A 57,671-nucleotide genomic window follows, 5' to 3' on the forward strand; every position below is an offset into this window, starting at 1 on the left:
GGGATTATGGGCGCGTCGGGTTCTGGCAAAACGACATTATTAAATGTTTTATGCTCGATTGATACACCGACTAGCGGCATTGTCGAAATTAATGGACATGCGTTACATGAGCAATCGTCGAAAAAATTAGCACAATTGCGTCGAACAGAGATGGGTTTTATCTTTCAAGATTACAACCTCTTAGACACATTGACGGTTAAAGAAAATATTCTACTACCACTCGCTGTGAATAAAATTAAAAAAGACGAAGCAGAGTCTCGCTGTGTGACACTGATGAAACAACTTGGGATTGAAGAGTTAAAAAATAAATATCCGAATGAAATTTCAGGTGGTCAAAAACAAAGAACAGCTGCTGCACGTGCATTAATTATGAAACCATCGATTATTTTTGGAGATGAACCAACAGGCGCACTTGATTCAAAATCTGCAACCTCTCTACTTGAAAGTTTAGAAGCATTAAACAAAGCTTATCGTGTAACAATTATGATGGTCACACATGATCCTGTAGCTGCAAGCTATTGTAATCGCGTACTCTTTTTAAAAGATGGTTCAATCTATACGGAATTATATAAAGGGGATCAAACACATAAACAGTTTTTTGCACAGATTATGAATACACAAGCTGTATTAGGCGGTGATTTACGTGAGCTTTAATACGCTTGTCTTTCGAAGTATGCGAAAAAATATTCGTCACTATTATCTTTATTTCTTCGCTTTAATTTTTAGTGCTACACTCTACTTTTCATTCACAACGATTTCGTCAAATGATGATGTCACACATATGCGAAACGCCGATTTAAAAGCGGGAGCTGCTTTCCAAGTAGGTTCGATTATTTTAATCATCATTGTGGCTGTCTTTGTTTTTTATGCCAACCACCTATTTATGAAGCGTCGCAGTCGTGAAATTGGCTTATATCAACTCATTGGTATGCCAAAATCAAAAATTAATAGCATGATTTGTATTGAAAACTTTATTCTTTTCACATCCGCAGTTAGTCTTGGCGTGTTAATTGGCTATTTCTTCTCACGTTTTTTCACAATGGCCTTTTTAAAAGTCATCGGTAGCGATGATTTTGTGGAGATGTACTTTTCGACAGATGCACTAGTACAAACACTTGTTGTTTTTGCGATGATTTTTGGTTTTATCTTATTACAAACAATGTGGCTTATCGCCCGTTCAAAGCTATTAGATCTTTTCCAAGCTGAAAGTAAGTCCGAACAGCAAGTCAAAAAAATCGCGCCTTATCAGCTCGTTCTTGGACTACTTGGCATTATATTGATTGCTTTCGGCTATTACCGTTCGAGCATTTTATTCGAAGTAAAAAATACGATTACATTGAATGACTTATTTATTGCGATGGCGATTATTTTATTTTCTGTTATCGTTGGAACATTTTTATTTTTCCGTTACTCTGTTTCTTTTCTATTCAACGTCATCCGCTCGAGTAAAAAAGGACATCTCCATATTACAGATGTTGTAGCAGTAACACCCATTATTCACCGGATTCGTTCAAGCTCACTTTCGCTATCACTTATTACGATTTTAACCGCACTTGCACTTGGCATTTTGTCACTCGGCTCAATCGCTTATTATGGCGTACATGCTACAGCGAATCAAAATTCATCATATGATTTTGTTACATTCAATAACCAAGGTTCTTTTGAACAGCAATTAAAAAAGGAACAGATTGATTTTAAAAAGCAAACGTTCCAGATTGTAAGTGCCGATATCGACACACAAAATTTATTGAAGGAAAAACCTACAGATGATGCACTTAAAAACATTTCAAACAAAACACAAGTTGTCGCATTCTCTGACGCTAAAAAAGTATTCCCTTCCATTAACATAACAGATGATGAAGCTTACTTAACAGGCTACAGTCAAATGATGGCGAGTATTATTCCACTTGAAAGCGGGCGTACCATTCAAGTGTTACTCCCAGGTCTTACAAAAAATTTAGAAGTCAAAACTATTGAAAAACAGGCGATTGTTCCTTCGTATTTAACATCGGGCGTTCCAGCAGTCGTTGTTTCAGATGCGTTATTTAAACAACTACAAGAAAATAAAAAAGTTCAAAAAATGACAGCTTGGCATTCATTCACAGGCTATACAGTTCCAGATCAGGACATCAAACAGGCTACAGAGCTTTACTTTAAAACTACAAATGATGGCGCATTCAAATCGAAAAAACAAGAACTGCATCCAAAACCAAAAGCCATTTTAATTAAGGCACTACAAGAACAGATGGGGCTTGTTATTTTTATCGCTGGTTTTATCGGTCTTGCTTTCTTATTTACATCTGGTAGTATTTTATACTTTAAACAAATGTCAGAAGCAGATGAAGAAAGAACTTCGTTTACAACGATGCGAAAAATCGGCTTCTCTGAACAAGAGATTATGCGTGGCATCTTTATGAAGCAACTATTTAATTTTGGTATTCCGCTCGTAATTGGTTTATTGCACAGTTACTTTGCGGTCAAATCCGGATGGATGTTCTTTGGTACAGAACTTTATACACCACTCTTTGTGACGATGGGAATTTATATTTTACTCTATTCCATTTTCGCCCTTTTAACGACACAGTATTATAAAAATGTTGTGCGACAAGCACTTTAAATAGTACACTGTAGAGGATTATGTTTAAAGGAGTCGGCATAGATGGCACAAATGAATGAATTAGATCGCATGATGCTTATGCGCAAGCTAGCAGAATTAGCAAAAATGCTAGAAGACAAAACTGTTACAGAAGAACAATATTTAAAAGAAAAAGAAAAATTAATGGAGATGTTACGTAAGTTTAATATGGATATCTAGCCTATAAAAAGAGTCTTTTCAGGCTCTTTTTTTCTATTTTCGCAAAAAAGCCCTCTTATTTTTAAAATAAAAGGAACAAGCACATTATTTAGTTGAATCCATGATCTTTTTTATACGTTTTGAATAATCCTCTGTTAAAAGATATACAGTCTCTGTATCTTCTGTATCCATAACAGCTATTTTCTCTTGATTTAACCACATGAAGTAGCTTTTATCTCCTAGCTCTACTTTATATTCAGGGTCCATTATATCGACTTTTCCCTTTTGCTTTTGCAAATGCGTAAAAGCCTGTTCAAATGATTTTATTTCTTCATCTGATTTAAACGTAACGACAGAATTTTTTTGAACTTGATCAAAACTCTCCATTTTATACACATCGACTTGTTTTACTTCACCTAGCTTATTACTACAAGCACTTAATATCATGAAAACACTCAAAATAGAAAATAACAAAAGAATCTTTGAACACGATTTTTTACCATATGTCCCCTTCATGGATGGCAATCCCCTTTCAAAAAGAAAGCGTATTTTAATACCCTTACTATAATACCATTAATAGGTATTATTGTTATTAATATACCATTTTTTGTATAGAGGCAAATTTTCTACGTGTTCAGTATCCTTGTAGGAAAAATGCTGCGCGCTGTTCTTTCACCCAATCTTCTAGTGTATCTTGACTACGGTGTACTAAACGGTTTACGAGGACATCATGCCATATATAATCTTCTAATAAACGAATGTGTATAGGGTCATCTGTATAAAAAGCAAGTGGTCGTTCTTTTAGTGAAGGGCCATAAATCATATGTGTACTATCAACCGACACGATAAACCAGCGACTCGCTGTTGGCTTCTCTGTAAAATAGGTTGCGCGGTGACGGTCAACTGTCGGTAAACCATTCTCTACATGTAGCGTAATGCCATGCACCGTTACTTTTTTCGCCGCTTCTTCTAATACAGGACGCAATAACTCGTAAACATCATCCCACATCGAAATTAAAATTTTCTCCTTTGCTTGTCCAATTAACGTACGACAGTAACTGAGAATCGCTTCTTCTTCTTGTAAATGAAGAACGGTCGGTTTTTCTTGTTGCTTTTTTTCTTCTAATTCTTTTAATGTATCCGATAGTTGTGTAAATTCATGTTGCCAACTTGTTGCTGTCTTTTGTAAAAACACCTCGACAGGCAATGCTTGATAACGGACTTTATCCGTTGCTTCTTGTTTTGACACAATTCCTTTTTCAATAAGGCTATTCAACACATCATAAATACGCGCGCGTGGAATTCCTGAATCTTTACTAATTTGATACGCCGTCACATCGCCATTTTGAATGAGTGCTAAATACGCTTTCGATTCGTATTCTGTATAACCTCTTTGCTTTAAAATCTCAATAATTCTCTGCATATTGCCACTCCTCTCTTTTTTCTGAATTCTTTATTTACAAGTATACCACAATTAGTTACTATTGTGATAGTAACTAATGAAAGGACTTATTCTTATGCCATTTGATTTAGATCCACAACTACTACTTATGCTACTCATCGCAGGTTTCGCCGCTGCCTTTATCGACTCAGTTGTTGGCGGTGGAGGTTTAATCGGTTTACCTGCTCTCATGTATTTAGGATTAAGTCCTGCTACTTCTGTCGCGACGAATAAACTCGCTGGCATGGTCGGTTCTCTAACTTCTACCATTACATTCTATCGTTCTGGGAAGCTCGACATTAAAGCCGGATTAAAATACTTCCCTCTTACATTCTTTGGCGGACTACTCGGTGCTTTCTCCGTCCACTTAATGAATCCTGAACTTTTAAAACCTTTAATGCTCATTATGTTGGCGCTCGTTCTTGTTTACACCATTTTCAAAAAAGATTGGGGCACGATGGAAAAAATCGCGCAACATTCCAAACAAAAAATGTTTACATTCGTCATCATCTTATTTTTAATTGGTTACTATGATGGTTTCTTAGGTCCTGGGACTGGTTCTTTCTTAATCTTCGCCTTCTTAACGATGGGGCATGACTTCTTAAAAGCTGCTGGCAATGCAAAACTGATGAACTTTGGTAGTAACCTTGCTGCACTGTTCATGTTCGCTTTTCTCGGTCAAATTAATTATGCTTACGGTATTCCAATGGCGATTGCTCAAGTATTCGGTGCGATTGTTGGTTCTCGATTTGCTATTCGTCAAGGCTCTGGCTATGTTCGTGTTCTTTTCATTATTGTAACCGTCGTATTATTAGCTAAAAATACATATGATTACTTTTTCAAATAAACGGAATTTTTGTTATACTGACATCATAAGGAGCTGGTCAACATGAGTATTTTTTTAAAAGCAATGTTACAAGAAATGGATAAAATTAAAAAACAAGGTGACGGTACACTTGTGCAATTAACTGAAGAACAATTGTATTTCGCACCTGATTCAGAGTCAAACAGTATCGCTGTACTCGTTCAACATATCGTTGGTAATATGCGCTCACGTAGTACTGATTTCCTCACAACAGACGGTGAAAAAGCGTCTCGTAAACGCGATGCAGAATTCACTCCTCACACACTTTCAAAAGAAGAACTTATGCAAGAGTGGGAAGACGCATGGGCGATTTTTTACGAAACTGTTCATGCACTTTCGCAAGAAGACTTACTCCAAATGGTTTCGGTAAAAGGGAAAGAAACACCCGCGATGGCTGCTTTAATGACACAACTTGTGCATTATGCTGGGCATATCGCGCAAATGATGTATATTGCAAAAATGCAATTACAGGAAGATTGGCAAACCCAATCGATTCCAAAGAAAAAATAAACAATTATGAAAATGAGGTTCTTGTAGCCTCACTTTCTTCTATTTTCACAAAGGGGATGACAGAATTGAATACATGTTTTGTAATGAGTGATATTCATGGGATGGATGATGCTTTTGAAACACTACTTAAAAAATGGGATCACGAAATGCCACTCATTCTTTTAGGAGATTTAATGGACCGTGGTATAGGTTCGCGTCATGTGTTAGAAAGAGCATGTGAACTTTCAACACAATATGATGTACGTCTTATTCGAGGAAATCATGATCAGATGTTTTTAGATTATGTTGATTTAAAAGAAAAGCCTGAACGCTTTTTACGTAATGGCGGCGATGTGACATTACAATCACTTATTTCAGTCGATTTTACGAATTGGTCGCGTGCGCAGATTGCCGATTACTTAAAAGAACATTATGCAAAAGAGATTACATTTTTACGAAATAGTCGCTACTTTCTTATATTTGGAAAAGTGTTATTCACGCATGCAGGCTTTAATAGTGACTTTGCAGATTTACATCATACAACAGAAGATGAATTCATCTGGATTCGAGAACATTTTAAAAAGCAAAATCAAACGCCCTATGTGAATGTATTTGGCCATACACCAACGCATTACATACATGAGGCTGAAAAGCATTCTATTTGGACGAATGAACAAAAAAGCTACATCGGAATTGATGGTGGTGCTGTATTCGGTGGACAGTTGAATGGTGTGTTACTCGATGAACATGGACAAATTCAACAAGTATTTGAAGTCAAAACACCAAAATTTTCATAAAGAAAAGCAAGTGTCATGAAAATTAACGACACTTGCTTTTCTTTTATGCTTCTGACTGTGAATCGTCTTTATGTTTTTTATTTTTCTTTAAATTTTCAAATTGACTCTTAATTTTTTCTTTATACGCAGCTACTTTTGCTTTACGCTCTTCAGAACGCTCTGCTGATATTTTTTGACGTGTTTGCTTTTCCATATCTTTTTGTAATTGTTGTGCATGTTCAACTTCTTCCATTATTAAAGCTGCATCATATCGAACAATACGTGTTTCATGCTCATTTAGTAGTTCATCTAAGAACTTTTCATCTGTTTCTTGTACGAGCGCGATAATGGCTACATCTCCATCTTCTAAACGTGATGCCATCGCCCTAATTAATGATGAGTCCGTTTCTATCTCCTCTATTTCTGAAATCGAGCCAACAATCGCACCTACTCCTAAACCGAGCAACATGCCAATTGGACCTCCTAAAATACCAATCAAGGCCCCAATCAAGCTACCTTTTAATGCATTCTCATTCGATGTCATATACTCATCTAATGTTTGAAGCTGTGCACCATTTCGCTTAATTAAAATTGCATTGGAAATCGTTGTACTCCCAATCACCCCTTCACGTCGCTTTAATTGTGTAAATGTTTGATATGCTTCACTCTCTACCTTATTATAACTAACAACAATATTTTCCACTCTAATCTCTCCTCGCTTTTTATATTAACCGAGCATTCTTACAACTCTCTCCTTTTATACCCTTTCATACCAAAAATACACGTTACTTTCGATATATCTATTGACTTTCACGTTACGTTAGACTTTATAGTGGTTTTAGAAAGGAGATGATAATAATTTATAAAATCAAACAATTAGCTGATTTAGTCGGTGTATCTGTTCGTACTCTTCATCACTACGACGCAATTGGTTTATTGCCACCTACAACTGAAAATGATGCAGGTTATCGACTTTATAACGATGAAGCTGTTGATCGATTACAACAAATTTTATTTTTTCGAACACTTGGATTTTCACTCAAACAAATTCAACAGATGATGACACAAGACGCGTACAATCAGCTCGAAGCTTTGTATTTTCAAAAACAATTAGTAGATGAAAAAATAAAACAGTTTGAACGTATGGCGCAAACCATTCAGCAAACGATTGAAGCAAAAGAAGGAGGTATTCACATGACAAATGAAGAAAAATTTAATGGATTAGATTTTAAAAAGAATCCATATGAACAAGAAGCACGTGAAAAATGGGGAGACGAAGTAGTCAATCAATCCAAAGAAAAGATTGCACAGTTCGATGATGAAGCCTTACAAGAAAAGTGGCAACAACAATGGACGCGCCTAGCAGCGATTCGCCATGAAGCTGTTGACTCTCCGACTGTTCAACAAGCGATGAAAGAGTTCTATTACTTTTTAAATCAATATTTTGGGAACTATTCAAAAGAGGCCTTTCGCGGTTTAGGTCAGCTGTATGTACAAGATCCTCGTTTTAAGTCACAGATTGATGTGTATGGTGAAGGGTTAACACAATTTATGAGTGAAGCGATGCAACAATTTAAATAAACAAAACTTTTTTAGCAACGAAAAAACTGGAACCACGCCACAGCGCGATTCCAGTTTTTCTCATACTATATTTTTACACTTACAGTCTCTTTCTCATGAAAATTCAATCTTCTTTTAAACCAAGTAGTTCTGTTTTTGACGGTGATTTTTGTAAATCTTGTTGTAACTCTAAACGTAAACGCTCTGTTTCAAGTTTAAAGTTTTCATTCTTTACATGCTCCAGTTTTAACTGTTTATCAAGCATTTGCTGCTCTATTTTCATTGTGCGTTCTTTAAATTTTAAACGCTTGACATAGACATCGCTACCGATTGCTACACAAGCTACGATAATAATCATTACCCACATCATATTGAATCACACCCTTTTTCTATTTTATACGAACGACTCGCAATTAAGTTTCACTATGATTCAGAACACGTTATAATAAAACTAACTCTATTATACAAAAGGATGTTAGATTATGGAAGGTTCAAAGAACGATATTCAATTAACAGAACAAGAAAAAAGTGTCTATACGTATGCATTTCGAGATGAGTTTAAAGGAATGGGCATCGATCCTGCGAAACAAGATTACTACATCGATAAGATTTTAAATGCAAGTGATGAAGCGATTCTTCATTTACGTAAAAATGGCGCGATTGCCATTGCACGTGAAGTAGTACAACCAAACAATATATTTGATGCTTAATACAAAAGAATCGCCCACTCATTGAGCGATTCTTTTTGTATACAGTATATTAAATGGCTATTTTATATTCCACGTTGTATGACTGTATCCTTCTTTTGTCTTACGAACTTCAAGTGTGGCTGGAACAGTTTCTTTTAATTCTGCAACGTGCGAAATAATCCCAATCATACGCCCCGTTTTTTGTAAATCGACTAATGTATCAATTGCTTTTGAAAGTGCTTCTTCATCTAATGTACCAAAGCCTTCATCTACAAACATCGTATCCATTTGGACATTTCCTCGGAAACTTTGAATGATATCACTCATACCTAATGCTAAACAAAGAGATGCGTTAAATTGTTCGCCACCTGATAATGTTTTAACATCACGTTCTTGCCCTGTATAAGCATCATACACATCTAAACTCAAACCAGATTGCTTACCATTCGAATCGACGCGCTCACTACGAAGTAGGCGATACTGTCCGTTCGTTAATGGCACTAATCGTTCATTCGCCGCTTGTATAATTTGCTCTAAATATTCAATTTGCAAATAACGCTCAAACGAAATTTTTTGTGCATTTTTCCCCGCCATTAAGTCATATAGTTGAATAATCTGACTCGCTCGTTCTTCTAATTGCGCTGACTTCTCTTGCGCCTGTTCTAAATAACGAATAAAGCGAGTAATAGATTGGCGATAGCTTTCAATTTGATGAAGTTGCTTCACGTATAAATCGACTTGTTCTTTTATCGTAAGTAGTTCTTCTTTTAGCACCTCAACATTCTTCTTCTCTGCCTGTGCTAAATGTTGTTGTTTTTCTAAATATTCTTCCGTCGCGTAGCGTTCTTTTTCATATTGTGTAATTCGTTCTTGAAGTGTATTCATTTGAGCTGTTTCTAAACGTGCGGCTGTGTATTCTTTTCCATCTCGGAAGCCTGCTGCCAATACTTTTTCTTGTAGCTGTTGTTGCAATTGTGACAGCTGCTCCTGTGCTTCTGCATGTTGTTGCTTCATATTTTGCACATTTGCTTCTTGCGTTGTATGTTGTTGCTTTGCTACTTCACATGCTTCATTAACTTGTTTTGTTTGTTGTTCATATAGCGCTACTTGCTGTGTAGTCTCATGAATCGCTTCATCAACTTGTTGTTTCGTCGCAAATGCCACGGGTAATTGTTGCTTTTTGTCCTGTAATTGTAGCTCTGTTGTATGAACGGTCATTTGGAATTGATTTACTTGTTGTAAACATACTTGCTGTTGTTCACGTAATTGCTCGACTTGTTTGCGGAATTGCGTTAACTGTTGTTGTAATTCCTGCGCTTGTATTTTTTGTTGGTTATTCTTATTAAGAGTTTGTTCAAGTGTTTGAATCGTTTCAGCATTTGTTGCTTCATCATATGCAACCGTTACTTGTTGTAATGCCTCCGCTGTTTTTTGCATATCGCTATTTAAAATATCTACTTGTGTTTGAATCTGACGTGCTTTTTGCTCTGCTTGTTGTTGTGCTATTTTAGCTTGTTCAACGATTTCTTTCGTGATTTTCACTGTTTGTGTTTGTTGCATCTTTTCTTTCACTGTATTTCCACATACGGGACAGATTTCGCCTACAACTAGTTGTTCTGCTAAGACATACGCTTGATTAGCAAGCCATTGTTCTTCTACTTGATGTAGTTTTGTATTTTGCTCTTGTAACTGTGTACGCGTCATGTCATGTTGTGTTGTTAACTCTTTTAGTTTATGGCGTTGCTCTCGCTGTGCAGATAATAGTTGTTCTACTTGCTTTAGCTGTGTTAACTGTTCGTAGTAAGCTGTTTCGTCAATTAACTGCTTCATCAGTACATCATACTGTTCTTCTGCTTGCTTTACTCGCGTTATTGCTTGTTGCAATTGGGTATCGTATTGTTCTTTGTTTGTTGTTGCTTTTACCAATTGTTGTTGCTGTTCTTTATATTGCTGTTCTAATTGATTAACCGCTTCGTAAAATGGTAAAATACGTTGCCATTCACGTAATTGTTCTTTCTGTTTTTCATAAAGAGGCAATTGCTGTTCTATATTCATCTGCGCTTCTTTTGCCACATTTCTTTTTTCAATCGCTTGCTGTAGTTGTTGTTTTGCAAACGCAACACGCTCTGTTAATTGTTCCGTTCGTTTTCGTTGTTCACGAAAAGCTTGCTCATACGGAATAATGTGCTCTGCTCGCTCCGCTTGTTTCAACTGTTTTTGAATCGATTCTATTTCCGCTTCGCGTTGTAAAAGCTCTTTATACTTCGCTGCTACTTTTTGATATTCCTCTAATGTTAAGTTAAACTGCTCTGCCGCATGCACCATCTGTTGTTTCTCTGTAAATAGCTGTTGTTTCTCTGCGTGAGCTGTTTGTACTTTCTTTTCTTCTGCATCATAGTACACTTGTTCATATTGTAAGCCTTCAATGACTTGTACAGGTGATTGATACTCTTTTGAAAATACATGAAATAGCGGGCGATCCGCTTCTGGTAATGTTTCTTTTATTTGGCGAATAAATGTTGCACGCTCTGTTTCTAACGCAAGTAATTGCTTTTCGGCTTCTGTTTTTTTATCTTTTAAGCGTTTTGTCATTTCTTCAAAATGTTCTGTTTTAAAGATTTTACGCAGAATTTGCTCCTTATTACGTGAATCGGACGTTAATAGCTTACGAAATTCCCCTTGTGGCAACATAACAATCTGCTTAAATTGTTCTTTTGTTAAGCCAATAATCTCTTCTAAACGATCGTTCAAATCACGTACACGATGCGAATCAAGTACAGGAATATCCCCCTCATCTGTTATCTCAACAAATTCCGTTTTCTCGCCTGTAGCCGTCTTATTTCCTGCTTTTACATGGGCTAATTGGCGTAAAATACGGTATGTTTTTCCTTTCATTTCAAACACTAATTCAATCGCTGTATGCGTATCATCTGTCGCAAAATTACTACGATGTGTTTTCGCATTTTCACGCTCTTCACCGCTCACGCTACCATAAAGTGCAAAACAAATCCCATCAAAAATCGTTGTCTTCCCTGCGCCTGTCGCACCTGAAATGACGAAAATTTGATGACCTTGTAGTTTCGTAAAATCAATAGTTTCTTTCTCTTTATATGGACCAAATGCAGTCATACTTAAACGAATTGGCTTCATTATTCTGCCTCTCTTTCTTTACGTAGTTCTTCTTCTACTAATTCTTGAAATAACTGAGTCATCGCTTCATTCGGCTCTGAACCTGTAATTTCAGTGTAGAAGGAATGGAATAAGGTTTCCGTATCCATCGCTCGCTTATTTTCAACAGGTGCTACTTCTAATGTCCCTTTTATAATAGGGCGTTCAATATGCATCGCATTCGGAAAGACCGTACGAATTTTCTCCATCGGTGAAAGAATTGGTGCTTCATCTAGTAATGTCACATACACATAATCTTCACTTGCAGGTAACTTTAATAAATCTTCCATATACCCTTCGATTCGTCGTAAGTCACGAATGGGTTTTAAAGGAATTTTTTCAATCGTTACATGCCCTTCAGCGTCTAACTCAAGCATGAGAACACCTTTCTGATGGGTTGCTTCAGATACACTATATTTAAGCGGCGAACCACTATAACGAATTTTTTCATGGGCAACAAAATGGGCTTGATGTAAATGACCCAGTGCCGTATAGTTGAATTTTTCAAATAAACTCGCATCAATACATTCCGAACCACCAATTGATAATGGACGTTCTCCTTCATCTGGATTCTCCTGTTGTTCACCATTTTTTGTAACAAAAGCGTGGGCAATGCAAACTGAACGATTTGTCGTAGGCTGAATTGCTTCGATAATCGTCTCCATTGCTTGCTGATTCGTATGTACATCCTCTTTTTCAAATACATAGCGAACTTCTTGTGGGTCAGCAAATGGAATCAGATAAAAATCAACAGGTCCATGTTCATCTTCTAAACGAACGGGCTTCATTTCTTTTGTTAATTTTCCTTTTACATATAAGCCGCTTTCTTTAAATAAAGTCGAGCCGAAATCAACACGACTCGTACTATCGTGATTTCCTGCAATAGCTAAAAGAGGAATTTCACGATTCTTTACAATCTCCTCAAAGACATCATCTAATAGTTGAACTGCTATTACAGGCGGTACGGAACGGTCATATAAATCTCCTGCGATTATAATCGCATTGGGGTGTTGTTCATCAACTACTTGAAGGAATTGTTGTAAGATATATTTTTGATCTTCTAACATGGATGTTCCTTGCACAGTTTTACCTAAATGCCAATCAGCTGTGTGTAAAATTTTCAAAGAAAACACTCCTTTTTTTATTTTTATTTAGTTTATCATGTAGTTTGTGCATTTTTTTGTACATCTCTTTCTCTTTTTATTATATACTAAGTAAAAGATTACGAATAATGGAGGTTTTTTCTATGTACATATTCATTTTTGCTCTTTCGGCTTTAATTTTGCTTATTTTACTTGTGTTCTTCATTATTAAACGTGCAGACCAAACAGCAAAACCTGTATCGAATATTAAATTAGCTTTTTATCATCAAAATGGAAACCTTGATTTTTATGTCACAACAGATAATGAATTTATTAGTCGTATTCACAATCATCAGTTCAACTTACAAGACGTAGAACGCATTGAAGCAACGGCAGATGAAACCATCGTATTTGAAAAAACACGCGATCATGTACAACTCGATGCAGAAAAAATCGAAAAATTATTCAAAAATCACGTAGGCTATGTGACGTACCAAATCTATTTAAAAAATAACGAAAAAATTGAAGCAGTTGTCGATGTTGCGACGAATAAACGACCAAAACAACGCGAAGAACTAAAGCAAAGTTTAAATAAATTAACGAATCTATTAAATCAATTAGAGATGAATTAATACAAATAGAATGGGATATACGCGTAAGAACAACCTTTCGTATGAGCATAAAAACTGGAATCGCACTGTAGTGCGGCTTCAGTTTTTTATTGTAAATGTTATCCAACCTTTTTTCTTAGAAAAAAGGTTGATCTTATTGTACGAATTAACAACACGCACGCTTCTCTAAACGGAAAGCTAATAATGCCCTGTTTCCCTTTCAACCGCGCGGATTTGTCCCTTTCATCGTCGGCGATTCCCTTTCGTGCGCGGTTTTGTCCCTTTCGGAGGCGATGATTCCCTTTCGCGCGCGGATTTGTCCCTTTCATCAGCGATATTTCCCTTTCGCGCGCGGATTTGTCCCTTTCAATGGCGATGATTCCCTTTCGTGCGCGGTTTTGTCCCTTTCAAATGCGGCGATTCCCTTTCGCGCGCGGTTTTGTCCCTTTCGGAGGCGATGATTCCCTTTCGCGCGCGGATTTGTCCCTTTCAATGGCGATGATTCCCTTTCGCGCGCGGATTTGTCCCTTTCAATGGCGATGATTCCCTTTCGCGCACGGTTTTGTCCCTTTCAAATAATCTAATTCCTTAATGAGCCTAAAAAAACTGGAATCGCGCTGTGGCACGATTCCAGTTTTTCGTTGCAAATATTAAAAAGGGAATTAAAATGTTTTGTCCAACCTGTTTCATTATGATTTGATTAAGAAAAACATGACGATGATAATCACAATTGGTACAACTGTATACATCAATATGCGCCATAATGTATACCAACCTGTCGATAGTTGACTACTTGCTAAAAATTCACGTTTTGTAAAGTTCTTGTCTACTTTATACATGATAAATAGTGCGATACAGAGATTTCCTAATGGTAATAACACATTACTCACTAAAAAGTCAGTGGCATCAAAGACTGTTTTACCGAAAACATGAAAATCAGCTAATGTGCTTGATGATAAAGCAGCTGGAATTGCCGCTACAATTACAATAACACCTAAAAACCATGTAATTTTCTTGCGTGCATTTGGATACTTTTCTTGCAGAGCTGCAACAATAATTTCATATAAACTAAACGATGATGTTAGTGTCGCAAACAAGAATAATAATAAAAATAGTGCGAAGAAAATCTCACCAAATGGTAACTGTTGAAAAACAGTTGGTAATACAACAAATAATAATCCTGGTCCTTCAGATGCCTTTAATCCAAAAGAAAAAACAACTGGGAAAATTGCAAGACCTGCTAATAAAGATACAAAAATATTCATTAATACAACTGAACCTGCTGCATAAGGTAGACTTTCATTCTTTTTTAAATACGAACTATATGTCACCATACATGAAAATCCAACTGCTAATGCAAAGAAAGCTTGCCCTAATGCATATAAAACTGACTGGAATGTAATCGCTGAAAAATCAGGCTTTAAGAAGAAGGATACACCTTCTATCGCATCTGGTAATGTCAGTGCACGTACGACTAAAATAACAAAGAAAATAAATAGTAATGGCATCATTACTTTATTTGCTTTTTCAATACCATTTTGAATCCCTAATCCTACTACAAGTACATTAAACAATGTAAAAATAATTAATCCGATAATTGTCATCATCGGTGAACCCGTTACTTGTCCAAATAAAGCACTTGCATCTAAAGATGGCATGATGATTTGACCGACCAATGCTTTTCCTGTATAAACGGCAATCCAACCACCAATGACGCTATAAAAGGATAAAAGCAAGAAACAACCAACAACGCCTAGTCTTCCAATCCATGTCCATGCTGTCTGCGGTGCCAGCTTTTTATATGCTGATACTGCTTCTTTCTGTGTACCACGTCCAATAATAAATTCCGCAATTAACATCGGTAAACCAATCGCCAGTGTAAACAAGACAAACAGTAAGAAGAATGCTCCTCCTCCACTCGTCCCTGTGACATACGGTAGTTTCCAAATTGCGCCTAAACCAATCGCAGCTCCTGCTGATGACAGTATAAAGCCTAACTTTGTTGACCACTGTCCTTTTCTCTCATTCATTCAAATGCCTCCATTACTCTACTCAGCTCAGCAATACAAAGGATTGCGAGTTTAAAACTTCTCCTTATTATTTTATCACGTAAAAAAAATAAATTCATTACCGTTTCAACACAAAGAAAAAAGAGGCTAGTTCATTCCCTAACCTCTCTACAATTCCTTATTATGTTCGGTCGTAGCGATTACCTGTATTCATATAAATTAATCCAATGATTGTCGCTAAAATAATGCCAGCTGTTCCTAAAATAAAGTAAATCTCTTGATTCCATAATGCGCCCGGAAGAAAGAGGACAAGGGATAGTGTAATCGCACCTGTCATTTTCGAAAAGTCTTTGCACATGCGTACAGTATTCACTTTTTCCTTTTCTTCTTTTGAAGCTGTATTATAGCCTGCAATGAGCATCTCACCTTTTCCAAGAGCAAAAACAATCGTTAATCCTAGAAATAAAAGGATAACAAGGATAAGTACAATCATATTTTTTTCACATATTCGGACTTAATATAAAGTGTACCAACACCATCAAATTTACTTTCTAAGTTATGACCATTTGGACCATCAACTAAACGAATTTTCGCTTTTGTGCCAACTTTTAAAGGTCCTGAACCACCTTTAACTTTTAAATCCTTTATAATTGTTACCACGTCACCGTCTTGTAGTTCGTTCCCATTGACATCGCGTGTTTTCGCAGACTCTTCTGCTTCTTTTTGTGATTCAGCTGTCCATTCATGCGCACACTCTGGGCAGACGAAAAGATTTCCATCTTCATATGCATACTCTGACTGACATTGTGGACAATTTGGGATATTTGCCAAATTCCTCATCCTTTCTTTTTTCTTCTCTTTTATTATAAAGGATTTTTTAGTTAATTAGGTCAATTATGCTATTTTCGTCAGAAATTCGCCCTATTTTACATAAAAAAAGCGAGACATACAATATGTCTCACTTTCATATTACAAATATAATTCAGCTTATTCTCTAAACAAATCTTATGATGACTGACTATATACTATAGTGCTTGTACAGATGAGTTTGTTGCTTCTGCTGATGCTTGCCAATCTAATTGATCTAAGAATTCTAATGTATCTTGATATACTTGTTCGCGTTCTTGACCAAGAGTGATAATGTGACCTGAGTTTGGATACCAAATGATTTCTTTTTCTGTTGTATCTACTGTATCAAAAATGAATGGTGCTGATTCTTGGTATAGTGCATCATCTAGTTTACCTTGTAATACAAGTGTTGGTGTGTCGATTTCACCGATTTCATCGCTTGTATGTTCAATCATTTTTTGAATTTCCATAATTGCGTGGCGATCCATGTTTTCTAACTCTTTTAATTCTTTAGCAATTGTTTCTTCATCTTTGCCTTCGAATTTTTTGTATACTTCAGCGTATTTATATAGACGCTCGAATAAACCGTCACTTGAACGACGTTTAATTGGTGCACACATTGATACAACACCTTTAACAGGGAATTCCGCGCCTACTTTTAATGTAAACACGCCACCTAATGAAATGCCGACTACTGCGATTTCTTCATAGCCTAAGCTTTTTAAATGATGGTAGCCGCTTGTTACGTCTTCCCACCAATATTTTGCGCCGTAACGAAGAATTTCTTCAGGGCTAACTCCGTGACCACGATACATTGGCGCGTGACATGTATATCCCTTTTTATTTAAAAATTGTCCTAATTTTTTTACATCCTTCGTACTACCAGTAAACCCGTGAAGTAGGAGGACTGCTCTTTTTCCGCCTTCAATTGTAAATGGCTTTGGTGCAAGTAATTTCATTTTATGTGGCTCCTTTTTTTCTTAATTTGAACAAATCACTTTTTTTAAAAATTTATTAATTTTATTGTTCGCTCAAATTTTGTTCACATTTTTAACTTACATATACTCTAACACCACATTTCCATAATGTACAGTATATTAGCTTATTATTTTCTATGCATTTTTGTAATAGGTATGATGTCTTGAAATCTCGAGAAATCCTGTTATATCAACGTTTGTGAATATTTTCACACACTTTAAATTTTGTCTACTATTTTCACTTCCTTTTCATTATTTTTTGAACTAAAACCTCTAACACATTGATAAGTTGTTACTTTCAAATGTTGATTTAGCGTATATAAGACTCATAAATACCTCTTTTTTTAGTATTTTTCTATCATAACACCTATTTTTATTCTAAAAAATAAATTTTCACGAAAAAGGTAAGCGTGTATGAGCTTCCTTTGCTTTCCTAAATGATACACGAACATTTTTTATAGCCCCTATTAAGATTTATCATAAATCTTTTCATGCATCGTTTTTATAGATCAGTTCTCTAAAAGTAAAATCTGTACTATAATAGTTACATTGAATACACAAAGGGGGAGTACAACATGAAAGTTTCAACAACAAGATTAGAAAAAGAAGATGCAAAAATTGTTTATCAAGAAACTGCTGGACTTGCGATTATTACAATCCATCGACCACAAGCTAAAAATGCATTAACCGCAAATATGTGGAATGAGCTACGTTTAATCGCGCTACAAGTACTTAAAAATCCAAAGAATAAAGTATTATTAATTCGTGGTTCAGGTAATCAATTTACAGCTGGATCAGATATTAAAGAGTTCAATTCCATCTCTTTAGAAGAAGCTGAACAAGCTTTTGTTCACATGGAAAAAACGATTTCAACAATCGAACGATTAGCCATTCCAACAATTGCCGTTATCAATGGGCCTGCAATGGGTGCAGGACTGGAATTAGCACTCGCATGTGATTTACGCATTGGTAGTGAACAAGCTAAATTAGGTATTCCTGTTGGGAAGTTAGGTATTACATTGAATAATCAGTTTGCACAACGACTTGTTCAATTAATTGGACCATCTATGACGAAAGATTTAGTGTATACAGGGCGTATGCTTAAAGCAGAAGAAGCCGATCGACTTGGTTTACTTAATTATTTAGTGGCGGAAAAAGATTTAGACCGTTATGCGATTCGAATTGGGAAGCTCGTTGCTTCTATGTCTCCAGCTTCTCTACTTGCAGTCAAACAAGCCGTACAAGAGTGTGTGGATTCTGCTCCAAGTCTATGGACAGGCTCAACACCATTTGTTGATTCACATGACTTTCCAGAGGGTGTACGTGCTTTTGTCGAAAAACGTCCTGCTAGATTTACACGTAAAATAGAAGAACAATAAAAAACAAGCTGCTCTAGTGTTCAACTACTGCAGCTTGTTTTTTTATTTTTAATGGCTTTTTTTGCGAAGCTAAATGCTCGACTTGAAGATCAATCGTGTCAAACTCAATTTCAAATTGTTCGTCAAAGATTTGATTAATTTGCTGTTGTAACATGTATAATTTTTCATCCATACGCTCTGTCTCATTACTTGAATAAACAAGTACTAATTTCGCAATTGGTAGTGGATATAACGTGAATTGTAATTTTGTTATATCCATAATATATGGAGAATCTTCACAGACTTGACGTATGCATTGTGTAAAGTCTTTTGTTTTATAAACCAGTAAGTCATCATGAAAATCAGGTTGAACAATCGTTGTTTCACCGATTTTTTCTTTTTTCGTTGAGAAGATTTCAAAACCCTTCATGACTAACCGTTTAAAGAAATTTTGTTGTACTTCAACGAACGGAACAGGCATAATATGCTTTCCTTCTGTTTTTCGTATAAACTTTGCCATCTTCATTTGTTTCGATGTACGGTATTCGTCGATATGATAGAAATGTTCAATCTCTCCTACACCCAGACGCTCTGCAATTCGGATTGTCATGCGGTCCGATGTACCAATAATCATCAGTTTTTCTGGTTGTACTTCTTGTATAGCTTCTTGTACTTCTTCTACATGTGTATCATCTGAAAAAATCGCACGCTTTACCGCTTTAAATGCACTTTTTTCAAACTTTGCTGAGGTTCCTGCTTTTCGACACCCATTCATAATGAATAAACCATCATCAATAATTGCATCTACCTCTAATTGATGTGCTAACTCAAGTGCAAAGGAACTTTTTCCTGTGCCACTTGGTCCACTAAAAGAATAAATGTTCATTTTTTTCCCCTTTAATAATATACTGCTCTATTGCAGCGGCTACACCGTCTTCTCTATTTGTTAATGTTTCAACTACGGCAACACGCTTAACCTCATCTACTGCATTCCCCATCGCAATCGGATAATTTGCATAGTCAAGCATCGATAAATCATTAATTTGATCACCAATTGCTGCAACATACTGCTGATGAATACCTAGTATTTCCGCAAGTGTTTGTAGTGCGCGCCCCTTACTTGCACACATTGCATTTACTTCTACATTATGCGCAAAAGAAGTTGTCACTTGATATCCTGCTTCAATACATTGTTGAATTGCTGTATAACGTTCATGTTCATGTTTAAAAAATAAATTAAATTTTTCAACAGGTTCGCATAATTCTTCTACGTATTGTAAAACATTTTCTTTTGGTGTACGGGTCTTTTTTAAAAAGTCTGTATGCTGACTACCACCATACGCTTCAAAATGTTCATAATAATAAGGCTCTACTAAGATTCTTCCTAGCATAAAAACTTCCATACGTACGTCAAATTGTTGAAAACCTTTCATTAAGGTAATAGCTTCTGTTGATGTAAGCGCACATTCAGATAGCTTTTCTTTTGTTTGACGGTTCCAAACTGCTGCACCATTCGATGTAATGATATAGCGTATATTCGGTATATATTGTAGTTCTTCTGGTAATTCTACAATCGTCCTTCCTGTACAAATAACCATTTCCACATTTGATGGTACGCGGTTTAATACGTCAATTGTGTGATGTGTAATTTGCAATTCAGAATTTAATAATGTTCCATCTAAATCAATGGCAATTAAGCGAATATCCATTGAATTCACCTCATACTCTATTTTATCATATCGATTTATATTACTAATTGAAAAGAAGGAATTGCCATCTAAGCAATCCCTCCTCCTTTACTAATCGTTATTCCTATACTTTAAACGATTGTGTTAATTCATGCAATTCAATCGCTTGTGAAGAAATTTCTGCTACAACGCTATTAATTTCTTGTAGTGTAGCAGTTTGTTCTTCTGCTGCTGCTGTAATACTTGCTGTTGCTGTTACAGCACTACTTGTATGTGAAGCAATTTCTGATACAGAAGCTGTTACTTCTTCTGTCCCAGCAGACAACTCTTCTGAAGTCGCTGTTACGTCTTCCAGTTGTGTCGTCATTTGCCCAACACTTTGTTCAATACTACCAAATGCTGTACTTGCATTCTCAATAATGTAAACACCTTCTTTTACATTCTTTAATCCAGTTTGTACAGATTCTGCTACTACTACTGTATCTTCTTGGATTGTCGCAGTTAATTGAACAATTTGGCTTGCTGATTTTTTCGATTCTTCTGCTAGTTTACGTACTTCTTCTGCCACTACTGCAAAACCTTTACCATGCTCACCCGCACGAGCTGCTTCAATCGCGGCATTGAGTGCAAGTAGATTCGTTTGTTCTGTAATATCTGTAATGACTTTTGACATGCTTTGGATTTGACTTGTCTGTTCTGCTAAACGATGAATTAATTCATGCGTTTGATTTGTAGAACTAGCAATTGTATCCATCTGGTTTTTAGCCACTTTTAAAATATCTGCTCCGTTAATCGCTAAAGCATTTGCTTCTTTTGCATGGTCAAATAACTTTTGAGATGACTGCGCAATACGCTGTACACCAACTGCTGTCTCGTGCATCGCTTCTGCACTATCTTGCGCATTCGCTGCTGAGTCTGTTGCTGCAGATGCTGTTAGTTCTACTTGTGAACTTACTTCTTCTGCTGCTTTTGATACTTCATGTGTACTTGCAGATAATTCTTCAATTGAAGCACTTAATTGCGCGGCACTATCCGAAATACCTTGTACTAAATTTTTTGTATTATATTTCATTTCATTAATTGAATCTGCTAATTCTTGAATTTCATCTTTTGTATTTACTTTTAAATCTTCATCTGTGTAATTCCCCGTAGCCAATACTTTCACATTTTGAACAGTTCTTAAAATTGGTTTTACGACTGAGCGTTTAATATAAAGAACAAAGAAAACAGCTATAATTGCACTTAAAATCCCTACAATAATTGATAATATTTTCGATATCATCGCTGTACGTTGTAAATCCGATTTTGCATGTTCTAATGTTGTACGCTCTTTTTTCTCAATTTGTTTAACTGATTCCATAACACTAACATTAATCGATTTTGCTTTATTTAATTCAGCAAAAATAGCTGATTCATCTGAATTATCGTCTATTGCTTTAATTAAACTAACACTTACATCATTAAATTCTTGATCATGTGCTGTAATCGACTCTACACTTTTCTTAATGTCTGAATCGTTTTTTGTGATTTTTTGTAAGTTTTGTATTTGTGCTGTCGTTTCATCACGTACACTCTCTAAAGAAAATTTCGCTGTATCTGACTTTGTCAGAACATAATCACGAAGTTGAATTTCTTGCATCGCAATCAAATATTTTACATCAGTTACTAAGCTAATATTATCAAAACTTCCTTCTACTTCATCTTCAAAACTTTTTTCAATTGCATCTAATCGATTATATGTAAATACCATCATAATAATCATTAAAACCAACAATGTAATATAGCCTAAACTTAATTTTTTTTGTATAGACAATTTTTTTCCCCCATCTGCATATAAAATATTTGTTGATAAAATTTATATTACATGGAAACGAGACTTTTCGCACGGTTATTTATACCTATTTTTTAGGGGTTTAAAAATAAAAAAGCAGGAGATAAATCCCTGCTTTTTTAAGATTAAAATTTTTTCGCTGAAATTTGCTCGCTTACATAATTTTTTATGTATGAAATCGCTTCTTTTGATAAAGTACTTTTCGTAGGATGGACTAAATCCCCATAAATGATTCCATCTACAACACGAACCATTCCTTCAAATTTTCGGTTATCATCTGTGCCTTTTAGTTCGATAAAGAGTGTTTGATTACCATGCCAAGCAAAATCGACTACATATACATGCATTATTTACGCTTCCCCTTCAACTTTTCTTGTTGCTTTTTTAATTCTTCTTCTTTTACTTTTTCTTGTTGTACACGTTTCCATTGCATGCGAAGTTGAAGTGCACTTAACGCTAAAATAATAATAAAGAATGGCTGCGTTACGGATAAACCAAGCTCTGAATGTCCTCCAAATAATGGTAAGACAAAAATTAAAATAAGAACGGCTGCGATGACGCGTACTTGTAACCAAAAGTTTTGTTCTAAATTTAATTTCTTTGTCGGTGTGAAACAGATGATAATTCCAATAATAAACACAATAATCATCACTGTTTTTGGAACAACCGTCCAAATATGCCAATTACTAAAGAAATCCATACATAGTAATACAAGGACTAAAATATAGGCAATTAATTCTCTCATTATTTTCAATTCATTTCCCCCCTTAAAACCATTCATAGCATAGCATAGAACAGCTTTTACATGCTACCCTTACTCTATTTTCCTTCTATTAAACATGAAAGCTGCTTTCCAACTTTTTCTTATAAATACTAAAAAGAGTCTCAGCATTTTATGTGCTGAAACTCTTTTATCGTTAAAGTTTATTGTACACCTGTAATTTCTTTTAGCTTTTTCAATACATCTGGATGCGCTTCAACTGTACGTTGTGGTGTATCTAGACTATTGATTGCATTATGTGTGTAGTAAATGTAGCCTTTTTCTGTAATAAAGAAGCTATAAGGGAATGGTTTACGTGGATCACGTTCTTTTTTGTTTTCAAAGTAGAAGAAATACGAATCAACGTCTTTGATTTCTTTTTCTGTATTCGTAATTGTACTTTGTTTTGTTTTTAGACCGTCTACTGCACGTAAAATCTCATCCAGTTTTTCTTTGTCTGTTAATGTAACTGTTTTTGACTTCACTTCTTTATTGTTTTCAATGGTTTGAACCTGTACAGAAATGAATTCTTTACCGCTTGGTACTTCCATTGTTTTTTCTGATTTCCCAGAGAAAATCACATATAGAACGCTTAATACGAGTAAAATAATAATAGCGAATGGGATTAACTTTTTAATGACCAACACTTCCTAACCCTTAATTTCAGAATACCCCTTCATTATAGACTAGCTTACAGAATCTTGCATGATAGAAAACCACTTTTTTCGTTAGAAACATGAAAAATTCATGTTTTTGCCATAATTAAGCGCCAATAAAAAGAGCGGCTTGTGCAATTGATAGAAAGAGAGCTGGATTTTGAAATGGACTGTCCTCTAACATCTCAAATGTAATTCGGAATGTATCTTTTTCTTCTATATAATCTGCACGCCAACGAGCAATTGTTTTTTCATTATAAAGAAATGGCGACCAACCTTCTCGATTCATCTCCAATGTCATCTGTTCTTTTTTATTTGAAATCATCAAATCTGGAATCAACTCTTTCCAACCGATATAAGCAATTCGATAAAGTGATTGCCCTTCCTCGATGGCATCGTAATAAATTTTACCTTTACGTTGAATTTTTTTACATGTTACAGGTGCAAAATCTCCAATTTTTGTGTCAATTTGAACAAAATATTTTTGATCAAACATACGATCAATTACTTTTTTTAAACCATTTGAATAAACACGTTGAATCGTTCCGACTTGTTGTTCGTCACAAATAATTGCTTCTTTTTCTGTATGTTGTAAGTATGCGGGAATCTCATAATAGTATGCTTGCATAAATCTGCTCCTTATTTCGCTGTTCATATTTTTACCATACGGGAATTAAATAGAGAAATCAAACTAAAAACTGCACCCTTCATTAAAAGGTGCAGTTCTTAATTTATGGTGTATGAATTATTTTGCTTCAGATTGAATTTTATTTGCCACGCGTTCTGTTAGCATTGATGTTGCTTTTGGTAATACAGCTGAAAAAATTGGATTTAACACAGGTGCTGCAATACCGCCTGCTTTAATTTCTAAAAATCCTGACATCTCTGTATTTTGTGCATCAATTTCCTTTGCTGTAAAGTAGCCTGAACCTGTAAATTTATCTGTTAGACCTGTTAAATCAAATGAAATTTTAGATGGTTCTTCCCAGTTTGTAATATCTATTTGCACTTCAACTGATTTTTTTAACACACCTACATTCCCAGCGAAAATCCATTTCGACTGCTTTTCATTGATCATTTCGTGATTGCGGTAGCCAGGCACTAACTTTGCCCACTTCTCCATATCACTTACAAATGCCCATACTTGTTGTTGTCCTGCTTTTACAGTTGTTGTGTGTGTTGCTGTTGCCATCTAAATCCCTACTTTCCTATCTTTACGAATAAACCTAGCTATGCTAGTGTTCACTTTATTATAACAAGCTTGCTTAAAATTACAAACGATGGGCATATTTGTTTGAATTATTGACGAATTTGCCCTGCTCCATCTATATAATATTTCTCAGAAGTTAGAGCTGGTAAACCCATTGGTCCTCTCGCATGCAACTTTTGTGTACTAATACCAATTTCAGCTCCGTAGCCAAACTCAAAACCATCTGTAAAGCGTGTCGAGGCATTATGGTAAACAGCTGCAGCATCCACTAACTGTTGAAATCTCTTTGCATTGTCTTGTAATTCCGTAACAATAGCTTCTGAATGCTTCGTACCATAGGTTTGAATGTGTTGAATAGCTTCATCTACTGAATCAACTGTTTTTATACTCAGTGACATCGCTAAATATTCAGTGGCATAATCTTCATCTGTGGCAGAATAAATACGTGAATCCATGTTACAAACTGCTTCATCACCGTATAATGTAACATCTGCATCCAGTAATGCCTGAATTAATTCTCCTCCATGTATTTCTACATATTTTCGGTGAATTAATAAACTTTCTGCCGCATTACATACCGATGTACGCTGTGTTTTTGCGTTAAGTACAATCTGTGTAGCCATCTGTGGATTTGCAACTTCATCAATATAAATATGGCAGTTCCCTGCGCCTGTTTCTAATACAGGAACAGTTGAATTCGCTACAACTGTATCAATTAACGCTTTACTACCACGTGGAATTAAAACATCTAAGTATTCTTTCATTGTAAAAAGTTCACTCGCTGTTTGACGACTTGTATCTTCTATTAATAAGACTGCATCTTGTGGAATCGTTGTTTTTTCTAAAGCGCGGTGAATACTTTCTACTAATACTTGATTTGAATATTTTGCGCTTGAACTTCCTCGTAAGATGACTGCATTTCCTGTTTTCAATGTTAAGGCTGCGGCATCCACTGTTACATTAGGACGCGCTTCATAAATCATACCGACAACACCTAAAGGTACACGACGTTTTTCGATATGTAGTCCATTTTCTTTGTCAATCACTTCAAGTATTTCACCAATCGGATCTTGTAATTCTACTACTTGTAATAAAGCATCATGAATAGCAACGAGACGGTCGTGATTTAACATAATACGATCTAGGACAGCCGGATCAATCCCTTTTTCTTTTCCTTCTATTAAATCTCGCTCATTTTCTTGTAAAATATGTGCCTCATCTTGTAATAATTGTGCTGCAATCGCACATAACGCAGCATTTTTTTCTTCTGTTGTACGCTCCATCATCGTAAAGCTCGCTACTTTCGCACGTTTTCCTTTTTCAAGTACCTCTGACATCTTAAATTTCCTCCTTTACTACTGCTACAAAACGATCACGATGAATCACTACATGATCATGTGCTAATTCGTTTGTTCTTTTTCCCATAGCTTGCATCAATTCTTCCGCGCTATACAAAACTTCACCTTTACCAATTAAATCACGTTCTCTGAAGACATCGACCACATCACCTGCTTCAAAGTTGCCTGTAACAAGATATACACCTGCTGGTAATAAGCTCTTCCCATTTTCTAAAATCGCTTTTTCGGCACCTTCGTCAATATAAATCGCTCCCTGTGTTTGAGAAAAAAGTGAAATCCATTGTTTTTTAGAAGATAGTGATTGTGGGATTTGTCGCTCAATATACGTACCATCTCCACGCTTTTCTATGATTTCGATGAGCTTTTCTGGACCTTCACCTTTACCGATGAACACATTGACACCTAAGTCGTAAGCTGTTTTGGCTGCTTGTAATTTAGATTGCATGCCACCTGTGCCTACATTTGAACCTTCTGATGTTGCATATCCAAGTAACTCATCTGTAATTTCTGATAAATAATCAAAACGCTTTGCTGTAGCATCTTTTTTAGGATTTGCGGTATATAATCCATTAATATCTGTTAAAATAATGAGTTGCTCCGCATGAACTAAACCACTTACAAGTGCTGATAATAAATCATTGTCACCAAACGTTAATTCTTGTAATGATACAGTGTCATTTTCATTGATAATTGGCAAAACCTTTCGCTCTAGTAGTTCCTCGATGGTTTCATGCGCATTTTGATAGCGGTTTTTCGATTGAAAATCAGCGCGTGTCAATAAGATTTGTGCCCCTACATAACCGTACTGTGCAAGTGCTTTTGTATAGGCTTGAATCAGTAAACTTTGACCAACTGCAGCAGCTGCTTGCTTTCCTTTTACAGTAATTGGTCGTTGTGTGTAACCTAGTTGACGGAATCCACAAGCGACGGCACCTGATGAAACGAGTACAACATCATAGTGTTTTTGCTTTAAAGCGGCAATCGCTGCTACATGTTCTTGTAGCTTTTCGTAATCTACTTCACCTTTACTATTCGTCAAACTACTACTTCCGATTTTTACAACAATTCGATTTTGGTACATATTTGTATTCCTCCATATAAAAAAGCCCTTATCATCCAATATTTTAAGGACGAAAAGGGCTCATTCGCGGTACCACCTTAATTGAACAAAGTTTGACTTTGTTCCGCTCGATTCCGTTAACGCTGGAGTATGCGCCTATGTTTTCATAGGAGCTAGGAAGTAGGTTCCGCATGCCTTATTTGAATTTCCCTTTCAGCCGGTGAGGAAATCTCTCTTTCAAACAGTTACACACATACTATTCTTCCGTACGCTAATATATTAAATTCATTATTCCCGATAAGAACTTTTTTGTCAATATATTCTGTATTATATGTTGAAAACAGAAAAACATTGTCGTTTACATCAAAAACGCTGTTTTGTTATACAACAATTTTCTGGAAATTTTGAAATAATAATAAAAGTTTTTTTCGTTCATTTTTTCTCTTTTAAATTCTTTTTTGTTTTTAAAGTTCTTTTTTAGTTATTTACACTCAACTTCTTTTGAATTCGGTTTTTTGTTACTTTTTAATTTAAAAAGAATTCTTTCATGTAAGTCAAAATATATTTATCTTTACAAATTTTAAAAATGCTGTTTTGAAAGGGAGCGGGCAAAATCAAGAATTTAAAGCACTCGTAGCATTATATATTTCATTACCAATTCTAACTTCATTCACAACTGTACTTCATTAGAAAATGTATGGAGAGATTACACGGGTTTGGGTATATGCGCTATCACTATTTGTTATGACGATTGTTTTATGTAGCTTTTACATTAAAGAGGCGACACGATTCGATTGTGAAATGAAGGCATTAGTTGAAAAGTTGAAAGACGGGGGTTTTTAATTAAATACTGTAACGATTAGTTTCTTTTTAGGAATTGTAGGTCTAACTTTATTAGTTACATATATTACTGCTAAAAAGACAAAAAATGTAAAAAAACTCTATACAGCTAATGGTAGCTTAATAGGTTGGCAAAATGGTTGGGCTATTTCAGGCGACTACTTATCAGCCGCTACATTTTTAGGTGCAGCGGGTGCAATCGCAACGACAGCTACAGGCTTAATTTCTTGTATTATTTTAGTGCAATTGGTCCAAATATTTGGCGTTCTACAGGAAATACTATTGTTGTTGAAACACCTTTATTCCCATTGACAAAGCATGCAATTATAACTACTCCACTTGGTTTCTTAGCAGGCTATCTCGGCTCGAAACTATCAAGTCGTAAAGTAGACTTAGAAGTATATGCAGAAATTCAAGTAAAATCAAGCACAGGTATTAACGTTTCAGATGTTTTCCATTAAATTGGACGAGGGGTATAACCATAATTGGTTATACCCCTCTTTTTTCATGATATTGCTAATTGTATGTTATCTCAACCCGATCTTCCGGGGAATGTACTACTCTCTTCATTTACTTGCCGCGGTAAAAATTACACTGTTATTCTCTAACCTAAGCAACGTAAACCCTACCTTCTTTTACGTCCTTGTGACCCTATAGTCACGCCAGTGTGAATAAGTATCTTCAAAAACAATCGTGAACTGCCAATTTCTTCAACTAGCTTTTTATCAAGACTTATATCTTCTCATGTTTTCAGCCTTTTGTCAACTTTTCTTTTATTTATATATAGACTAGAGAGGTTTATTTTAAATAGAATTTAATATATAAGTACTTTGCAAACAAAAAATCTCGCATGATTTTTCAATTTAATTTACATCAATTAATTCAAATGTTGTGTGACCATTTTCAACTGCTTTGATTACACCGGCATTCGGAGCATAGTAGACAATTTTGGTATTGGTTCCTTTTGAGTTATAGAACTTTTGGACAACTACTTGTTTAAATGTGCCTGCTTTTACGGTCATTGTATAACTAACTGATGTAATCTTACTATAACCTTTTGTCAGGCTACCAGATGTTGCACCTTTAAAGATTGGTGTGTTGATTGCAAATCCGTATCCTGTATGATAATTAAAGAATGTATAACTTTTAGAAGTCGCTGTTTCGGTATGTGTAAAACCTCGATTCACATTCCCCCACTTCACAATCCCTTTTTCCTGCTTTTGATAAATCGTTTCAATCGTTCCGTTTTCTTCCACATCATATACTTCATATGAACGATTTTGATCACGCGAAAAGCTTATTTTCACTTCTTTTGATACATAATCTTTACTCACATAAGCTGTCTTACCATTATAATTAATTTTCATCCAAGCATCTGATTGTGCCAAAACATGTAGTTTCATATTTTGCTTGATTTCACCTATTTTTTTTGCAGTTGTGTCTGGTGCTATACGTACGTTCAAATTTGTTGTTAAACCTGGAATTGCATAATATGTCCCCGTTATTTGTTGAAATGAACCATCAACAGGTTTCTGCTTTGTTAAATACGAACTTGCTACGTAACCATAACCTGACTGATAACGAATTTTCGACCATTCTTTCCCATAACTTATAACATCAACTTTTGTTTGATCTTTTAAAGTGCCTAATTTTGTCGATGTACTAGATGCGCTTTTTCGAACATTTAATGCAACACCATTTGTCTTCACATAATAAACTGTTGTTGTAGACGGTTGAAGTGCTGGTTTATTTTCCGTTAAATAGATTGTTGCCACATAAGCATACCCTGTTTTATAACGAATTTTCGACCATTCTTTCCCATAGCTTATGACATCTATTTTACTTTTATTTCTTATTGTCCCAAGCTTTTGCGAGTGACTTGATGGACTTTTTCGAACATTCAAATCAATACCTGGTGTACTGACATAATACGTTACAGTTGAAGCAGGTTTTAAAATGGGTCTTTTACTTATTAAATAACTATTCGCTACATAACCATAAACTTTTTTATACTTAATTTTTGACCAGCCATTTTTTGTTGAAATGACGGTTACTTTCGTATTGTTTTGCAATTTTCCCAATGTTGTTGCTTTCGTTGACGCACTTTTTCGAACATTTAGATTGCTACCATTTGTTATACTCACATACTTTATTTGTGTAGCTGCTGATGCTTCAATTGTTGGCGTTTGACCTATTCCAATTGCTAACATAAGCGTTGCGCCAATCATTATTGTTCTTCTCACCCTATAGTCCCTCCTATATTGAAAACATGGATACTCTTTCCAAATGAGTATTATAACTGTCATTCAATAGGCTGACTATACAAAACAACGACTTCCGAACTAAAGATATAGGTTTATTATATGAGTATAGGTTCCAAGTCATTTTATACGATTTGAAACTAGCAATCTATTGGCATAAAACATACTAGGTCATCTACACTAGTCTATTTTTCTAATAGACGATGAAGATTTGCCATCTCAATTGCTGCTACAGCCGAATCATAACCTTTGTTCCCTGCTTTTGTTCCTGCACGTTCTACAGCTTGTTCAATTGACTCCGTTGTGACAACACCAAAAATAATTGGCACATTCGTTTCAAGTGATACTGAAGCAATTCCTTTTGCAGCTTCATTACATACATAGTCATAATGCGTTGTTGCACCACGAATAACCGTTCCAAGACTAATAATCGCGTCATATTTTTTATAATTTGTTAATTGTTTTGCCATATATGGAATTTCAAAAGCCCCCGGTACTTTTACGACATCAATATTTTCTTCTGCTACACCATGTCTTTTTAAACCATCTACCGCTCCTTCTAATAAACGATTTGTGATGAATTCGTTAAATCTTCCTAATACAATCCCAATTTTTAAGTCTTTTCCGATTAATGTTGTTTCAATCATGTTCATTTTGAATACGCTCCTTTTGTTTGTTCAATATATTGTTTTAATGCTTCGATTGAAATGATAGGTAATACGTGTTTTTTAGCGAATGTGATCAAATTTTCACCTGTCAGCATATGTCCGTCATCGCCCATAATTTCACAAATCACTGCTGCTTCTTTTTTATCGCACAACTTTGCCAACTCAACTCCCGCTTCCGTATGCCCATCACGTTCTAATACACCACCAGCTTTTGCAATAAGTGGGAATACATGTCCTGGACGACGAAAATCTTGTGCTACGGTTTGTTCACTTGTTAAAGCTTGAATCGTTAAGGCACGATCATAAGCGCTGATACCTGTTGTCGTATCGATATGGTCAATCGAAATTGTAAAGGCTGTTCCATGATTATCCGTATTATCTACTGTCATCGGCGCTAAGGCTAAGCGTGCCGCCATTTCTTCAGAAATAGGTGTACAAATTAATCCACGACCCTCAATTGCCATGAATGTTACTTGTTCAGGTGTAATTGTTTCAGCTAATGCAACGAGATCTCCTTCATTTTCACGTGCCTCAGAATCAGTCACGATAATCATGCCACCCACTCGTAAGATACGAAGTGCTTCTTCTATTTCTTGCATATTCCTTCACCTCAAAATCCATTTTTTCGTAAAAAATCTTCTGTTAAAATTGTCGCCATTTGGCTTTGCACATATTTTCCGATGTAATCTGTTTCAATATTGACAACATCTCGCACTTTTTTCATATGCAAAATCGTTGTTTCATATGTGTGTGGAATAAGCGAAACTTCAAATGTTCGCGCGTTTAACGCGAAAATTGTTAGGCTAATCCCATCCAATGTCACAGAACCTCTTAAAACCATCTGTTTGATGAATTTCGGTTCTGTTTCAATCGTTAGACGAATTTCATTTGATGTTTTTAAAATTCGTTGAATCTTTCCAACCGTTTCAACATGCCCTGTCACGATATGTCCACCTAACCGCCCCTGTAACTGCAAAGCTCTTTCAACATTTACTTTTTCACGTAATTGTAGACGGTGTAATGTTGTTGTATGAAAGGTTTCTTTCATAACCGTCGCATGAAAAGCGTGCTGTTCTAGTTTTTCAATTGTTAAGCAAACACCATTTACTGCAATCGAATCACCTAAAGCAGCGTCTTCCAGAATCTTTTCTGCTTGAATTTGCAACACCATATTTTCATTCGCTTGTCGAATCGATTGAATTGTTGCCACTTCTTCTACAATCCCTGTAAATATACAAACCACTCCTTTCCCAAAATAAAAAACTACGCTCAATTGATGAATCAATTCAGGGTAGTTTTATGGAAGAATGATTAAAAGTCATGTCTAAATAAACCTGTTAACATACGTCTTTTTAACAAGTTTTGTTCACACATCCTTCTCCCATCCAGACTATACTGTCGGTTCTGGATTCACACCAGCTCCTGCTCCGAAAAGCTCACGGACTTATCGCTCTAACGCGCATCACCGTCGATTGGGAATTTCACCCGACCCCGAAGGATTATTCAGTTTGATACAACAAAAAAAGACCTTCATTTACATGAGGTCGATGAAAAAAGGTATGTCTAAATAAGCCTATGATTTTTCATATCATAAACAAATTTTTACATGTCTTCTCCCATCCAGACTATACTGTCGGTCCTGGATTCACACCAGCTCCTGCTTCGAAAAGCTCACGGACTTATCGCTCTAACGCGCATCACCGTCGATTGGGAATTTCACCCGACCCCGAAGATTTTTTTAATTGTAGCTATACCATACCACTAATTTATTCAGAAAACTAGATTTTTTACAAAAAAAACTCAAAAGACCAAGAATGATCACGTGGCTTTTGAGTAATTCGAGAGGGACTTAAATTGACTAGGATCGTGTGCATTCGAACATTCGACCGGCGAAACGAGTCACTCGCTAAAGATGTTGGGTCACTCGTAGATTGATTCGGGTCATTCGCTCGTCCAAACGGGACATTCGAGGGCGAAACGGATCATTCGTCCATTTATTTCGATTCTAAAGTTGTAACGACGATTTCCGGGCGGTTGAAGACACGTAGTGGGAAGAGACTATTTCCTAGACCACGGCTAATTACGTGTTGCAACTGCTCCACTTGTTCAATTCCTTCTGTGTGTTTTGGGAATAGCGAGGCGTCGTGATTGGCTAATCCACCTAACAATGGTAAGCGAATTTGTCCGCCATGTGCATGTCCTGTGTATGCAAGGTCGATTCCAGCTTGCGCGTATTTTTCGCCAAATTCTGAACGGTGTGCTAATAAGATTTTGAATTGATCTTGTGGAACATTCACCAGCGCTTTTGCCAGCATATCTTCTGTTGTTTCACCTGACAACGGGTCGCTAATACCGATAAGTTGTATACTCGCACCATTGTAGCGGAATGTTTCTGCTTCATTATTTAAAACATGTACCCCCTTTTTTTGGAGTGCTATATGAATCTCTTTAACTCGATTAATTGAAATTTCATGATTACCATCGACAAAATAAGTCGGAGCAATTTTTGTAAAGCCATCAACTGCTTCTAGACTTCTTCCTAATTTATAATTATTACGATCAATTAAATCACCTGTTAAAAAAATTAAATCGGGTTTTTGCTTTTTCACTTGTTCAATTAATCGTTGTTGATGACGACCAAATTTCGCATCGTGCAAATCTGAAATTTGAACAATTGTTAAACCATTCATTTCTTTTGGTAATATTTTTACTTGTAACGTATGTTTTGATAATTGTAGCCATTGATTATTAGTTATATAAAAAATAAAAAGTACAACAAGTGCACCAATTATTTTAATTAGTTTCTTCATATTGAATTCATCCTTTATTTCAACAATAAATTAAGGATAACGAACGATGTAACATTATGCAATGCATATCAATTTATAGAATAAACTATTGAAATAATTAGAATTATCAGAATTATAAAATCGTTTATTTGCACTTTTTTCTACTTTAAGTATTATTTTAGCTATTTTTTTAAATTTATTTGTTTACAAAACAGACTTATATCTTGTGGTTCAATCATTAGAGTGCTATACTTTTTAAAAAAGTCAGAAAAAGGGAGAGAATCGCACATGCAATATTCTAATCGCGTATTAAATACGCCCTCATCATTCATTCGAAATATTTTAAAAGTTACGGACGCGCCAGACGTCATTTCTTTCGCAGGTGGTTTACCAAATCCGATTTCTTTTCCACTTAAAAATTTACAAGAAGCAATCAATCGTGCAATCGATGAGAATGGAAGTAAAATCTTCCAGTATGCTTCAACGAATGGGTACTTACCACTACGTCAATATATTGCTGATAAATATAACCGTAAACATGATTTAGGGATTACAGCAGATGATATCCTATTAACAACAGGTTCACAACAAGCACTATCACTATTATCTCAAGTGTTAATTAATCCTGGTGATGGCATTATTATTGAAGAACCTGGTTATCTAGGTGCGATTCAAGCCTTCACAATGAGTGAACCGTCATTCTACCCTGTTACATTAGAAGAAGATGGGTTAAATCTTGAAGAATTAAAAGTTGCGCTCGATCAGCCGAATGTAAAATTCATCTATACAGTGCCGAACTTCCAAAACCCAACAGGTCTTACATACACAGCAAAACGTCGTAAAGAAGTATATGAATTAATTAAAGACCGCGATATTATTTTAGTAGAAGATGATCCATACGGTGAGCTACGTTTCAAAGGTGATTCATTACCATATATTGCGGCTGGTAAATCAGAAAATAGTGTGTTACTTGGTAGTTTCTCAAAAACCGTTACACCGGGTATGCGTTTAGGCTTTATTATTTCAAAAAATAAAGAATTGATGCGTCATATTGAAACAGCGAAACAAGCATCTGACTTACACACCAACATCTTCTCACAATATGCGATTTATGAATATTTAACGCATAATGAATACGACACGCATGTTCAAAAAATCATCGAACTATATGATGCACAATCGAAAGTGATGTTGGAAGCTTTAGAAGAACTCTTCCCTGAGAATGTAGCATTCACACGTCCTGAAGGTGGCATGTTTGTCTGGGCTACATTAAATAATGGTATGACAGCGATGGAATTCTTCGAAAGAGCGATGGATGTCGGCGTAGCATTCGTACCAGGCGATCCATTCTATACATCGAAAAAAGATGTGAATACACTGCGTCTAAACTACACAAACTCAGCACCCGAAGTAATTCGTGACGGTATTAAACGTCTTGCTACGATTTTAAAAGATGCTGAAATCGTTCAAAAATCATAAATTCATAATGAAAAAAAGGAATCGCTTTACACGCGATTCCTCTTTTTATATCCAGTTATTACTTCGCCTGACGAAGTGTTTGCTCGTCTAATTTAATCGTTTCTGTGTTACGCGTACCATCACTTTGTAAATTATCACGAATTTGAATATATGGTGTATTCAAATTCAGATATGTATTTGATAATAAATCTATTTTATTTTGTTCTGTTAAATCTGCATAGACAGGGTTTGTTGAACCGCCGCCCGAGTTAGCGAATGTGAAAAACATCATCGCAATTGCCATATGGTCAAATGTGTTATTTTTAATACGTATATTTTTTACACCACTCGCTGAAATACCTTTTACAACTTCATTGCGTGGATCCGTTGGTTCGAGTGTGAATGTGTTGTTTTCAATGATGGCGTTTTCCCAATTAAGCGCGCGTATAAAATCGTTTCGTAGGTTTTTCATTGTATTGTTTCGAATCGTAATGTTTTTATGAATTTTCTTTTCTGAGTATTTATGCGTACCAACAGCACGTGGAATATTTTCGAATGTATTATGTTCAATTAATACATCTGTATTTGGTTGTGCATCAAACTTGCTCCAGCGTTGACTCCACCCTTTTGTTTCGCGGTCGGGTGTATCAATATTAATCGCTTCTTTCACCGACGTTAGAGGGTCATTAGCTGATTTAAACGTTGAATTGCGAATCGTTACGTTTTTCGATGCGTCCAGTTCGATGAAGTGCGCATAATTGAAGTTTCGGAATTGAATATTGTCAACAAGAACGTTTTGATTATGCCCCATGATAATTGTAATGCCTTTTGGAACATATTTCATATCAAACGTGACCGTTCCTTTACCGATAAACTTAATATTTTTCTCACCGTTGTATTTTCCATATGCACCGTCAATTAATGCTTTTGAAGGTGATACGAGTTGGAACATCGAAGCAGATGGTGTGATGATATTTGTTCCTGTTTTTGTCGTTTTGACCATTTTGACACCGTCTTGAAATTCTAATGTTACGTTAGATGGAACATAAATCGCATTTGTAATGTTATACGTTCCTTTTTTAATAATGAGTTTGCCACCTTTTTTCTTTTCAAATTCGTTCATATAAGAACGGAATAAATAGTAGTGTTTCGTATATTGATTATACGTACCGTATCGTTGAAACATAGGGTCGAGTGGTTTACTATTCGGTGTGATTGTGTAGGTCTTTGCATTTGCTTCTTCTGGTTGAATGGTTATTACACTTATAATTCCTACTATCAATAAAAGAAACGAAATAATCCTAATTTTATTCATTGTTATTAACTCCTTTAGATATTTATCACAGCGAGAATTATAGCACATAAAAATTTGAAAATGGGTATTTTTTCAATTTAAAAATTCTTTTTTACATGAAAAAGAGATTAGGACATATTGTGTTTTAAACACATACGCCCTAATCTCTTTTTTGTTATTCATTTATAAAATAAGCGACAAAATAAAGGTCCAAATACAGACGAATACGAGGAAGCCTAAACTATATTTTAAGGTCATCTTCGTTAATGTCGATTCTTTTCCTTGCTGTCCTACGGCTGCTGTTGCAATGGCGATTGATTGTGGTGATACGAGTTTGGCAATTACACCACCTACCGTATTCGCTGCAACGAGTAACGTCGAATTAGTTGATAAGGCTCCTCCTGCTGTGGCTTGAATCGGCGCAAATAGCGTATTATTATTTACTACTGAACCCGTCATGAATACGCCAATCCATCCTAATATTGGTGAGATGAATGGAAAAGCACTTCCCGTTTTTGCTGCAGCTTCACCGAGCGCCATTGTCATACCACCATATGTCATGAGTTTGGCAATACCGATAATCGCGCAAATCATAATAATGGGTACCCAGAACTCTTTAACCGTCTCTTTTAATAAACGACCACTTGTTTGGAATGTCATGTTTTTGGTTGTGAGAATCGTGACAATGACTGCAACTAAGAGTGCACTGCCAGTAGCCCCAATAATGTCGAGTGACATATTAATTTCAGAACCCGGAATGGTAAAATTAGCAACAAGTGAAGATAAGGCGCCACCTTCAGCAAATAGACCTTTAAAGGCTGGTAAGCTCCAAATTAAAATGAAAAGTGTAAGGAGATAGAATGGTGACCATGCTTTGATGATGTCTTTTGCTGTATGTTTTTCGTATTCCAAGTCATGTCCACTGAGGAAGAATGTGTTTTTCGGTGACCATTTTTTACAAAGTAACGCAAGTGCGCCCATTGCTAAAATTGGCGGTACGATATCCGCAATTTCTGGTCCTAAAAAGATGGTAAATAGTGCTTGTGATACAGCATATGTGATACCTGTTGTTAAAATGGCTGGCATGGTTTCTTTAATACCTTTAAATCCATCAACAAGCCAGACCATTAAAAATGGGATGGAGAGATTGATCAGAGGTAGTGTTAAAGCTGTCATACGTGATACATCTAAAGATGAGATTCCTTCTTGTAAATCAAATGTATCGATAATCCCGACTGGAATACCAATTGCACCAAAAGCGCCTGAAGCACCGTTTGCAATCAAACAAAGCATAGCTGCTTGTAGTGGTTTAAAACCGAGTGACATGAGAAGTACTGCACAGATTGCAACTGGAACACCAAATCCTGCTGCACCTTCTAAAAAGGCATTAAAACAAAAGCCAATGAGTAGTAATTGAATACGTTGGTCATGTGAAATTCCAGCAATCGAACTACGGATAACATCAAATTTTCCTGAATTCACAGAAATTTTATACAGCCAAACAGCCATAACGATAATATAACCGATTGGTACAAGCCCTTGAATGATACCTTGAATAATACTTCCGACGCCATTTCCAAAAGATAAATGAAAGAAACCATATACTAACACAAAGGTCACAACTAGATTAATTAAAGCTGTTGTAATGCCTTTCATTTTTAAAACGGTTAGACAGATTAAAAATAAAAGGATAGGAATAATCGATACGAGAACGGTTATGCCAATTTGACCAAAAGGGTTATATTGTTCGACTAACATACGATGCGTTCACCTACCCTATTTTTATGAAGACCAAATAGATGCTTGAATATCTTTTAGTGCTTTAACGGATGCATCAAATTTTTCACGTTCATCTGCATCTAAGTCTAATGTAAATACTTTCTCAACACCTTGACGATTAATGAGGCATGGTACACCTGTAAATACATCTTCATGTCCATTTTCCCCACTTTGTAACGCGCCTACAGGTAGAACGACTTGTTCATTGCGTAAAATGGCTTTTGTAATACGCGCAAGCCCCATCGCAATACCGTAGAAGGTTGCACCTTTTGAGTCAATAATTTTATAAGCTGCATCACGTACTTCAATACCTATCGCTTCTTTTCGTTCATCTGATAATTTTAATGCGATTTTTTGACCGTATAACGTAGCTCCACTCCAATAAGGTAATTGTGTATCACCATGTTCACCGATAATATATGCATGAATACTAGTCGGTGCTGTTTGAAATTCTCTACCTAATATATTGCGAAGTCGAGCGGAATCTAAGATAGTACCTGAACTTAAAATACGTTCTTTTGGTAATTTAGAAAATTTCCATGTCGCATATGCCAAGATATCTACTGGGTTAGTTGCGACAATAATAATGCCATTAAATCCTGTATCCATAATTTTTGAGACAATTTCTTCAAATACTGCTATATTTCTGTGTACCAAGTCAATACGTGTCTCACCTGACTTTTGGGCTACTCCTGCACAAATAACAACAATCGCCGCTTCTGCACATTCATCAAAATCTCCAAAACGAATTTTCATAGAGGATGGTGCATAAACGATACCGTCTTGTAAATCTAATACATCACCTGTCGCTTTTTTTTCATTTGCATCCACAATAACTAGTTCATCACTAATTCCTTGATTGACTACTGCATAAGCATAACTTGAGCCAACTGCTCCAGCACCAATTAAAACAATTTTATTGCCTTGTGTTAAGTTCACAGATGTTTCCTCCCTTTTCATCAACTACTTACACATTCCACTGACAAGACAAATTGAAACTCCCAACACATTCCATAAAAATCTCTTTAAACTATAAAAAGTAGAAACTACATTTTATTGTAATTTCTACTTTGTTTATATTTATTCACTTACTTAAAAATCTATTTCTTTTTGCTACGTTTGAACACGAGATATAAAATGACACCAATCACTGCAAGTAAACCAATAAACATTAAAACAGAGGACCATTTTAATACATTTTGAGATTGCTTAGGTGTTGCTTCTTTTTGTTTTTCTACGCTATATTGCGCGCGATTCGTAAATGTTTGCTGTTCTTTATTTTGTACAGCAACTGACGCATCTGCTGATAAATCTTGAATTTGTCGTAAAAATTTTGGTGTAATTTGATTTTGACTATTTGCTTCTCGGTTGAACTGTAATGCTAGATATCCGTCGTCCCAAGGATTCTTTTGAATCGTGGCGTAGCGTGTGATTGTCTCTTTTACAAAACCGTCTTTAGCAAAATCAGGTTGATTATCTTTCATCGATAATGGATTTTTCTTATTTAAATCATCTTGTAAGTTCCCTGCCTCACCTACGAAGATCAGATGATGTCCTTTCAAATCTTCTTTTTGAATCGCATCAGCTGTTTTTAATTCGTAGTTCGGTGCTGAAGTACTTAGAGCAGAAGATGTGTATAGTGCATTCAAGTCCTCTAATGCTACTTTTTCTGTACTTTCAATGATGATATATGTTCCTTGACGTGTATTCGTAAAGATTCCTGGATAGCTTGTTAAACTAGCGACAGCTTGTCGATCATTATCTGTTGTTGAAAAATTTAATGTACTTTCTTTAGAAATAAATAACCATTTTTCTTGATCGTTTGTTGTACATGGATTATTCGTATTTGAACCATTTAACTTAAATTGAATATCTAGTAGATAGTTATTTTTAAGCGCATTCTTTTCAATTGGGACATTGATTTCAAAAAAACCTTCATCTTGTTTAATTTCTTTAAGCGTAATCGCATGTGGAACACCGTTTACTTCCATTACAAGTTCTGCTTGTTTCGCATCTAAAATAGATGATTTTTTTAGTTTTAATGTTGCTGTAATTGCTTTTTCTTCATCAAAATCTTGTGGTAAATAGTAATAATAGTGTCCAGATTCGTACGCTACATTGGAAATTTCAAGATTTTGAATTCCCATTTGTTCAAATGTAACCATTCCTGATTCACGCACAGGTTGTTTCGGCTGTTCTCCAATTGCCAGTGCTTTTCCGCTTAATTGCGAAACAAATTCTTGATTCGATACCACTTCAATTTTAGCGTCTAAATCGTTTGTATTTACTGCTGTTACGACTAAGATATTACGATTTACTTTTTTAATTTTTTCCTGTGCTGTTTGAAGCTGAATGGTATTGTCTGTCGTTTTGACATTCATACGTTTTAAAATATTTTGAACTGATTCTGTTTTAAAATCTTTCATAACACCGACAATGATTTTATTCGTTTGACGATTTTCAAAATCTTTCTCTTTTACTAATGCAATTTGATTTTGATTTGCCGCTTGCTTTTTTAAATAACTAACTATTTTTAAGGCTGCATCCATCGTGTTAACATCTGCATCGTCTGGAATGACAACATCTGTTTTTGATTGGAATGATGTAAATTTAGATGGGTAGTCTTGTAACATTAATTCACCTGCTGTGACATCTCCCTGAATTTGAAGGTATGATGCTGGGTTAATACGTAACCAGTTTCCTGATGTATTATTTTCAACACAGACACCTTGCTTAATAATGCCATAAAAGACGATTGTTATTTCATGCGCCCCTTTTTTTAGTGCTTTTCCTTTTAAATCTAATTGAACAGTGGTTTTCACTTTATTTCCATCTAATTTTACTGTTTTTTGATTTTCTCCATCTACTCGAATCGTTAAAGATGACGGTGATATGAGCAGTGAACTATGCTCTACATCCAAAACAAGTTGATTCTTCCCCTTTTGTGCATCTTCTGCTAAATAGTAATTATACGTAAATGAATCAGAAACACCTTGTAAATTAATCGCGGTAGTTGTAATTGGTTCTTTTTTAACTTCCTTTGCTGAAACGGTTATATTAAAAAACATAAACGATAGGAAGGCGAGTGTTACAAACCCAAAGAATTGTTTAATCATCTTTTTTACCTCCTTGGTCTTTCTGGCTAAAGCGTTCCGTTTTATACCATTTGACTTCTTCTTTGAATATGGCGCGTTTTATTTCTTGGTACAGTGAATATACAACAAGTGCAATCCACATTTGTGAGTACGTAAAATACATCAGGATTACGTAGAAAAAGTTTTTTCGATTCATCTCATTTCGTTCGATACTTAGTGTAATCATTACTTCACCTAAGAATAATAGGAAAGCGAGAATCCAAAGGGCAATCGCTACATTTCCAATAGCTAAATTCAAATCATAAAAGAGATTAACGATAAATAAACCATTTGAAAGAATAACACCGAAAAAGAAAAGGAAGTACGTAAAGAAGAAATAAAATAAATCAAAAATAATACGTTTTCTTTTTAATGTTGCGAATTGCCGTAAAAACTTTAAGACAACGTATTGATTTCCCATTGCCCAGCGTGTTCGCTGTTTCCACCATACACCGAGTGTTTCAGGTTCTTGTTCCCATGTAATGGCTTTAGGGAAAAATCGAATATGATAACCAAGATTGTAAACACGAATCGTTAATTCCGTATCTTCTGCTAACGCCTTTACATCCCAACCGCCAAGTTCTTCAATAACCGAGCGACGAATCGCAAAGTTAGTGCCTGGAATCGTTGCGACACCAAACCATTTCCAACGTCCACCTTGTGCCATCCATTGAAAACAAATCGTTTCAATGTTAATAAATCGGGTTAACCATGTTTTTGCGGCATTGATTACGCGAAACTTACCGACCATTGCGGCCGCTTTTGGGTCATTTATAAGACCCATTACTAAATACCAAACAGCTTTTTTCTCTGGTGTGTTATCTGCATCATATACACAAATAATCTCACTTGTTGAATTAGCTAGAGCTTCATTCAATGCAGAAGATTTCCCTTTCCCTTTATTCGGTGGTTTTGTTTCTAATACGCGAATGAATGGATAGCGATCCGCAAATTCTTGTGCAATTTCGCCTGTACGATCTGAAGAATTATCGTTGATGACAATAATATCAAGCTTATCTTTCGGGTAATATAATCGTGACATAGCAGTCAATGTTTGCTCCATAACTACCTCTTCATTATGTGAGGGAATAAATATACTAACTGTAGGTAAATCAATCATATTTTTTTCCCACTCTGGAATCACACGTTCATACGTACGGTAATGACGATATCCTCCTTGCATTAAAAACATGTGATAGAGGAGCATAACCCAAATTAAAATTAAAGCGGTAAAAAAAAGTATATTAGCCATTTGGTTTCCTCTCCTCAAATAATCGTTTTTTCAATGTGAATCGTAAGCGAATAACGTTTAAGAAAAAAATAAGTACAAATAAAAATACAATCCAAAATAGTACCCAAAGTGAAAATTCAAAAGGACTTGTTTGCCACTTTTTCTTAATGAAATCGAGGTATTTTTTTTGCTGCTTTACCTCAAGCGCTCCTTTGGCAGTTTGCTGTATTGTAATATGTTTTATCTGTACGTCTGATTTAACTTCACGCAGATTTTGCCATTCAAATTGTGGGAATGATTCAAAAATATCCAATGTACGTTCAATGGTTTTAGGATTAAGCTGCATATTTATCTTTATCCCTGCCATAGAGCCTTTTATTTTCAACAAATCTTTCAACTCATGAACAAGTGTTGGTTCACCTTCTAATCCATTTATAACGGGTTTTATATTTGTAGAATAGACTTGTAAATGATTCATATAGGCCGGTTTCGTAATAAGCGGTTGAACCCCTGTATCTTCACTAGAATTATCATTGTATTGGAGTGCACCAAAGAAAAGTGAAAAATGTTTTGAAATTTCTTCATATACATAGGAACTTGCATGATCGTTTTCGATTGTAAATGCAATTGGATACAATTTGGCATTTACAAGTTCAGTTACAGCATCTTCAATACGCTTTGCTGTATACTCTTTTTCAGTCCGACCAATTTTTTCACGTTCTTTATTAAATGCTTCAATTGAAGAAAAGGCATCTAGCGAGTAAGCCTTCTCAGCTTGCGCACTATTCAAAGCAGTAATTGGTTGGTTGAATCGACTGTCCCAAAATTCATGTTGCACTTTATCGTCCATTCGATACGATAAACCATAACCATTTGCAATGATTGGCACGCCCTGTGCTTGCTGATTTTGAAGTTCTTTCTTTAACTCTTTTGCCTCTTCTAATTTATTAATCCCTTTTTGATTATTTGTGTACTCCACTGCTGCTACAGCCAGCGCATAAGGTATTTGTCGCTTTTTCAATATATCTGTTGTTTGTTTTAAACGCTTTGGTGATGTAGATGGTTGAATACCACTAATGATGATCCATGCTTTATGCTTTGGTGGTTTAAACCATGTTGTATTTTCAGCAATATACGGCTGTAAGTACCACTGAAATTCATCTGTCCATTGATTTAATGATAAATAATAACTTTTATCATTTTTTAGCAATACAGGATGTACGCCATTGATTGTTTGTCCTTCAATTACTTTTTTATAAGGTGAGGTTGTTTTTAAAAAACTAATTCGCTTGGCTAATGTTTGTTTTCCAACTTTAACAAGATTACTTTTCCCATTAAATTTTAATTGATTAAATTCATGAAATTGATTTGCATTATATCCAATAAATAATTTTTGATGTGAAAAACTATTTATCCATTCACGCTGTTTCTTTGGAATCTCTACTTGATTCATACCAATATATATAACCGTTGATGCTTGTTTAATTTGTTTTTCTGTAGCACTAGCTCTAGATTCTACAATTGTTTCACCGTAAGATGACAGTAATGCATCTACACGATGTATCGTTGTTTGTTCAACAGGAGAAGAAATATCATATAAAATTAGAATAGTAGGCTTTTTTTGACTTTGCGCTTTTATTGTCTCGGGAAAACAACTTATTATAAGCAAACCTGTCAAGAAAAGAATTATCATTTTAAATTTCATTAATTAAGGACTCACTTTTAGCCACTTCAACCATTTCATCAAAACTCACTTCGGTTCGTGGATTATATGTGTAGTGACCTACTTTGAAACTTAACGTAATGAGATTTCCCGATAAAAGTTGATGCTCTTTTAATTTTTCTGAAAGTTTTTCATAAATAATATGAATGTAAGTACCAGATGTTTCAGGTAAGATAAGTGCAAAATTATCCTCATCAAAACGATACTTACGATCTGTCATCCTCATTACACCATTAATACGCTCTGCTAATTGTGATACGAGATATTGTGCTTCTTTCTCGCCATATAATTTTTTAAATTTCTTGAAATTTTGTATTTCAATTATTAAAAAAACAAAGGGTTTATCGCTACGATCAGAACGCTTTGCTTCTTCTACTATCGCCTTTTCTAAACGAACGCGATTATCAAACCCACTTGTTGTATCAGTAGCTACATATTTTTCTACATTTCCTTTTAACATATTAATTTGATTAGCACTTTCAATAACTAATTCTCGTATTCTACCTGCAATTAAAACTAAAATTAGAATCGCAATGCCATAAATAAAAAATTCATTTAATTGTAAATCAAGTGGTGATGATAGAACATCTTGCTGTGTTAATTGGAGATAAAAAATAAAAGTTCCGATAATAAATAAATAAATGAGACTTAAAAGCAGACCTAAAACTGCTCCGTAATACAGAGATACACCAATAAGTAGGATTAAAAATACGACTAATAGTATCCCTTGACTCCCTTTTTGATATAGCATATACATTGGTAACTGCAATAAAATGAGTAGAACAATTGTTAAAAAACTTGCTGTTTTTTGATGTCTTGTCATCGTACCCACCTTCCTTTCGTTAGTAAAGGTAGTAAATTATCAAAAATATGTGTTTCACCATTTTTTGCAATATAAGAGCCGTAGTATTGCGTATTTTTATGGTGATTTTTCAACTGATTCATGCGCTTATTGATTGCTTTTTCAAGTGTTTTGTCTTTGACAGCTTGACTATAAAAGATAGCATAGCTATAAACAGCTGGTGATTCATAACGTACAACAGGTTGTAATGTTTTTCGATTATATTGACCATATAATTTACCATCTTTTTTCATCTTTTCTTTTAATAGCTGATGAAATTTAGATGTCGATTTAATTTCTTGCACATTTCGCGCTGTTAATAATTGATCAATCATATGCACTGTGTCATCAAATTGATAGGTTTTCGTTTGGATATCAAATTTTTTAGCGTAAAGTCCGTTGGCATCTTGTGGTGCATTTCGAATGACCTCAACATTTTTTTCTAAAATTTCAGGTGTTAATTGCATACGCTTATAGTAACTTGGTGCAGCGTAACTTAATGTAATTTCCTTTGCACGGTTTTCAGATTGCTCACTACCAAAATCAACAAAATAATCTTCATACATGGTGTATGCTTTATTGGCATCAATCGTTTTAGAAAGTAATTGCTTTACTTCTTTGTTTCCCCATTTTCTAGCCCCTAAATCTAATGCCTTAATCAAACGTAGATCATCGATTAATGCATTTGTATCAGAGCGTTTACCTTCTTTGATTTCCCATGAGATGAGGTGATTTGGAAGAATTAACGATTGTTTCATTGCTTGAAAACTTTTCATATAGTTTGTTTTGTCATTCGTTTGAATGAAATAGAGCATAAGAAGACCCATCGATTCTGCTAAATACTCATTTTTTCGATTCGTTAAATTGGTAGAAAGAAGACCATTTTTAGAAGCGAATTCTTGAAAAATCACAGTCGCTAAACGTGATTTTTGGTTTTCTGTGTAACGAATAGTTTCTGTTTTTGGCGTATTTTTTATTGATTGACATCCCAATAAACAAAGAGACATAATCATTAAAATTACTATTTTTCGATGTCTCATTCTACTTTTCACCTTCTTCAAATTCATATTCTCTTATTTTCTTTATTAAATAATACACTTTTTAACCAGAAATAACACAAAAAGTTAGTATAGACAAATGAGTATTTTTATTTCTCATTCACATACTCTTCCATTTTCGCATGACTATACATTATAATGAGAAGGATGTCAGGAGGCACTTATATGAATATTCAAATTGAAAAATCAACAAATGCAAAAGTCATCCATAAAATTATGATGAAAGCGTACGAGGAATATGCACATGATGCTGCACCTTCTAGCGCTTTATCTGAGACGGTTTCGTCTATAAAAGAAGCACTTTTAAACGGGCAAGAAGCACTTGTAGGAACGATTGCTGGACAACCAATTGCATGTGTTCGTTATAAAATTCACGATAACGGACTTCAGTTCTTCCGTATGTCTGTATTACCTACAATGCAAGGTTTAGGGATTGCTAAACAATTGATTAATGAGTTAGAACAAATTGCACGTACTGCTAATCTAAATACGATTTATTGTCGTGTACGTGTCAGCGTGTTACGTAATCTTCAGCTTTATCAATCAAAAGGTTATTCAATCTACGATCAAGAAACCGTTATGACAGATGAAGGTGTACCAATCGAAGTTGTTTCGATGAAAAAGATTATTGCTCCACTCACATAATAAAAAGGATAAACCCGCTCACATGGGTTTATCCTTTTTCTATTCCTTATTTATGCTTCTGCAAACTTATCTTCTTGTGAATTTTCATTTAATTGCTCCTCTTTCATCTGCTTTAAAACAGAATTACGCAACAAATATAGCGTGAGAGAAATCACAATAATACCAGTTCCAATTAAAACAGATGGCGCACCGAAATAATCATATAAAAACCCGTATATTAAAATGCCAAAAGGCATCATCCCCATAGCAAGTGTTTCAAATAAAGCAAACACACGCCCCCTATAAGATTCTTCTATACTTTTTTGTAAAATCACACCAATTGGGACATTCGTACATACTTCTGTCATCGTCATTAAAAATGCTGTAATTCCGTAATAAATAAATAGTTGTATATATGTTAATTCAAAAAGAATAAGTGGCAATGCAAATAGGAAAAACATCGTGCTGAGTATTAAAAGCGCTCTTTTTGAGAATAAAATCGGATTTTTTAAATTTTTACGTGCTGTTAAATAGATGGAAGCGAGTAACATACCCACTGCGCCAATCGATTCAATCCATCCGACATGAAGTGACTTAAACTGCACGACTTCTACTAAAACATACGAAATACCAACTGCAAATGCGGAGAAAAAAAGATTCAAACAAAGTGCGAGTGTAATAATTGTTTTAAGTGTCTTTCGATTTTTAATATAGTGATAGGCAGATTTCATACTCTTTAGAAAAGGCTCTGACTTTTGTGCATGGTTTTTTTCTGTTTTATAAAGATTAAAATTCATCGTTGCATCTAACAATGTACTTATACTAAACGCGATGATTTGAATGATTAAAAATACTTCAATCGATACAAAACCATACAAAATACCACCAATCATCGGTGCGCCAATTGCAGCAAGTGACATAGATAATTGATTCAAGCTCATGACCTTTTGGATGCGGTCTTGGTCGACTAATTGTCCAATTGAAGCGGTTAATGTAATTCCACTACACGATGTGAAAATAGTATAAAACACCATCATGATATATATCGCCATGATGGACATTCCTTGCCAATTCGCGTAAAGCAACAGTATCGCAACCGTTACAACGGTTAAAATTTGCGAACTAATAACTAATACCTTTTTATTATAACGGTCTGCCATATAGCCGATAAGTGGCGAAAAGAGAACACGTGGCACAATCGAACAAAGAATATTAATTGAAAAACTAGTTGCTGAACCGGTTAATTTTAAAATATATAACGAAATCCCGAACGCGACGATATTTGCTCCCATAACCGAAACAAATTTACTAAGCGCAAAAATACCTATGTGATAACTTGCTTTTCGTAAAGACTGTTCAGAAGTCATCTCTAGCCCTCCCATAAAGTTTAATTTAATTAAACTTATTATAACGGATGGTTTGCTTGCCCACAAGTTAAAAGTTTAATATAATTAAACAAGAGGTGTTGAAATGAAAACTTTAGGACAGCGAATACGCTCTTTGCGTAAATCAAAAAAGATGACACTCGTTGATATTGCAGGTGAACAAATGACCAAAGGGATGCTTAGTTTAATTGAAAACGATAAAGCGAAGCCATCTATTGAAAACTTACAATACATTGCAAATCAGTTACACGTAGAAGTGAGTGTACTGACTGACCCATTCCCACTTACTGAACTAAGAAAAATCATTGATGACCTTCATCAAATTGTTCAAAATAAAAAATGGCTCGATGTATCTCAAGCCATTCAAGTAAAAAATTTAGTTGAACCGATTATTCCTGAGCTACCAGCAAATTATGAAGCAGCTCAAATTTACTTATATTATTTAAAAGTATTTCCGCCACTAGAGGCGTTCGAACAAGGGATTGAAGAAGCTAAAAAAGCGGTTGTCTTTTTCAAAGAACTCGCCCTATATAAAGAACTCGCTACGACCTATACATTACAAGCGATTTTCTATTTTAATCAGTTACAATTTGAACAGGCGTATGAAACGATTCAAGTTGCTTATAAATTAGTTCAATCACCTTACTATACGATTGATCCGATTACACGAATTGACGTATCGTACCATATGGCATCATTTTGTTATGCAACGAATCGTTTGGATGAAGCCGATCAAGTTTTACAACACTTGCTTAAAACATGTCACGAAGAGAAAATATTTCACTTTTATGCGCATATTATTCGGATGGCAGCTTATGCAGCCATGATTTTACAGCAACCCGAGAAAGTGGAAATGTATCGTGAACGATTAGAAAAATATACGGCATTTGATACACATCCAAATACACAGTACTATTTACATGTATTTTACTTATTTTATTACAACACATATGACAGTAAGCCTTTAAAAGTATTGGAACATGCACGTATAATGAAAGAATTCGATGAAGCTTTTGAAACTTTACCATATATTGAAGTGGAAACAGGGAAAGCACTTTATAAATTAGGGCGTTTTCAAGAAGCCTGTGAAGCTTTTCATTTTTTTGAGACGGAACGCAATTGGAATGGTCTTCATCCATTTAATACGGCTCGTTTTCAAGAAGGGCTCGCCTATTATGCATGTACACTATTTGAACTTGGTCAAATGGAAGCAGCAAAAAAATGGATTCAGCGTGCATATGAAGAACAAAAAATCATGCTACCCCTTGCTGAAAAACAATGGATTTATGATACGTATAATTGGTTGATGGAACAGATGATAAAAAATAATGAGTAATGAAAAAAGCTCATCCGACTTTTGTAAAATCGGATGAGTTTTTTTATTTTACGCTGTAAAACGAATCAAATAGCGTTCTTCTGTATGCACTTCTGGTAAATCATCTTCTTGTAAAGAGAGCGTTACTTCTCCTAGCGCATCTTCTTCCTCATCACCAAACCAACAAATATAGACTTCAGCTATATCACCTGTTGGAATGACTTTTTTCAAAGCTGTATGAAGTTGCTGTAAGGCGATTCTTGCTTGTTCGTAATGAACAGGCGTTTCGATTTTTGATTGTGGATTTAAATCATCTAATTGACCATTTAATTCAATTTCGTATACATAGTGCGTTTGCAAATGATGATGTTGGACAGTTGTTCGCGCTAAACGGTCAGATGTCTGTTCTGTAAAATGAATTGCTCCTTGCGTCATTTTTTGTAGTTCCTCTAACGGTACATTACTTCCCAAATATGTCACTAGTCCCATCCTTCATCCTCCTATTGAATCTTACGACTTTGTACGACGCCAATTGCGAGCGGTAAAATAACAAAAATACTGAGTAAAGTGGCATATGTTGTAATGCTTTGTGATGCCATTATACCAAGTGATACAAACACCATCTCAGCTAACACGAAAGCAAAAAATAGACTGCCTCCATTTCGTAACACAACGATTAGTTTACGATTATGTGTATAAAAAGCTTCTGCATTCTGTTCATTTAATCGTGCAGGATAATTCCCCCACTCTGGATGTTTCATCATAAAATTCATTAACGACCAGAAGCAGTATGTAACAATCGGTATCGTCAACATCGTCCATTTAGAACCTGTCGAATCGAGTTCACCTAGCGCATTATAATGTAGTGGAATCTCGATTGGAATCTTTTGCCAAACCATCGCAATATAGATGACTAAAACACCCCAAATAAGCAAGGTTAAACGTGTATATAATCGTTCCATCGGTGTAAAAGGAACATCAAATTGCTTCATCTTTTTCACATCATACATCAGATTCCCTCCTTTTTCTATATTATAACGTAATTCCCTCTTTCCGTCAGATGTATAAAAAGAGACCGAGACAAAAGTATTTTCAACGTAGCAAATCCCGTATGATTTTGAAAAATCATACGGGATTTGTTCGTTCAGATCAATTTTCGCTTCGAAAAACGAATAGAGGTAGGCAAGAAAAGAACGCAACATCCTGTTGCAAATCTTGCCCCACTACATCACGTAGCGTTCGGGCATGGCTTCAAACTCCTCGTCACTACGTTCCTGTGGGGTTTTCAGCTCATGCTATTCCCGCAGGAGTCGTTTTCTACGCGTTCAATTGATTTGACTATTCGCATTTGAGACATATTATTTTGTTCTGTCCCAGGCTCTTTCATGTTAGACAGATGTATTTTCTACAATATAATCAAATACTAGATCGGCAATATGTGTCGCTGTTTGATCACCGTGATGTGAACAAGTTGCCTGAATCCCTTTTTGCATTTGCATTAAGCAACCTGGGTTCGCTGTAACAACAATATCTGGATTGATATCTTGTACATGTTGCATCTTCGTTTCTAAAATCGCATCGGCCATCTCTGGTTGTAAGATGTTATAAATACCTGCTGAGCCACAACATGTATTTGCACCAACTAGTTCTTCATATTCAAACCCAGTCATACTCTTTAAAATCTGACGTGGTTCTTCACTTACACCATTTACATTGCGTAAGTGACATGAATCTTGATACGTAATCTTTTTACGTGCTGTTGGCTGAAGTGTTTGTAAGAATTCAGGTAGTCCTAATTTTACAAGTAAACTGGATAAATCAATTTGCTTCTCTGTAAAGGTTTTCGCACGTTTCTCATATACGGGATCATGTGCTAAATGATGGTCATATTCTGCTAAGAATGCGCCACATCCACCTGCATTATTCACGATATAATCAACGGAATCATCTGTAAAAACATCTAAATTGGCACGTGCATTACGCTTTGCTTTATCCATCTCACCACTATGTCCATGTAGCGCACCACAGCACTGTTGCTGTTTTGGAATCGTTACCTTCGCACCAAGCATCTCAAGTAAGGCAATCGTTTTACGATTCGTCTCTAAAAATAAAGTATCCATCAAACAACCTGAGAAGAAAGATACATGGATTTGCTTCTTCGGTAACTGTGGAAGTGCTGGCAACGACTTCTTCGCTGGTTCTGGTAATACACCTTCCATCTCTTTCATAAACGGTGGGAATAAATTTAGGAAGCCGATTTTTCGCGTTACTTTTTGCAAACCTGACTTTTGATAAAAGCGGACTAAATTAACCGCTCCTGTCATCGCTTTTTGATTCGCAAATAACCCGTCGAATGTTGCACCACGTACAGCTTTTTCAAGTGGCTTACGTGTTTTACCAAGCTGAATCGCATGGCGTGTTTGTTCAATTAACGGACCATATTGTACGCCTGCTGGACAAGCTGGTTCACATGCTCGACATCCTAAACACATGTTGAATGATTCTTCAATACTTGCATCCCATACCACTTTTCCATCACGCACTGCTTTCATTAAGGCAATACGTCCTCTTGGTGAATGTGCTTCTTCTGCATTCGTGTGTATATAAGTCGGGCAAGCTGGTAAACAGAAGCCACAGCGCATACAATCGAGTAATAAATCTTCATCAACTGTTTTTTCAAATGCTTTTTGCATTAACTCAGCATTATTCACCATGATGAATCACCACTCTTAATTTTTGTGATTTTGCAAAGATTTTATTCGGGTTCATAATATTCTTTGGATCAATAGACTGTTTGATGGCACGCATAACAAACATGCCTTCCTCTCCTAGTCGCCAAGCTAAGTAAGGTGATTTCATCTCGCCTACACCATGCTCACCTGTTAGTGTACCGCCTAATTTAAGAGATGCATCGAAAATGGCTTCAAAAGCTTGTTCCACGCGTTCCATTTCTTCCGCGTCACGTACATCTGTTAAACAAGTTGGGTGTAAATTACCATCACCCGCATGACCAAATGTTGAAATTTGAACGCGATAATCACGTGCGATTTGTTCAATTGCACGAACCATTGTCGCAAGCTCTGAACGCGGAACTGTCGCATCTTCTAAAATCGTTGTCGGACGTTTTCTTGCAAGTGCTGATAGTGCCACGCGTCGTCCTGTTTTTAACTTCATCGCCTCTGCTTCACTTTCCGCAACTGCTGTAAAGATTGCACCATTCTCTTTTGCAATCTCAATCATCTGTGCTACATCACGTTCCACTTGTGCTTCTTCACCGTCTTGTTCCATTAGTAAAAAGGCTTGTAAATCAAGTGGTAGACCTAAATGCATAAACTCCTCTACCGCTTGAATCGTACCATTATCTAAAAATTCGAGTGTTGCTGGAATAATTTTCGCAGCAATAATCTGTGATACCGTTTCGGCTGCTGCATCTAATGAATCAAAATGCGCAATCGCTGTTTTTTGTGCGACGGGTTTTGGAATCAATTTTAAAACAATTTCTGTAATAATCCCGAGCGTACCTTCTGAACCAACAAGCATCGCTTTTAAATCATAACCTGCCACATCTTTCGCTAACTTTCCACCACATGTTAAAACTTCGCCACTTGGTAAAACAACGGTTAAGCCAAGTACATAATCTTTTGTCACACCATATTTTAAACCACGTAAACCACCTGAGTTTTCATTCACATTCCCACCGATTGTAGAAATCTTCATCGAGCTTGGATCTGGTGGATAGAATAATCCCTTTGATTCCACATATTCATGAATGGTTTGTGTAATCACACCTGGTTGAACGGTTAGTGTTAAATTATCCGCATCTAACTCTAAAATTTGATTCATATGATTAAATAACATCACAAGACCACCCTGTGTCGGGCAAGTACCCGCTGCTAAATTCGTCCCTGACCCTCTTGGTACAATCGGCACTTCATAACGGTCACATAACTTCACGATTGCCACAACATCCTCTGTATGTCGCGGGCTAACTACCACGTCTGGTAAAGCTTGAAAGTTCGCTGTCGCATCATACGAATACGCAAGTAATTGTGCCTGTGTTGTTTTCACATTCTCTTTTCCTAATAATTCTGTCAATTCATTTAAAAACTGTGCATTCATTCCGAATCCCCCCTTCTTCTTATTATAGAGTTTTGCGCAGTTTTCGTGTATCGTTCTGTTATCCAAATCTTTTTATGTTTATTTGTGCATTTGCACAAAATCATATAATTGGAACTTTTCAATGAGTAAGCAACTCATATATAAATTTGCTCTTCCCTTTACATCTGTTAATTTATACCCTAATTTTTCTTCAATTTTCATTAAGCGGTAATTTAATGTATTGCGATGAATGTGAAGGTAACTTGCTAACTCATTTAAGGTCCAATCCGTCATAATTCTCAAATACATATGTTCAAATAACATTGTATCTTTTACAAGTGAGCCACATACGCGCGATACAAACTTCATCGCACGCTCTCTCGTAATGTCTGCAACAATCAATTCCATCGTTAATTCACTCTCTTGAACCACAAGTCGCTCATTCGAACAATATAATAGCGCTGTTTTCGCTTCTTCATAAGAAAGCTTAATTTGCTCTAATAAATATGTACCACCGATTCCTACTTTTTGCTGCCAATCATATAAAAACGCTACTTCTTGATTAGCTGGCAATAATATTGCATACTGACCTTGATGAATAGCTGTAAATAATTCTTTTTTAACGTTTTCATGCATCCACTCACGTAATACATCCTCTACTATGACAATGCGATACAGTTGCGCTGCTTCCATTTTCAACTCTTTTGCACCACGTCGCACCTCTTTCTCGCTCATCCCTTGTAATAATTGAGCTAAAAACTGTTCTTTTTGAACATGGTCGCGTTGATGAATAAAATCAGAAATCAGCATTTCAGCTAAACGTTTTACGAGCATTCCATATTGTGAGATATGCTTTGGATCGCCCGTTACCCCAATAACGCCAATTGGCTCATTTTGAATAATAATTGGAAACACCATGCCTGGGCGAACCCCTTGTAGTTTCTCTACTTCAGATTGCTTCATATGCAAAATTTGTTTTTTACGCATCGCAAGAAGTGAACCTTCGTGAAAAGAACCCACTCTCTCTGGCTCTGTACTCGCTTTAATCATGCCTTGTTGATTCGTTACGATAATCTGCTCTTGAATGAGTTGTCCAAGTTCTCGTACAATTTGATCACCTATAATATGTAAATCATACATTATCTATTTGCTCCTTTTCCGCTAATCGGTCGATTATTTTCTATAAAACTTGGGTAGTATGTTAATAGTCTGAAATGAGGTGTTACGAAAATGAATGCATTCAAATTAGCCTTTTTTATGTACATGGGCGGATTGTGTATTGCCCTCTTTCTACCAACTTCTAGTATGTACCATAACTTCTCCTCAAAATTAATCATTGCACAAATTTATGTCATTCCGATTGTTTTACTGACATTATTAGTATATATCGTTTGTCGTAAACAATCACCTACCGAAGAAAGTCAGGAGTGAACGATATGCTCGGCTCAATTATTCAAACGAAAAACCCACGTATGAATCCCTATCTCAAGACGGCTATGCTTATTTTTATAACAGCTGCTTTTATCGAACTTTTTAGTTTTAGTCGTTCGCATAGTTCATCACAATTAGCACTATCCCTTCTCTTTGCCTCATGTGCTTGTATATGCTACTTAGAGCGTTCAGCTCAACGCCCTATAAAACGACAGCATAGTAAAAAACAACAAACATCACCCAATTTACACATTCTATTCCCTCTATTCACTGGTTTTTTATGGTTGATTGGTGGTGTCTACATGCTGTGGTTCATGTTACAAGAACCTACACCTCCACTCAATCCAAATGCAGTATATACACTATCCTCTATTAGTGCACTTTTTGTCGTATATGCATTTATTCAACTGCAAAAACGTGCAACGCACATACAAACGAGAAAACAATTCATCAAACGCACGTTACTATTCTTTTTACCAATTCTAGCTGTATTTACAGCCAATATCGCCTATGATGTGACCACTACTTTATTAATTGACCAGTTAGCTACTTGTATCATCGCTATTTACCTTTTCAAAAATGGCTGGTCATTAATTAAAACAGGCAGCACCTATCTCTCTTATGGTGCGTCAAACAGTCTAGACCTCGTTCAGTTAAGTCAAGATTTACACTCTTTTGAATCTGTCAAACAGGTGGAAAAGTTACAAGCTTGGGCAATTACACCACAACTTTTCGGTGTAAAATGCGAATTAGTAATTCAAGGGAATGAACATCATCTGAATCAAATTATTGATGACATTACGAATTTCGTCTTAAATCATTATCAAATTGAGCATATTCATTTTGATATTATTCCAATCTTTATTAGTCGACCCGATCTCTCATAAATTTAAAATCATATAAAAAGACTTTAGAAAGCCTAAACTTTCCAAAGTCTTTTTGATTGTGTTTAAAAATTTTAATGTAAATTGAAGTATAAACCGACTAACGAATAAATAATAACTGTCGAGAATAATACAGTCATATGGATTAATGAGTAGACAAATAATAATGTCGCCCATTTCTTTGGATCTTTTTTGTGGTAGCCATAAACATTCATAATGAGCCAAGCAATACTTAGTAAAATGGCAACTGACATTAATCCATAGCTCAATGTACCAAGTGGAATACAGCTAATGATTAGTAGAACGAGGTAAACATTTGTTGTGATGTATGTACGACGCATACCTTTCGCTGCTGGTAACATCGGAACACTCGCTGCCTTGTAGTCGTCCATTTTACGAATTGCGATTGCATAGAAGTGTGGCATCTGCCAAATCAGTGTAATGACAAATAAACTTAAAATAGCTGGGTTTAAAATATTTGGATTGATGGCTGCCCATCCAATCAACGGTGGCATCGCACCTGATAAACTTCCAACTTCCGTATTATAAACTGTATGGCGCTTCGTCCACATTGTGTAAGGAACTGTGTATAGGAATAGACCTGTGAATCCAAGTAATGCTGCCATTGGCGTAGCAACATATAACACACCTACACCAAAAATAGCTAATACAGTTGCTAAAATAAGCGTCGTTTTCACAGAAATTTCACCTGTAACAGTTGGACGCTTCTTCGTCCGTTCCATTAAGCGGTCAATATCACGATCATATGCATTATTAAATGCACCTGCTGACGCGATAACAGCTGCTGAACCAACTGTTGCCGCAACAATATTCATAATTAAATCAACTGGATTTAATTCATACTTGTATAGCGCTAATGTCAAACCAGCGAACATCGGAATTAAGTTCGACTTAATAATACCTGTTTTAACGGTTTGAGCTAATAACTGTGACTTGCTTCCCTGAAAGATTTCGACAGTTGTTTCTTGCTCTAGATTTTTTTCACTTTGCATTGGTTGATTTTTCATTCCTTTACATAGCAATAAGCTAGAAAATAAGTACGAATCGTATAATGTTATACAAATTGCAATAATTCTATCATACCAAACTTCTAACTATTTACATACCATTTCTATTGAAATTCACATAATATACAACATTCATATTTATGTAGCACAATCCTTTTCTTTCCGTACGATACACCCTATAATTAACTTCTAGTTTGAAAGGAGTTTTATACATGATGTATGGATGGATTGGATTAGGAAATATGGCGCAAGCGATTATTAAAGGGATGCTTGCCGCTGAAAATTATGATGCAAAAACAATTTTAGCATATAATCGCTCACAGGAAAAAGTAACACGTTTTGAAAAAGAGTATGGCATTGTAGGATGTCATTCTGTAGAGGAATTGCTTGATGCAGATGTGATTGTTTTAGGTGTACAACCGCAGCAGTTAGATGTTGTTTATGCACAGCTTGTGGGACAATTAAAGCCACATCAAGTTGTCGTATCGATGACTGCTGGTAAAACCATCGCACAATTACAACAAGGATTAAATCACCAACTTATCTGCCGTGTCATGCCGAATATTAATGCGATTGTTGGTGCTTCTACAACAGGATTT

At 35.6% G+C, this 57,671-nt stretch carries 58 protein-coding genes, 1 pseudogene, 2 riboswitches and 1 other annotated feature (2 of these 62 cut by a window edge); of the genes and pseudogenes, 19 read left to right on the forward strand and 40 right to left on the reverse strand.

The annotated features are described in order from the left end of the window. The 3 genes in view from MHB75_RS05615 to MHB75_RS05625 are tightly spaced (at most 42 nt apart) and all read left to right on the forward strand, a layout consistent with a single transcriptional unit that may run on beyond the window. Window positions 1-654, forward strand: the 3' portion of a protein-coding gene (locus MHB75_RS05615) for an ABC transporter ATP-binding protein (protein WP_087680822.1). It extends 108 nt beyond the left edge of the window; only the last 654 of its 762 coding nucleotides appear in the window; the start codon falls outside the window, past its left edge; the stop codon is at window positions 652-654. A gap of 19 nt (window positions 655-673) precedes the next feature. Then, a complete protein-coding gene (locus MHB75_RS05620; RefSeq protein WP_340996393.1) occupies window positions 674-2,617 on the forward strand; it encodes an FtsX-like permease family protein in 1,944 nt (647 codons plus the stop codon). A gap of 42 nt (window positions 2,618-2,659) precedes the next feature. Next, entirely contained in the window at window positions 2,660-2,815 is a 156-nt protein-coding gene (locus MHB75_RS05625) for a hypothetical protein (protein WP_156422350.1), read from the forward strand. A gap of 84 nt (window positions 2,816-2,899) precedes the next feature. On the opposite strand, the gene MHB75_RS05630 is transcribed toward MHB75_RS05625, so the two are convergent. Next, window positions 2,900-3,241, reverse strand: coding sequence for a hypothetical protein (locus tag MHB75_RS05630; RefSeq protein ID WP_340996396.1), 342 nt, complete (start codon window positions 3,239-3,241; stop codon window positions 2,900-2,902). A 187-nt stretch (window positions 3,242-3,428) separates the two neighbouring features. Next, complete coding sequence (locus tag MHB75_RS05635; protein ID WP_340996399.1) at window positions 3,429-4,217, reverse strand: TrmB family transcriptional regulator; 789 nt, start codon at window positions 4,215-4,217, stop codon at window positions 3,429-3,431. A gap of 94 nt (window positions 4,218-4,311) precedes the next feature. On the opposite strand from MHB75_RS05635, the gene MHB75_RS05640 reads away from it, so the two are divergent. The 3 genes from MHB75_RS05640 (at window position 4,312) to MHB75_RS05650 (ending at window position 6,386) form a co-directional block, all read left to right on the forward strand. Then, window positions 4,312-5,082 (forward strand): sulfite exporter TauE/SafE family protein, encoded by a 771-nt coding sequence (locus MHB75_RS05640; RefSeq protein ID WP_087680820.1) that lies wholly within the window; start codon window positions 4,312-4,314, stop codon window positions 5,080-5,082. A gap of 42 nt (window positions 5,083-5,124) precedes the next feature. Further along, window positions 5,125-5,610 (forward strand): DUF1572 family protein, encoded by a 486-nt coding sequence (locus MHB75_RS05645; protein ID WP_340996403.1) that lies wholly within the window; start codon window positions 5,125-5,127, stop codon window positions 5,608-5,610. A gap of 65 nt (window positions 5,611-5,675) precedes the next feature. Continuing rightward, the gene (locus MHB75_RS05650; RefSeq protein ID WP_340996405.1) at window positions 5,676-6,386 is read left to right on the forward strand and encodes a metallophosphoesterase; all 711 of its coding nucleotides are present in this window, start codon (window positions 5,676-5,678) and stop codon (window positions 6,384-6,386) included. Window positions 6,387-6,429: 43 nt separating this feature from the next. Here MHB75_RS05650 and MHB75_RS05655 read toward each other — a convergent pair whose 3' ends face one another. Then, a complete protein-coding gene (locus MHB75_RS05655) occupies window positions 6,430-7,068 on the reverse strand; it encodes a DUF1269 domain-containing protein (RefSeq protein WP_141274392.1) in 639 nt (212 codons plus the stop codon). 146 nt (window positions 7,069-7,214) lie between these two features. Between MHB75_RS05655 and MHB75_RS05660 the strand changes: the two genes are divergently transcribed. Further along, window positions 7,215-7,946 (forward strand): MerR family transcriptional regulator, encoded by a 732-nt coding sequence (locus MHB75_RS05660; RefSeq protein WP_340996407.1) that lies wholly within the window; start codon window positions 7,215-7,217, stop codon window positions 7,944-7,946. A 103-nt stretch (window positions 7,947-8,049) separates the two neighbouring features. On the opposite strand, the gene MHB75_RS05665 is transcribed toward MHB75_RS05660, so the two are convergent. Further along, window positions 8,050-8,295 (reverse strand): hypothetical protein, encoded by a 246-nt coding sequence (locus tag MHB75_RS05665; protein WP_082701406.1) that lies wholly within the window; start codon window positions 8,293-8,295, stop codon window positions 8,050-8,052. A 112-nt stretch (window positions 8,296-8,407) separates the two neighbouring features. Between MHB75_RS05665 and MHB75_RS05670 the strand changes: the two genes are divergently transcribed. Then, entirely contained in the window at window positions 8,408-8,635 is a 228-nt protein-coding gene (locus tag MHB75_RS05670) for a hypothetical protein (protein ID WP_068453261.1), read from the forward strand. A 57-nt stretch (window positions 8,636-8,692) separates the two neighbouring features. Here MHB75_RS05670 and MHB75_RS05675 read toward each other — a convergent pair whose 3' ends face one another. Continuing rightward, on the reverse strand, window positions 8,693-11,764 hold the full coding sequence (locus MHB75_RS05675) for an SMC family ATPase (protein WP_340996409.1): 3,072 nt from the start codon (window positions 11,762-11,764) through the stop codon (window positions 8,693-8,695). Further along, window positions 11,764-12,906 (reverse strand): exonuclease SbcCD subunit D, encoded by a 1,143-nt coding sequence (locus tag MHB75_RS05680; RefSeq protein WP_340996410.1) that lies wholly within the window; start codon window positions 12,904-12,906, stop codon window positions 11,764-11,766. The genes MHB75_RS05675 and MHB75_RS05680 overlap by 1 nt, the downstream gene beginning before the upstream one ends. A 122-nt stretch (window positions 12,907-13,028) precedes the next feature. On the opposite strand from MHB75_RS05680, the gene MHB75_RS05685 reads away from it, so the two are divergent. Further along, the gene (locus MHB75_RS05685) at window positions 13,029-13,496 is read left to right on the forward strand and encodes a hypothetical protein (RefSeq protein ID WP_068453255.1); all 468 of its coding nucleotides are present in this window, start codon (window positions 13,029-13,031) and stop codon (window positions 13,494-13,496) included. A 668-nt stretch (window positions 13,497-14,164) separates the two neighbouring features. On the opposite strand, the gene MHB75_RS05690 is transcribed toward MHB75_RS05685, so the two are convergent. From MHB75_RS05690 to MHB75_RS05705, 4 genes are all read right to left on the reverse strand, one after another. Further along, window positions 14,165-15,505: a sodium-dependent transporter gene (locus MHB75_RS05690; protein WP_340996412.1), complete on the reverse strand. Its 1,341-nt coding sequence runs from the start codon at window positions 15,503-15,505 to the stop codon at window positions 14,165-14,167. A 160-nt stretch (window positions 15,506-15,665) separates the two neighbouring features. Then, entirely contained in the window at window positions 15,666-15,977 is a 312-nt protein-coding gene (locus tag MHB75_RS05695) for a DUF3784 domain-containing protein (RefSeq protein WP_340996415.1), read from the reverse strand. Next, the gene (locus tag MHB75_RS05700; protein ID WP_141274783.1) at window positions 15,974-16,315 is read right to left on the reverse strand and encodes a zinc ribbon domain-containing protein YjdM; all 342 of its coding nucleotides are present in this window, start codon (window positions 16,313-16,315) and stop codon (window positions 15,974-15,976) included. Before MHB75_RS05700 ends, MHB75_RS05695 begins: the two co-directional genes overlap by 4 nt. 194 nt (window positions 16,316-16,509) lie before the next feature. After that, a complete protein-coding gene (locus MHB75_RS05705) occupies window positions 16,510-17,292 on the reverse strand; it encodes an alpha/beta hydrolase (protein ID WP_068453247.1) in 783 nt (260 codons plus the stop codon). A gap of 593 nt (window positions 17,293-17,885) precedes the next feature. On the opposite strand from MHB75_RS05705, the gene MHB75_RS05710 reads away from it, so the two are divergent. Further along, entirely contained in the window at window positions 17,886-18,689 is an 804-nt protein-coding gene (locus tag MHB75_RS05710) for an enoyl-CoA hydratase/isomerase family protein (RefSeq protein ID WP_340996416.1), read from the forward strand. A 13-nt stretch (window positions 18,690-18,702) separates the two neighbouring features. Here MHB75_RS05710 and MHB75_RS05715 read toward each other — a convergent pair whose 3' ends face one another. From MHB75_RS05715 to proB, 10 genes are all read right to left on the reverse strand, one after another. Further along, window positions 18,703-19,554 (reverse strand): hypothetical protein, encoded by an 852-nt coding sequence (locus MHB75_RS05715; RefSeq protein ID WP_340996417.1) that lies wholly within the window; start codon window positions 19,552-19,554, stop codon window positions 18,703-18,705. Continuing rightward, entirely contained in the window at window positions 19,535-20,377 is an 843-nt protein-coding gene (locus MHB75_RS05720; RefSeq protein WP_340996418.1) for a Cof-type HAD-IIB family hydrolase, read from the reverse strand. Before MHB75_RS05720 ends, MHB75_RS05715 begins: the two co-directional genes overlap by 20 nt. Window positions 20,378-20,480: 103 nt before the next feature. Then, entirely contained in the window at window positions 20,481-22,169 is a 1,689-nt protein-coding gene (locus tag MHB75_RS05725; RefSeq protein ID WP_340996419.1) for a methyl-accepting chemotaxis protein, read from the reverse strand. 143 nt (window positions 22,170-22,312) lie between these two features. Next, window positions 22,313-22,534 (reverse strand): hypothetical protein, encoded by a 222-nt coding sequence (locus MHB75_RS05730; protein WP_141274778.1) that lies wholly within the window; start codon window positions 22,532-22,534, stop codon window positions 22,313-22,315. Next, complete coding sequence (locus MHB75_RS05735; RefSeq protein ID WP_445666997.1) at window positions 22,534-22,941, reverse strand: hypothetical protein; 408 nt, start codon at window positions 22,939-22,941, stop codon at window positions 22,534-22,536. Before MHB75_RS05735 ends, MHB75_RS05730 begins: the two co-directional genes overlap by 1 nt. Before the next feature lie 170 nt (window positions 22,942-23,111). Then, window positions 23,112-23,591, reverse strand: coding sequence for a hypothetical protein (locus MHB75_RS05740; RefSeq protein ID WP_340996421.1), 480 nt, complete (start codon window positions 23,589-23,591; stop codon window positions 23,112-23,114). A 118-nt stretch (window positions 23,592-23,709) separates the two neighbouring features. After that, a complete protein-coding gene (locus MHB75_RS05745) occupies window positions 23,710-24,231 on the reverse strand; it encodes a tubby C-terminal domain-like protein (RefSeq protein WP_340996423.1) in 522 nt (173 codons plus the stop codon). Between the two features lie 117 nt (window positions 24,232-24,348). Continuing rightward, window positions 24,349-24,795: a CoxG family protein gene (locus MHB75_RS05750; protein ID WP_087680190.1), complete on the reverse strand. Its 447-nt coding sequence runs from the start codon at window positions 24,793-24,795 to the stop codon at window positions 24,349-24,351. A 107-nt stretch (window positions 24,796-24,902) separates the two neighbouring features. Next, window positions 24,903-26,150, reverse strand: coding sequence for a glutamate-5-semialdehyde dehydrogenase (locus MHB75_RS05755; protein ID WP_340996427.1), 1,248 nt, complete (start codon window positions 26,148-26,150; stop codon window positions 24,903-24,905). A gap of 1 nt (window position 26,151) precedes the next feature. After that, window positions 26,152-27,252 (reverse strand): glutamate 5-kinase, encoded by a 1,101-nt coding sequence (gene proB, locus MHB75_RS05760; RefSeq protein ID WP_141274773.1) that lies wholly within the window; start codon window positions 27,250-27,252, stop codon window positions 26,152-26,154. Window positions 27,253-27,294: 42 nt separating this feature from the next. Next, window positions 27,295-27,509 (reverse strand) — a binding site (T-box leader). A gap of 466 nt (window positions 27,510-27,975) precedes the next feature. On the opposite strand from proB, the gene MHB75_RS15095 reads away from it, so the two are divergent. From MHB75_RS15095 to MHB75_RS05770, 3 genes are read left to right on the forward strand one after another with little or no spacing between them, the layout of a single operon-like run. Then, entirely contained in the window at window positions 27,976-28,074 is a 99-nt protein-coding gene (locus MHB75_RS15095) for a hypothetical protein (RefSeq protein WP_445667020.1), read from the forward strand. 15 nt (window positions 28,075-28,089) lie between these two features. Then, complete coding sequence (locus tag MHB75_RS05765; protein ID WP_340998581.1) at window positions 28,090-28,383, forward strand: sodium:solute symporter family transporter; 294 nt, start codon at window positions 28,090-28,092, stop codon at window positions 28,381-28,383. After that, on the forward strand, window positions 28,299-28,532 hold the full coding sequence (locus tag MHB75_RS05770; RefSeq protein ID WP_340996429.1) for a hypothetical protein: 234 nt from the start codon (window positions 28,299-28,301) through the stop codon (window positions 28,530-28,532). The genes MHB75_RS05765 and MHB75_RS05770 overlap by 85 nt, the downstream gene beginning before the upstream one ends. A gap of 402 nt (window positions 28,533-28,934) precedes the next feature. Here the strand turns inward: MHB75_RS05770 and MHB75_RS05775 are convergent, their stop codons facing one another. The 5 genes and pseudogenes from MHB75_RS05775 to MHB75_RS05795 all read right to left on the reverse strand — a co-directional run bounded on the left by MHB75_RS05775 (window position 28,935) and on the right by MHB75_RS05795 (window position 33,810). Next, window positions 28,935-30,314 carry an SH3 domain-containing protein gene (locus MHB75_RS05775; protein WP_340996431.1) on the reverse strand — a complete coding sequence of 460 codons (1,380 nt, stop codon included), beginning with the start codon at window positions 30,312-30,314 and terminating at the stop codon, window positions 28,935-28,937. A gap of 203 nt (window positions 30,315-30,517) precedes the next feature. Continuing rightward, entirely contained in the window at window positions 30,518-30,985 is a 468-nt protein-coding gene (gene ribH, locus MHB75_RS05780; protein ID WP_340996433.1) for a 6,7-dimethyl-8-ribityllumazine synthase, read from the reverse strand. A 29-nt stretch (window positions 30,986-31,014) separates the two neighbouring features. Further along, window positions 31,015-31,599, reverse strand: a pseudogene (gene ribB / locus MHB75_RS05785) (3,4-dihydroxy-2-butanone-4-phosphate synthase); the annotation flags it as partial. Window positions 31,600-31,610: 11 nt separating this feature from the next. Continuing rightward, window positions 31,611-32,243 carry a riboflavin synthase gene (gene ribE / locus MHB75_RS05790; protein ID WP_340996435.1) on the reverse strand — a complete coding sequence of 211 codons (633 nt, stop codon included), beginning with the start codon at window positions 32,241-32,243 and terminating at the stop codon, window positions 31,611-31,613. Between the two features lie 126 nt (window positions 32,244-32,369). Beyond that, a riboswitch (FMN riboswitch) is annotated at window positions 32,370-32,503 on the reverse strand. A gap of 101 nt (window positions 32,504-32,604) precedes the next feature. Then, window positions 32,605-32,738: riboswitch (FMN riboswitch) on the reverse strand. Between the two features lie 256 nt (window positions 32,739-32,994). Continuing rightward, entirely contained in the window at window positions 32,995-33,810 is an 816-nt protein-coding gene (locus MHB75_RS05795; protein WP_340996437.1) for a metallophosphoesterase, read from the reverse strand. 267 nt (window positions 33,811-34,077) lie between these two features. Between MHB75_RS05795 and MHB75_RS05800 the strand changes: the two genes are divergently transcribed. Then, a complete protein-coding gene (locus MHB75_RS05800; protein ID WP_340996439.1) occupies window positions 34,078-35,268 on the forward strand; it encodes an aminotransferase-like domain-containing protein in 1,191 nt (396 codons plus the stop codon). A 58-nt stretch (window positions 35,269-35,326) separates the two neighbouring features. Here the strand turns inward: MHB75_RS05800 and MHB75_RS05805 are convergent, their stop codons facing one another. The 8 genes from MHB75_RS05805 to MHB75_RS05840 form a co-directional block, all read right to left on the reverse strand. Continuing rightward, complete coding sequence (locus MHB75_RS05805; protein ID WP_340996440.1) at window positions 35,327-36,562, reverse strand: right-handed parallel beta-helix repeat-containing protein; 1,236 nt, start codon at window positions 36,560-36,562, stop codon at window positions 35,327-35,329. A 162-nt stretch (window positions 36,563-36,724) separates the two neighbouring features. Next, the gene (locus MHB75_RS05810) at window positions 36,725-38,299 is read right to left on the reverse strand and encodes an L-lactate permease (RefSeq protein ID WP_340996441.1); all 1,575 of its coding nucleotides are present in this window, start codon (window positions 38,297-38,299) and stop codon (window positions 36,725-36,727) included. A gap of 24 nt (window positions 38,300-38,323) precedes the next feature. Continuing rightward, window positions 38,324-39,259 (reverse strand): L-lactate dehydrogenase, encoded by a 936-nt coding sequence (locus tag MHB75_RS05815; RefSeq protein WP_340996443.1) that lies wholly within the window; start codon window positions 39,257-39,259, stop codon window positions 38,324-38,326. Between the two features lie 161 nt (window positions 39,260-39,420). Next, the gene (locus tag MHB75_RS05820) at window positions 39,421-41,436 is read right to left on the reverse strand and encodes a cellulose biosynthesis cyclic di-GMP-binding regulatory protein BcsB (RefSeq protein WP_340996444.1); all 2,016 of its coding nucleotides are present in this window, start codon (window positions 41,434-41,436) and stop codon (window positions 39,421-39,423) included. Then, entirely contained in the window at window positions 41,429-42,706 is a 1,278-nt protein-coding gene (locus MHB75_RS05825) for a glycosyltransferase family 2 protein (protein ID WP_340996446.1), read from the reverse strand. The genes MHB75_RS05820 and MHB75_RS05825 overlap by 8 nt, the downstream gene beginning before the upstream one ends. Further along, the gene (locus MHB75_RS05830; RefSeq protein ID WP_340996447.1) at window positions 42,699-44,363 is read right to left on the reverse strand and encodes a DUF2334 domain-containing protein; all 1,665 of its coding nucleotides are present in this window, start codon (window positions 44,361-44,363) and stop codon (window positions 42,699-42,701) included. Before MHB75_RS05830 ends, MHB75_RS05825 begins: the two co-directional genes overlap by 8 nt. A gap of 16 nt (window positions 44,364-44,379) precedes the next feature. After that, complete coding sequence (locus tag MHB75_RS05835; protein WP_087680197.1) at window positions 44,380-45,231, reverse strand: GGDEF domain-containing protein; 852 nt, start codon at window positions 45,229-45,231, stop codon at window positions 44,380-44,382. Next, entirely contained in the window at window positions 45,228-46,289 is a 1,062-nt protein-coding gene (locus tag MHB75_RS05840) for a hypothetical protein (protein ID WP_340996449.1), read from the reverse strand. Before MHB75_RS05840 ends, MHB75_RS05835 begins: the two co-directional genes overlap by 4 nt. Window positions 46,290-46,472: 183 nt before the next feature. Between MHB75_RS05840 and MHB75_RS05845 the strand changes: the two genes are divergently transcribed. After that, window positions 46,473-46,952: a GNAT family N-acetyltransferase gene (locus MHB75_RS05845; RefSeq protein WP_068453196.1), complete on the forward strand. Its 480-nt coding sequence runs from the start codon at window positions 46,473-46,475 to the stop codon at window positions 46,950-46,952. A 50-nt stretch (window positions 46,953-47,002) separates the two neighbouring features. Here MHB75_RS05845 and MHB75_RS05850 read toward each other — a convergent pair whose 3' ends face one another. Next, window positions 47,003-48,298, reverse strand: coding sequence for an MFS transporter (locus MHB75_RS05850; RefSeq protein ID WP_340996452.1), 1,296 nt, complete (start codon window positions 48,296-48,298; stop codon window positions 47,003-47,005). A 103-nt stretch (window positions 48,299-48,401) separates the two neighbouring features. Here MHB75_RS05850 and MHB75_RS05855 point away from each other — a divergent pair, with 103 nt between their 5' ends. After that, window positions 48,402-49,652, forward strand: coding sequence for a helix-turn-helix domain-containing protein (locus tag MHB75_RS05855; protein ID WP_340996453.1), 1,251 nt, complete (start codon window positions 48,402-48,404; stop codon window positions 49,650-49,652). Window positions 49,653-49,700: 48 nt separating this feature from the next. Here the strand turns inward: MHB75_RS05855 and MHB75_RS05860 are convergent, their stop codons facing one another. The 5 genes from MHB75_RS05860 to MHB75_RS05880 form a co-directional block, all read right to left on the reverse strand. Beyond that, window positions 49,701-50,120, reverse strand: a complete 420-nt coding sequence (locus tag MHB75_RS05860; protein WP_087680200.1) for a hypothetical protein — start codon at window positions 50,118-50,120, stop codon at window positions 49,701-49,703. Between the two features lie 11 nt (window positions 50,121-50,131). Continuing rightward, a complete protein-coding gene (locus tag MHB75_RS05865) occupies window positions 50,132-50,641 on the reverse strand; it encodes a DUF1648 domain-containing protein (protein ID WP_340996456.1) in 510 nt (169 codons plus the stop codon). A 378-nt stretch (window positions 50,642-51,019) separates the two neighbouring features. Then, window positions 51,020-52,345 (reverse strand): (Fe-S)-binding protein, encoded by a 1,326-nt coding sequence (locus MHB75_RS05870; RefSeq protein WP_340996458.1) that lies wholly within the window; start codon window positions 52,343-52,345, stop codon window positions 51,020-51,022. Beyond that, window positions 52,335-53,750: an FAD-binding oxidoreductase gene (locus MHB75_RS05875; RefSeq protein ID WP_340996460.1), complete on the reverse strand. Its 1,416-nt coding sequence runs from the start codon at window positions 53,748-53,750 to the stop codon at window positions 52,335-52,337. The genes MHB75_RS05870 and MHB75_RS05875 overlap by 11 nt, the downstream gene beginning before the upstream one ends. Window positions 53,751-53,828: 78 nt before the next feature. Next, window positions 53,829-54,869, reverse strand: a complete 1,041-nt coding sequence (locus MHB75_RS05880; RefSeq protein WP_340996463.1) for a CdaR family transcriptional regulator — start codon at window positions 54,867-54,869, stop codon at window positions 53,829-53,831. A 90-nt stretch (window positions 54,870-54,959) separates the two neighbouring features. Here MHB75_RS05880 and MHB75_RS05885 point away from each other — a divergent pair, with 90 nt between their 5' ends. Beyond that, window positions 54,960-55,160, forward strand: a complete 201-nt coding sequence (locus tag MHB75_RS05885; RefSeq protein WP_068453180.1) for a DUF4017 family protein — start codon at window positions 54,960-54,962, stop codon at window positions 55,158-55,160. A 5-nt stretch (window positions 55,161-55,165) separates the two neighbouring features. Next, window positions 55,166-56,047: a cation transporter gene (locus tag MHB75_RS05890; protein ID WP_340996465.1), complete on the forward strand. Its 882-nt coding sequence runs from the start codon at window positions 55,166-55,168 to the stop codon at window positions 56,045-56,047. A 71-nt stretch (window positions 56,048-56,118) separates the two neighbouring features. On the opposite strand, the gene cyoE is transcribed toward MHB75_RS05890, so the two are convergent. Beyond that, window positions 56,119-57,057: a heme o synthase gene (gene cyoE, locus MHB75_RS05895; protein ID WP_141274325.1), complete on the reverse strand. Its 939-nt coding sequence runs from the start codon at window positions 57,055-57,057 to the stop codon at window positions 56,119-56,121. A 227-nt stretch (window positions 57,058-57,284) separates the two neighbouring features. Here cyoE and proC point away from each other — a divergent pair, with 227 nt between their 5' ends. After that, a protein-coding gene (proC, locus tag MHB75_RS05900) for a pyrroline-5-carboxylate reductase (protein WP_340996467.1) crosses the window boundary here: on the forward strand, window positions 57,285-57,671 show its 5' end (the start). 405 nt of this gene lie beyond the right edge of the window; 387 of the gene's 792 nt are visible here — the first part of the coding sequence; it begins with the start codon at window positions 57,285-57,287; its stop codon lies beyond the right edge, outside the window.

The organism is Kurthia sp. FSL E2-0154 (assembly GCF_038003625.1).
GTDB lineage: Bacteria > Bacillota > Bacilli > Bacillales_A > Planococcaceae > Kurthia > Kurthia gibsonii.

What these genes read in the sequence shown, in the direction of transcription:
- MHB75_RS05620 (WP_340996393.1), top strand. Translation starts at nt 674, where the DNA reads ATGCGAAAAAATATTCGTCACTATTATCTTTATTTCTTCGCTTTAATT.
- MHB75_RS05625 (WP_156422350.1), top strand. Translation starts at nt 2,660, where the DNA reads ATGGCACAAATGAATGAATTAGATCGCATGATGCTTATGCGCAAGCTA.
- MHB75_RS05630 (WP_340996396.1), bottom strand. Translation starts at nt 3,241, where the DNA reads ATGATATTAAGTGCTTGTAGTAATAAGCTAGGTGAAGTAAAACAAGTC.
- MHB75_RS05635 (WP_340996399.1), bottom strand. Translation starts at nt 4,217, where the DNA reads ATGCAGAGAATTATTGAGATTTTAAAGCAAAGAGGTTATACAGAATAC.
- MHB75_RS05640 (WP_087680820.1), top strand. Translation starts at nt 4,312, where the DNA reads ATGCCATTTGATTTAGATCCACAACTACTACTTATGCTACTCATCGCA.
- MHB75_RS05645 (WP_340996403.1), top strand. Translation starts at nt 5,125, where the DNA reads ATGAGTATTTTTTTAAAAGCAATGTTACAAGAAATGGATAAAATTAAA.
- MHB75_RS05660 (WP_340996407.1), top strand. Translation starts at nt 7,215, where the DNA reads ATGATAATAATTTATAAAATCAAACAATTAGCTGATTTAGTCGGTGTA.
- MHB75_RS05665 (WP_082701406.1), bottom strand. Translation starts at nt 8,295, where the DNA reads ATGATGTGGGTAATGATTATTATCGTAGCTTGTGTAGCAATCGGTAGC.
- MHB75_RS05670 (WP_068453261.1), top strand. Translation starts at nt 8,408, where the DNA reads ATGGAAGGTTCAAAGAACGATATTCAATTAACAGAACAAGAAAAAAGT.
- MHB75_RS05675 (WP_340996409.1), bottom strand. Translation starts at nt 11,764, where the DNA reads ATGAAGCCAATTCGTTTAAGTATGACTGCATTTGGTCCATATAAAGAG.
- MHB75_RS05685 (WP_068453255.1), top strand. Translation starts at nt 13,029, where the DNA reads ATGTACATATTCATTTTTGCTCTTTCGGCTTTAATTTTGCTTATTTTA.
- MHB75_RS05690 (WP_340996412.1), bottom strand. Translation starts at nt 15,505, where the DNA reads ATGAATGAGAGAAAAGGACAGTGGTCAACAAAGTTAGGCTTTATACTG.
- MHB75_RS05695 (WP_340996415.1), bottom strand. Translation starts at nt 15,977, where the DNA reads ATGATTGTACTTATCCTTGTTATCCTTTTATTTCTAGGATTAACGATT.
- MHB75_RS05705 (WP_068453247.1), bottom strand. Translation starts at nt 17,292, where the DNA reads ATGAAATTACTTGCACCAAAGCCATTTACAATTGAAGGCGGAAAAAGA.
- MHB75_RS05710 (WP_340996416.1), top strand. Translation starts at nt 17,886, where the DNA reads ATGAAAGTTTCAACAACAAGATTAGAAAAAGAAGATGCAAAAATTGTT.
- MHB75_RS05715 (WP_340996417.1), bottom strand. Translation starts at nt 19,554, where the DNA reads ATGAACATTTATTCTTTTAGTGGACCAAGTGGCACAGGAAAAAGTTCC.
- MHB75_RS05720 (WP_340996418.1), bottom strand. Translation starts at nt 20,377, where the DNA reads ATGGATATTCGCTTAATTGCCATTGATTTAGATGGAACATTATTAAAT.
- MHB75_RS05730 (WP_141274778.1), bottom strand. Translation starts at nt 22,534, where the DNA reads ATGCATGTATATGTAGTCGATTTTGCTTGGCATGGTAATCAAACACTC.
- MHB75_RS05745 (WP_340996423.1), bottom strand. Translation starts at nt 24,231, where the DNA reads ATGCAAGCATACTATTATGAGATTCCCGCATACTTACAACATACAGAA.
- MHB75_RS05750 (WP_087680190.1), bottom strand. Translation starts at nt 24,795, where the DNA reads ATGGCAACAGCAACACACACAACAACTGTAAAAGCAGGACAACAACAA.
- MHB75_RS05755 (WP_340996427.1), bottom strand. Translation starts at nt 26,150, where the DNA reads ATGTCAGAGGTACTTGAAAAAGGAAAACGTGCGAAAGTAGCGAGCTTT.
- proB (WP_141274773.1), bottom strand. Translation starts at nt 27,252, where the DNA reads ATGTACCAAAATCGAATTGTTGTAAAAATCGGAAGTAGTAGTTTGACG.
- MHB75_RS15095 (WP_445667020.1), top strand. Translation starts at nt 27,976, where the DNA reads ATGACGATTGTTTTATGTAGCTTTTACATTAAAGAGGCGACACGATTC.
- ribH (WP_340996433.1), bottom strand. Translation starts at nt 30,985, where the DNA reads ATGAACATGATTGAAACAACATTAATCGGAAAAGACTTAAAAATTGGG.
- MHB75_RS05795 (WP_340996437.1), bottom strand. Translation starts at nt 33,810, where the DNA reads ATGAAGAAACTAATTAAAATAATTGGTGCACTTGTTGTACTTTTTATT.
- MHB75_RS05800 (WP_340996439.1), top strand. Translation starts at nt 34,078, where the DNA reads ATGCAATATTCTAATCGCGTATTAAATACGCCCTCATCATTCATTCGA.
- MHB75_RS05805 (WP_340996440.1), bottom strand. Translation starts at nt 36,562, where the DNA reads ATGAATAAAATTAGGATTATTTCGTTTCTTTTATTGATAGTAGGAATT.
- MHB75_RS05810 (WP_340996441.1), bottom strand. Translation starts at nt 38,299, where the DNA reads ATGTTAGTCGAACAATATAACCCTTTTGGTCAAATTGGCATAACCGTT.
- MHB75_RS05820 (WP_340996444.1), bottom strand. Translation starts at nt 41,436, where the DNA reads ATGATTAAACAATTCTTTGGGTTTGTAACACTCGCCTTCCTATCGTTT.
- MHB75_RS05825 (WP_340996446.1), bottom strand. Translation starts at nt 42,706, where the DNA reads ATGGCTAATATACTTTTTTTTACCGCTTTAATTTTAATTTGGGTTATG.
- MHB75_RS05835 (WP_087680197.1), bottom strand. Translation starts at nt 45,231, where the DNA reads ATGACAAGACATCAAAAAACAGCAAGTTTTTTAACAATTGTTCTACTC.
- MHB75_RS05840 (WP_340996449.1), bottom strand. Translation starts at nt 46,289, where the DNA reads ATGAGACATCGAAAAATAGTAATTTTAATGATTATGTCTCTTTGTTTA.
- MHB75_RS05845 (WP_068453196.1), top strand. Translation starts at nt 46,473, where the DNA reads ATGAATATTCAAATTGAAAAATCAACAAATGCAAAAGTCATCCATAAA.
- MHB75_RS05850 (WP_340996452.1), bottom strand. Translation starts at nt 48,298, where the DNA reads ATGACTTCTGAACAGTCTTTACGAAAAGCAAGTTATCACATAGGTATT.
- MHB75_RS05855 (WP_340996453.1), top strand. Translation starts at nt 48,402, where the DNA reads ATGAAAACTTTAGGACAGCGAATACGCTCTTTGCGTAAATCAAAAAAG.
- MHB75_RS05860 (WP_087680200.1), bottom strand. Translation starts at nt 50,120, where the DNA reads ATGGGACTAGTGACATATTTGGGAAGTAATGTACCGTTAGAGGAACTA.
- MHB75_RS05865 (WP_340996456.1), bottom strand. Translation starts at nt 50,641, where the DNA reads ATGTATGATGTGAAAAAGATGAAGCAATTTGATGTTCCTTTTACACCG.
- MHB75_RS05870 (WP_340996458.1), bottom strand. Translation starts at nt 52,345, where the DNA reads ATGGTGAATAATGCTGAGTTAATGCAAAAAGCATTTGAAAAAACAGTT.
- MHB75_RS05875 (WP_340996460.1), bottom strand. Translation starts at nt 53,750, where the DNA reads ATGAATGCACAGTTTTTAAATGAATTGACAGAATTATTAGGAAAAGAG.
- MHB75_RS05880 (WP_340996463.1), bottom strand. Translation starts at nt 54,869, where the DNA reads ATGTATGATTTACATATTATAGGTGATCAAATTGTACGAGAACTTGGA.
- MHB75_RS05885 (WP_068453180.1), top strand. Translation starts at nt 54,960, where the DNA reads ATGAATGCATTCAAATTAGCCTTTTTTATGTACATGGGCGGATTGTGT.
- MHB75_RS05890 (WP_340996465.1), top strand. Translation starts at nt 55,166, where the DNA reads ATGCTCGGCTCAATTATTCAAACGAAAAACCCACGTATGAATCCCTAT.
- cyoE (WP_141274325.1), bottom strand. Translation starts at nt 57,057, where the DNA reads ATGCAAAGTGAAAAAAATCTAGAGCAAGAAACAACTGTCGAAATCTTT.